The 55,681-nt window shown below is 73.7% G+C and carries 54 protein-coding genes (1 of these 54 only partly in view); 31 read left to right on the forward strand and 23 right to left on the reverse strand.

Annotated features, from left to right (window positions below; all coding sequences use genetic code 11):
* Positions 1-101: 101 nt before the first annotated feature.
* Complete coding sequence (locus ACFYUY_RS00420; RefSeq protein WP_387897478.1) at positions 102-242, reverse strand: hypothetical protein; 141 nt, start codon at positions 240-242, stop codon at positions 102-104.
* Between the two features lie 54 nt (positions 243-296).
* Positions 297-689 carry a DUF4440 domain-containing protein gene (locus tag ACFYUY_RS00425; protein ID WP_360204941.1) on the reverse strand — a complete coding sequence of 131 codons (393 nt, stop codon included), beginning with the start codon at positions 687-689 and terminating at the stop codon, positions 297-299.
* A gap of 24 nt (positions 690-713) precedes the next feature.
* On the opposite strand from ACFYUY_RS00425, the gene ACFYUY_RS00430 reads away from it, so the two are divergent.
* From ACFYUY_RS00430 to ACFYUY_RS00445, 4 genes are all read left to right on the forward strand, one after another.
* The gene (locus ACFYUY_RS00430) at positions 714-1,118 is read left to right on the forward strand and encodes a helix-turn-helix domain-containing protein (RefSeq protein WP_360204943.1); all 405 of its coding nucleotides are present in this window, start codon (positions 714-716) and stop codon (positions 1,116-1,118) included.
* 34 nt (positions 1,119-1,152) lie between these two features.
* Positions 1,153-1,551, forward strand: a complete 399-nt coding sequence (locus ACFYUY_RS00435) for an SgcJ/EcaC family oxidoreductase (protein WP_360204946.1) — start codon at positions 1,153-1,155, stop codon at positions 1,549-1,551.
* A gap of 176 nt (positions 1,552-1,727) precedes the next feature.
* On the forward strand, positions 1,728-1,865 hold the full coding sequence (locus tag ACFYUY_RS00440) for a hypothetical protein (RefSeq protein ID WP_360204949.1): 138 nt from the start codon (positions 1,728-1,730) through the stop codon (positions 1,863-1,865).
* 60 nt (positions 1,866-1,925) lie between these two features.
* A complete protein-coding gene (locus ACFYUY_RS00445; protein ID WP_360204951.1) occupies positions 1,926-2,312 on the forward strand; it encodes a hypothetical protein in 387 nt (128 codons plus the stop codon).
* Positions 2,313-2,363: 51 nt separating this feature from the next.
* Here the strand turns inward: ACFYUY_RS00445 and ACFYUY_RS00450 are convergent, their stop codons facing one another.
* Together ACFYUY_RS00450 and ACFYUY_RS00455 are read right to left on the reverse strand one after the other, a co-directional pair.
* A complete protein-coding gene (locus ACFYUY_RS00450; protein ID WP_360204954.1) occupies positions 2,364-2,525 on the reverse strand; it encodes a hypothetical protein in 162 nt (53 codons plus the stop codon).
* Positions 2,515-3,027, reverse strand: coding sequence for an ATP-binding protein (locus ACFYUY_RS00455; RefSeq protein ID WP_360204956.1), 513 nt, complete (start codon positions 3,025-3,027; stop codon positions 2,515-2,517). The genes ACFYUY_RS00450 and ACFYUY_RS00455 overlap by 11 nt, the downstream gene beginning before the upstream one ends.
* A 120-nt stretch (positions 3,028-3,147) precedes the next feature.
* On the opposite strand from ACFYUY_RS00455, the gene ACFYUY_RS00460 reads away from it, so the two are divergent.
* The 7 genes from ACFYUY_RS00460 (at position 3,148) to ACFYUY_RS00490 (ending at position 7,136) form a co-directional block, all read left to right on the forward strand.
* On the forward strand, positions 3,148-4,029 hold the full coding sequence (locus tag ACFYUY_RS00460; RefSeq protein WP_387896749.1) for a Scr1 family TA system antitoxin-like transcriptional regulator: 882 nt from the start codon (positions 3,148-3,150) through the stop codon (positions 4,027-4,029).
* Positions 4,026-4,214: a DUF397 domain-containing protein gene (locus tag ACFYUY_RS00465; protein ID WP_387896751.1), complete on the forward strand. Its 189-nt coding sequence runs from the start codon at positions 4,026-4,028 to the stop codon at positions 4,212-4,214. The genes ACFYUY_RS00460 and ACFYUY_RS00465 overlap by 4 nt, the downstream gene beginning before the upstream one ends.
* A 92-nt stretch (positions 4,215-4,306) precedes the next feature.
* A complete protein-coding gene (locus ACFYUY_RS00470) occupies positions 4,307-4,543 on the forward strand; it encodes a DUF397 domain-containing protein (protein WP_387896753.1) in 237 nt (78 codons plus the stop codon).
* A 92-nt stretch (positions 4,544-4,635) separates the two neighbouring features.
* The gene (locus ACFYUY_RS00475) at positions 4,636-5,607 is read left to right on the forward strand and encodes a DUF4331 family protein (protein ID WP_387896755.1); all 972 of its coding nucleotides are present in this window, start codon (positions 4,636-4,638) and stop codon (positions 5,605-5,607) included.
* A 132-nt stretch (positions 5,608-5,739) separates the two neighbouring features.
* Positions 5,740-6,174, forward strand: a complete 435-nt coding sequence (locus tag ACFYUY_RS00480; RefSeq protein ID WP_360204971.1) for a VOC family protein — start codon at positions 5,740-5,742, stop codon at positions 6,172-6,174.
* A gap of 116 nt (positions 6,175-6,290) precedes the next feature.
* Entirely contained in the window at positions 6,291-6,671 is a 381-nt protein-coding gene (locus tag ACFYUY_RS00485) for a VOC family protein (RefSeq protein WP_360204974.1), read from the forward strand.
* A 219-nt stretch (positions 6,672-6,890) separates the two neighbouring features.
* Positions 6,891-7,136, forward strand: coding sequence for a multiprotein-bridging factor 1 family protein (locus ACFYUY_RS00490; protein WP_387896756.1), 246 nt, complete (start codon positions 6,891-6,893; stop codon positions 7,134-7,136).
* A 78-nt stretch (positions 7,137-7,214) separates the two neighbouring features.
* Here ACFYUY_RS00490 and ACFYUY_RS00495 read toward each other — a convergent pair whose 3' ends face one another.
* From ACFYUY_RS00495 to ACFYUY_RS00505, 3 genes are all read right to left on the reverse strand, one after another.
* A complete protein-coding gene (locus ACFYUY_RS00495; protein ID WP_387896758.1) occupies positions 7,215-7,652 on the reverse strand; it encodes a hypothetical protein in 438 nt (145 codons plus the stop codon).
* 433 nt (positions 7,653-8,085) lie between these two features.
* Positions 8,086-8,460, reverse strand: coding sequence for a hypothetical protein (locus tag ACFYUY_RS00500; protein ID WP_360204982.1), 375 nt, complete (start codon positions 8,458-8,460; stop codon positions 8,086-8,088).
* Positions 8,461-8,551: 91 nt separating this feature from the next.
* Positions 8,552-9,403 (reverse strand): LysR substrate-binding domain-containing protein, encoded by an 852-nt coding sequence (locus tag ACFYUY_RS00505; protein WP_360204985.1) that lies wholly within the window; start codon positions 9,401-9,403, stop codon positions 8,552-8,554.
* A gap of 81 nt (positions 9,404-9,484) precedes the next feature.
* Between ACFYUY_RS00505 and ACFYUY_RS00510 the strand changes: the two genes are divergently transcribed.
* Entirely contained in the window at positions 9,485-9,991 is a 507-nt protein-coding gene (locus ACFYUY_RS00510; RefSeq protein ID WP_387896760.1) for a cupin domain-containing protein, read from the forward strand.
* 44 nt (positions 9,992-10,035) lie between these two features.
* The gene (locus tag ACFYUY_RS00515; protein WP_360204991.1) at positions 10,036-10,395 is read left to right on the forward strand and encodes a DoxX family protein; all 360 of its coding nucleotides are present in this window, start codon (positions 10,036-10,038) and stop codon (positions 10,393-10,395) included.
* A 116-nt stretch (positions 10,396-10,511) separates the two neighbouring features.
* Here ACFYUY_RS00515 and ACFYUY_RS00520 read toward each other — a convergent pair whose 3' ends face one another.
* The 5 genes from ACFYUY_RS00520 to ACFYUY_RS00540 all read right to left on the reverse strand — a co-directional run bounded on the left by ACFYUY_RS00520 (position 10,512) and on the right by ACFYUY_RS00540 (position 24,031).
* Positions 10,512-10,883, reverse strand: coding sequence for a hypothetical protein (locus ACFYUY_RS00520; RefSeq protein ID WP_387896762.1), 372 nt, complete (start codon positions 10,881-10,883; stop codon positions 10,512-10,514).
* Positions 10,884-10,962: 79 nt separating this feature from the next.
* A complete protein-coding gene (locus ACFYUY_RS00525) occupies positions 10,963-11,355 on the reverse strand; it encodes a hypothetical protein (RefSeq protein ID WP_360204997.1) in 393 nt (130 codons plus the stop codon).
* Between the two features lie 232 nt (positions 11,356-11,587).
* On the reverse strand, positions 11,588-11,917 hold the full coding sequence (locus tag ACFYUY_RS00530; RefSeq protein WP_360204999.1) for a hypothetical protein: 330 nt from the start codon (positions 11,915-11,917) through the stop codon (positions 11,588-11,590).
* Positions 11,918-11,949: 32 nt separating this feature from the next.
* Entirely contained in the window at positions 11,950-20,553 is an 8,604-nt protein-coding gene (locus ACFYUY_RS00535; protein ID WP_387896764.1) for a ricin-type beta-trefoil lectin domain protein, read from the reverse strand.
* 283 nt (positions 20,554-20,836) lie between these two features.
* On the reverse strand, positions 20,837-24,031 hold the full coding sequence (locus ACFYUY_RS00540; protein WP_360205005.1) for an EAL domain-containing protein: 3,195 nt from the start codon (positions 24,029-24,031) through the stop codon (positions 20,837-20,839).
* Between the two features lie 264 nt (positions 24,032-24,295).
* On the opposite strand from ACFYUY_RS00540, the gene ACFYUY_RS00545 reads away from it, so the two are divergent.
* From ACFYUY_RS00545 to ACFYUY_RS00555, 3 genes are all read left to right on the forward strand, one after another.
* On the forward strand, positions 24,296-27,766 hold the full coding sequence (locus ACFYUY_RS00545; protein ID WP_387896765.1) for a thioester reductase domain-containing protein: 3,471 nt from the start codon (positions 24,296-24,298) through the stop codon (positions 27,764-27,766).
* Complete coding sequence (locus ACFYUY_RS00550) at positions 27,763-28,542, forward strand: leucyl/phenylalanyl-tRNA--protein transferase (protein ID WP_360205010.1); 780 nt, start codon at positions 27,763-27,765, stop codon at positions 28,540-28,542. Before ACFYUY_RS00545 ends, ACFYUY_RS00550 begins: the two co-directional genes overlap by 4 nt.
* Positions 28,543-28,690: 148 nt before the next feature.
* Positions 28,691-30,229 (forward strand): hypothetical protein, encoded by a 1,539-nt coding sequence (locus ACFYUY_RS00555; protein WP_387896767.1) that lies wholly within the window; start codon positions 28,691-28,693, stop codon positions 30,227-30,229.
* A 141-nt stretch (positions 30,230-30,370) separates the two neighbouring features.
* Here ACFYUY_RS00555 and ACFYUY_RS00560 read toward each other — a convergent pair whose 3' ends face one another.
* Positions 30,371-31,321, reverse strand: a complete 951-nt coding sequence (locus ACFYUY_RS00560) for a LuxR C-terminal-related transcriptional regulator (RefSeq protein ID WP_387896769.1) — start codon at positions 31,319-31,321, stop codon at positions 30,371-30,373.
* A 523-nt stretch (positions 31,322-31,844) separates the two neighbouring features.
* Here ACFYUY_RS00560 and ACFYUY_RS00565 point away from each other — a divergent pair.
* Both ACFYUY_RS00565 and ACFYUY_RS00570 read left to right on the forward strand, forming a co-directional pair.
* Positions 31,845-33,218, forward strand: coding sequence for a Cys-Gln thioester bond-forming surface protein (locus ACFYUY_RS00565; protein ID WP_387896770.1), 1,374 nt, complete (start codon positions 31,845-31,847; stop codon positions 33,216-33,218).
* A gap of 92 nt (positions 33,219-33,310) precedes the next feature.
* Positions 33,311-34,099, forward strand: a complete 789-nt coding sequence (locus ACFYUY_RS00570; RefSeq protein ID WP_360205022.1) for a serine hydrolase — start codon at positions 33,311-33,313, stop codon at positions 34,097-34,099.
* Between the two features lie 52 nt (positions 34,100-34,151).
* Here the strand turns inward: ACFYUY_RS00570 and ACFYUY_RS00575 are convergent, their stop codons facing one another.
* The 5 genes from ACFYUY_RS00575 to ACFYUY_RS00595 all read right to left on the reverse strand — a co-directional run bounded on the left by ACFYUY_RS00575 (position 34,152) and on the right by ACFYUY_RS00595 (position 39,966).
* Positions 34,152-35,285, reverse strand: a complete 1,134-nt coding sequence (locus ACFYUY_RS00575) for an FAD-dependent monooxygenase (protein ID WP_360205024.1) — start codon at positions 35,283-35,285, stop codon at positions 34,152-34,154.
* Positions 35,286-35,309: 24 nt separating this feature from the next.
* Positions 35,310-35,897, reverse strand: a complete 588-nt coding sequence (locus tag ACFYUY_RS00580; protein WP_360205026.1) for an ATP/GTP-binding protein — start codon at positions 35,895-35,897, stop codon at positions 35,310-35,312.
* A gap of 3 nt (positions 35,898-35,900) precedes the next feature.
* Positions 35,901-36,266 carry a DUF742 domain-containing protein gene (locus tag ACFYUY_RS00585; protein WP_360205450.1) on the reverse strand — a complete coding sequence of 122 codons (366 nt, stop codon included), beginning with the start codon at positions 36,264-36,266 and terminating at the stop codon, positions 35,901-35,903.
* A gap of 98 nt (positions 36,267-36,364) precedes the next feature.
* Positions 36,365-36,838 carry a roadblock/LC7 domain-containing protein gene (locus ACFYUY_RS00590; protein ID WP_360205029.1) on the reverse strand — a complete coding sequence of 158 codons (474 nt, stop codon included), beginning with the start codon at positions 36,836-36,838 and terminating at the stop codon, positions 36,365-36,367.
* A complete protein-coding gene (locus tag ACFYUY_RS00595; protein WP_387896773.1) occupies positions 36,835-39,966 on the reverse strand; it encodes a nitrate- and nitrite sensing domain-containing protein in 3,132 nt (1,043 codons plus the stop codon). Before ACFYUY_RS00595 ends, ACFYUY_RS00590 begins: the two co-directional genes overlap by 4 nt.
* A 423-nt stretch (positions 39,967-40,389) precedes the next feature.
* Here ACFYUY_RS00595 and ACFYUY_RS00600 point away from each other — a divergent pair, with 423 nt between their 5' ends.
* The gene (locus tag ACFYUY_RS00600) at positions 40,390-40,689 is read left to right on the forward strand and encodes a hypothetical protein (protein WP_360205033.1); all 300 of its coding nucleotides are present in this window, start codon (positions 40,390-40,392) and stop codon (positions 40,687-40,689) included.
* A gap of 180 nt (positions 40,690-40,869) precedes the next feature.
* Positions 40,870-42,084, forward strand: coding sequence for a glycosyltransferase (locus ACFYUY_RS00605; RefSeq protein ID WP_387896775.1), 1,215 nt, complete (start codon positions 40,870-40,872; stop codon positions 42,082-42,084).
* Between the two features lie 55 nt (positions 42,085-42,139).
* Here ACFYUY_RS00605 and ACFYUY_RS00610 read toward each other — a convergent pair whose 3' ends face one another.
* Positions 42,140-43,081, reverse strand: a complete 942-nt coding sequence (locus ACFYUY_RS00610) for a hypothetical protein (protein ID WP_387896776.1) — start codon at positions 43,079-43,081, stop codon at positions 42,140-42,142.
* Entirely contained in the window at positions 43,078-43,611 is a 534-nt protein-coding gene (locus ACFYUY_RS00615; protein WP_360205041.1) for a SigE family RNA polymerase sigma factor, read from the reverse strand. Before ACFYUY_RS00615 ends, ACFYUY_RS00610 begins: the two co-directional genes overlap by 4 nt.
* 583 nt (positions 43,612-44,194) lie before the next feature.
* Between ACFYUY_RS00615 and ACFYUY_RS00620 the strand changes: the two genes are divergently transcribed.
* From ACFYUY_RS00620 to ACFYUY_RS00655, 8 genes are all read left to right on the forward strand, one after another.
* Positions 44,195-45,166, forward strand: a complete 972-nt coding sequence (locus ACFYUY_RS00620; protein WP_387896777.1) for an urea transporter — start codon at positions 44,195-44,197, stop codon at positions 45,164-45,166.
* Between the two features lie 201 nt (positions 45,167-45,367).
* Positions 45,368-45,673: an urease subunit gamma gene (locus tag ACFYUY_RS00625; protein ID WP_387896778.1), complete on the forward strand. Its 306-nt coding sequence runs from the start codon at positions 45,368-45,370 to the stop codon at positions 45,671-45,673.
* A 3-nt stretch (positions 45,674-45,676) separates the two neighbouring features.
* Positions 45,677-46,633: a cobalamin biosynthesis protein CbiX gene (locus ACFYUY_RS00630; protein ID WP_387896780.1), complete on the forward strand. Its 957-nt coding sequence runs from the start codon at positions 45,677-45,679 to the stop codon at positions 46,631-46,633.
* Positions 46,634-46,657: 24 nt separating this feature from the next.
* Positions 46,658-47,056: an urease subunit beta gene (locus tag ACFYUY_RS00635; RefSeq protein ID WP_360205052.1), complete on the forward strand. Its 399-nt coding sequence runs from the start codon at positions 46,658-46,660 to the stop codon at positions 47,054-47,056.
* Positions 47,056-48,780 carry an urease subunit alpha gene (gene ureC / locus ACFYUY_RS00640; RefSeq protein ID WP_360205054.1) on the forward strand — a complete coding sequence of 575 codons (1,725 nt, stop codon included), beginning with the start codon at positions 47,056-47,058 and terminating at the stop codon, positions 48,778-48,780. The genes ACFYUY_RS00635 and ureC overlap by 1 nt, the downstream gene beginning before the upstream one ends.
* Positions 48,777-49,490, forward strand: coding sequence for an urease accessory protein UreF (locus ACFYUY_RS00645; RefSeq protein WP_387896782.1), 714 nt, complete (start codon positions 48,777-48,779; stop codon positions 49,488-49,490). The genes ureC and ACFYUY_RS00645 overlap by 4 nt, the downstream gene beginning before the upstream one ends.
* Positions 49,491-49,582: 92 nt before the next feature.
* On the forward strand, positions 49,583-50,203 hold the full coding sequence (gene ureG / locus ACFYUY_RS00650; RefSeq protein ID WP_360205059.1) for an urease accessory protein UreG: 621 nt from the start codon (positions 49,583-49,585) through the stop codon (positions 50,201-50,203).
* On the forward strand, positions 50,200-51,306 hold the full coding sequence (locus tag ACFYUY_RS00655) for an urease accessory protein UreD (RefSeq protein ID WP_387896784.1): 1,107 nt from the start codon (positions 50,200-50,202) through the stop codon (positions 51,304-51,306). Before ureG ends, ACFYUY_RS00655 begins: the two co-directional genes overlap by 4 nt.
* 27 nt (positions 51,307-51,333) lie before the next feature.
* Here ACFYUY_RS00655 and ACFYUY_RS00660 read toward each other — a convergent pair whose 3' ends face one another.
* Complete coding sequence (locus ACFYUY_RS00660) at positions 51,334-51,807, reverse strand: MarR family winged helix-turn-helix transcriptional regulator (RefSeq protein WP_387896785.1); 474 nt, start codon at positions 51,805-51,807, stop codon at positions 51,334-51,336.
* Between the two features lie 68 nt (positions 51,808-51,875).
* Here ACFYUY_RS00660 and ACFYUY_RS00665 point away from each other — a divergent pair, with 68 nt between their 5' ends.
* Entirely contained in the window at positions 51,876-52,760 is an 885-nt protein-coding gene (locus ACFYUY_RS00665) for an NmrA family NAD(P)-binding protein (protein ID WP_360205067.1), read from the forward strand.
* 4 nt (positions 52,761-52,764) lie between these two features.
* Here the strand turns inward: ACFYUY_RS00665 and ACFYUY_RS00670 are convergent, their stop codons facing one another.
* Positions 52,765-53,349: a TetR/AcrR family transcriptional regulator gene (locus ACFYUY_RS00670; protein WP_360205069.1), complete on the reverse strand. Its 585-nt coding sequence runs from the start codon at positions 53,347-53,349 to the stop codon at positions 52,765-52,767.
* Positions 53,350-53,445: 96 nt separating this feature from the next.
* Here ACFYUY_RS00670 and ACFYUY_RS00675 point away from each other — a divergent pair, with 96 nt between their 5' ends.
* Positions 53,446-54,042: a DUF2867 domain-containing protein gene (locus ACFYUY_RS00675; RefSeq protein ID WP_387896786.1), complete on the forward strand. Its 597-nt coding sequence runs from the start codon at positions 53,446-53,448 to the stop codon at positions 54,040-54,042.
* Positions 54,043-54,069: 27 nt separating this feature from the next.
* The gene (locus ACFYUY_RS00680; protein WP_360205075.1) at positions 54,070-54,432 is read left to right on the forward strand and encodes a hypothetical protein; all 363 of its coding nucleotides are present in this window, start codon (positions 54,070-54,072) and stop codon (positions 54,430-54,432) included.
* Here the strand turns inward: ACFYUY_RS00680 and ACFYUY_RS00685 are convergent.
* Positions 54,416-55,681, reverse strand: the final stretch of a protein-coding gene (locus ACFYUY_RS00685; RefSeq protein WP_387896788.1) for a HEAT repeat domain-containing protein. It continues 2,208 nt past the right edge of the window; only the last 1,266 of its 3,474 coding nucleotides appear in the window; its start codon lies beyond the right edge, outside the window; the stop codon is at positions 54,416-54,418. The two genes, ACFYUY_RS00680 and ACFYUY_RS00685, sit on opposite strands and share 17 nt — an antisense overlap.

The following is a 55,681-nucleotide window of genomic DNA, read 5'->3' on the forward strand; positions in this document are numbered from 1 at the left end:
GGGCAGCGTGTTCTTCCCGGGGAGGGGGGGTCCGACCCCGCCGGCCGGGCGGCCCCCGCCGAGCCCGGGCTCGGCGGGGGCCGCCCGTCCGTCGGGGTCGGTCAGCCGAGCGGGAGCTCCAGCAACGCGGCCTCGTCCCCGTTCGGGGAGGAGACGGTGGTGGTGGTGTCCGGCGTGCCGGTGAAGGCGTACAGCTTGTCGCGGCTGTCGACGACCAGGGCGAGGCGGTGGCCGTCCGGCAGGTCGTAGGCGGCGGGCTGGAGCCGCCAGTGGACGGCCCGCTGGTGGGCCCGGGGTCACGCGGTGCCGAAGGGGTTGTCGATCAGGTAGCGCCAGAGGCCGTCGGGGCCGCGGCGGGCGACGTCGGTGGCGGTGCCGGCGAGGTGGACGGCGGTGCCGTCGGCGGCGGTGCCCTCGATGGTCCAGTCGACCACGAGCAGGGCGGTGTCACCGGCGACGTAGGTGTGCCGGGTCCGGACGCTGATCGGCAGCCCCAGGGCGAGGAACCCGGCACTGGCGCGGTGGAGTTCGGGGCCGGTGACGGCGGCACCGGGGGCGGGGGCGAAGACCGCCCCGGGCGCGTAGACCCGGGCGAGGACGGCCGGGTCCCCGGTGTTGAAGGCGGCGGCGAAGACGGCCGGGTGTTGTGCCGGGTCGGTGGTGAGGGTGAGGCTGGTGGGGTGAGTCATGCGAGCAGTGAAGTCGGCCCCGCCGTGGGTCACCAAACGGGAAGCGACGGGCGGCCGCGGCGCTGGGACGCCGAACTCGTGCCGGACGAGCGCGGCCGGACGGCGCGGCCCCAGGAGGACTGCCCGGTGGAGGTGGCGCTGGCGGCACTGTCGGGCCGCTGGACGACCCTGGTGCTGCGGGAGCTGATGCACGGGCCGGCGTCCTACGGGGAGTTGCGCGGCCGGCTGCCGGAGATCAGCCCGAAGGTGCTCGCCGAGCGCCTGCGGTCGCTGGGGGAGCGGGAGTTGGTGACCAGGGAGCGGATCGCCGGCTTCCCCGTGCGGACCTCGTACCGGTTGACGGCGGCCGGAGAGGCGCTGCGGCCGCTGCTGGTGGAGCTGTACCGGGCGGGGGCGGTGCTGGCGGGTGGTGCCGGCGGCCGGACTTGACTTCAAGTGCGCTTGAGAGGGGAGAGTGATCGACATGACGAACACATCAACCGACACCGACCTCAAGGCACTTGCCGAGGTCGTCGCCACCGTCGAGCGCACCCAGCGGGCCAAGGACGCCGAGGGTTTCCTCGCGCTCTTCCACCCGGACGCCCTGTGGACCACCGCCCACGGGAAGGTGCTGATCGGTTTCGAGGAGATCGCCGCCTTCACCCGCGAGGTCCTGCCCCGGGCGAGTTGGGACGGCGACGTCTCGTACGAGGTGGCGCACGTGCAGTTCCTGCGGCCGGACGTGGCGGCGGTGAAGGTCCGGCAGGTCTACCGCTCGCCCGAGGGGGACTCGGAGGGCGCCCCGCTGTACGTGATGACGCGGGCCGAGGACGGCCGGTGGCTGCTGCACGCCTGCCAGAACACCGGCGTGCACGCCGGTTAGGCGTCGATCCGCGGCCGGTCCCGCACAGGGGTCGGGACCGCTGCGGGTACGGCGGTCGGAGCGTGTGCCGGGGTCGACGTGGGGGTCGGGGCGGGAGCCGGGTTGCGGCCGGCGACGGTGTGCCCCGTGTCGTGGTCGCCGTGTGTGCTCATGTCTCCTCCGTTGGTGTGAGACGGGTGGGTGGTGACGAGCGGATCGGCGCCCTGTTCGCCGACTACACCCCGGACGAGATCGCCGTCATCGCCGACTGGTTCACCCGGGCCGAGTCCGTCCTGGGGGAGTCGCTGGACGAGATCCGCGCCGCGACGCCGTAGCGGCGGTGGGCGGTAGCGGGCGGTGGGGTGGCGGCGGAGTCCGGGTGGGAGACTGCCCGAATGCTGCTGCCCACCACCGCGGACCTGATCGAGCGCCTCGAGGTCGTACGGATCGACGACCCCTTCGGCTGGTACGCGTGGAAGGACACCGTCCCCGGCGAGACCATCGGCTGGTGGGAGGACGCCCGGGAGGTGCTCGCGGACGTCGCCGCCCTTCCGATGGGCACCCGGATGCGCTGCTTCACCCCCGGTTTCGCGCTGCGGGCGCACACGGGCCGGCACCCGGTCTTCCCCGAGCAGGTGCTGTTCGAGATCGCGTTCTGCTTCGAGTGCCAGGGCGTCCGGCTCTACGGGCCTGCGGTCACGGGGGACCTGGCCTACCAGACCTTCGACCCCGGCAGCGCCCGGGCGCGTGAACTCCTCCGCCGCTTCGGTGAGGCTGGGTGAACCACAAGGGAGTGGGAAGTCGGTGAGGCCGACTTCCCACTCCCTTCTGGTTCAGCGGGTGGTGGGGGTGGCTGTCGCCGTCGGGGTGGGGGCGGGCCGGTGCGGCGCGGTGAGGGGGTGGATCCAGGCGAGCAGCGCGAGGAGGAGCGCGAACGGCAGGATCGTGCAGAGCGTGGCGCCGCCGGGCGGCGTATCGCGGGGCTCAGGCGGCATCGGTGGCATCGGTGACGGTGAGGTCGGATTCGGTGAAGTCGGCCTCGGGAAGGTCGAGTTCGGCGAGGTCGAGTTCGGCCCAGACGGTCTTGGCGTTGGGGTGGCGGGGGATGGTGCCCCAGCGGTCGGCCAGGGCGTCGACGAGGACGAGACCGCGCCCGGACTGGGAGTTCGGGGCGTGGGAGGTCGGCAGGGCCGGGAGCCGGTCGCCCCGCGGGTCGCTGATCTCGATGCGGAGGGTGGTGCCCCGGCGCGCGGTGGTGGTGAGGCAGAGGTGCAGCTCGAAACCGCGCCCCGGAACGCGGCCATGGGTAGTCGCGTTAGCGGCGAGTTCCGCGACGATCAGCAGCGCGGAGTAGTAGGGCTCGGTGTGCGTCGAATTCAGCTCCCAGAAGGTGAGTTGGCGCCGCGCGACGCGTCGGCAGACGGCCGCGCCCTTGGGGGTGGCGGCGAGCGTGGTGGTGTGGCGACGGGGGCTGTCGAGGGGGATTTCGGTCGTCATGGGAGAAAAGCGTGACGGCACGGACGTACGCTGACCATGGTTCTGGCGAGCACAGAGAGTGCTTGTGCAGGTGCGGACAGCTTTTTGTCATGTGACAAAGACGCAGGTGGGGCGGTCGCCATGGGTGCAGCGCGAAACAACGAGTCGGCCGACGAGGTGCGGACGGAACTGCCGGAGGACCTGGGGGAGGTCTCGGACTTCTTCCGAGCGATCGGCAAGCAGATCAAGCTCCTGCGGGAGCGTGCCGGGATGACGCAGAAGGAACTCGCCGAGCAGGTTGGCTACGGGGAGCACCTGATCGGCGCGGTCGAGCGCGGAACGCGCACGCCGCAGCCTGAGCTCCTGGTCGCGACCGACAAACTGCTCGACGCCGGGGGCCTGTTGGCTGTCACCACGGACGACGTGATGAACGCACGGGCCAAGGCTCGGTTGAGGCACCCCGCTTGGTTCCGGGACTACGCGGCCCTGGAGGTCGTGTCCATCGAAACGCACAACTTCGCCACCCTGGACATTCCCGGGCTGCTCCAGACCGAGGAGCACGCGCGTGCGGTCTATGCGATGCGGCAGCCACCGCTATCGGAGGAGGTGATTGAGCTGCGGGTAGCAGCGCGAATGGCGCGGCAGGAGGTGCTGACTCGTTGGCCTCGAGGATTGTTCAGCTGGGTGATTGACGAGAGCGTTCTGCGAAGGCCTTTGGGAGGGTGGGAAGTCCACGCCACGCAGCTTCGCAGACTCCTAGAAGTCGGACGTAGCCGGGGAATGGTCGTTCAGGTGCTGCCCTTGAACCGGGCCGAGCATGCGGGAATGGGAGGGCCGTTCATTCTGATTACGCCCAAGGGTCGACCTCAGCACGGCTACATCGAGGTTCAGACGAGCAGTAGGCTGATCACGGACCTGAATGAGGTTCAGATCATGAATGCGCGGTACAGCATCCTCAGGGCGCAGGCCTACAGCCCGGAGGAGTCCCTGGCCTTGATCGAGAAGATCCTGGGAGAACGATGAGCACTGAGCTGGCATGGCGCAAGAGCAGCTACAGCGGGAACGAAGGCGGAGAGTGCGTCGAGGTCGCTACGACGCCTGTTGCCGTCCACGTGCGTGACTCCAAGGACAAGAGCGGCCCGCAGCTGGTGTTCGAGCCGGCCGCGTGGCAGGCGTTCGTGCAGTTCGCGGCGACCGTCGAGGTCTGAAACGACCCTTTCAACGACCCACCGCTTCCGGGCGGCGGGTCGTTGGCGTACCGTCAGGTTGACCGTGCCGTCCCACCATCCTTGGGGGAGCCATGCGTAGCGACGTCACCTGGTTCAAGAGCAGCTACAGCACCAACGAGGATGCGAACTGCGTCGAGATCGCGTGGCGCAAGAGCAGCTACAGCGGTAACGAGGGTGGTGCGTGCGTCGAGATCGCCGAGACGACCGAGGCCGTCCTCGTCCGCGACTCCAAGGACGCCTCCGGCCCCCACCTCGCCTTCAGCCCCGACGCCTGGGCGTCGTTCCTCGCCTTCGCCGTCGCGCGCTGACCCCGTCCCGCCCCTGATCCAATCGGCGGACAAGCTCCTTCTGTACGGGTGTCGTCGGTCCCGTGTCGGGCGCGTCCTGCTACGACATCCCCATGTCCCACCACCTCAGCGGCCCCCACCTGCGCTCCCCCCGGGGCGACGCGCGGCTCGACCTGACCGACGTGTTCGCGTTCCCGGGCAGCGACGCGTCGGGTCGGACCGTCCTCATCATGAACGTGAACCCGTACGCCCCGACCCGGGCGGCCGAGTTCCACCCCGACGCCGTCTACCGCATCAACATCGACAACGACGGCGACAACCTCGCCGACGTCGCCTACTCCTTCACCTTCTCCGACCCGGCCTCCGGCGCGGGCGGCCAGACCGTGACCGTCCACCGCTCCACGGGCTCCGCCGCGCAGCAGCACGAGCCCGCCGGGGACGTCCTGTTCAACTCCGTCCCGGTGGCCTTCGGGGACGCGCCCGACGTCATCGAGGCGAACGGTCACAAGCTCTCCGTCGGCCTGCGCAGCGACCCCTTCTTCGCCGACCTCGAAGGGATCGCCAACGAGTTCACCTGGACCGGCAAGGACGCGATGGCCGAGGCCAACGTCTTCGGCATCGCCATCGAGGTCCCCGACGAGGAGCTCGGCCCGGACCCGACCATCGGCGTGTGGGCACGGGTGAGCCTGCGTCAGGACGGTCAGCTCGTCTCGGTCGACCGGGGCGCCCACCCCTCCCTCACGGCCTACTTCAACAAGGAGGAGGTCAAGGACGCCTACAACGCCGGCGAGCCCGCCGACGACTGGGAGCTCTACCGGGAGCCGTGGACGGCGGTCCTCCAGCAGATGGGGGACTACACCACCGAGGCCGCCACCGAGACGCTCAAGCTCGTCCTCCCCGACGTCCTGCGCTACGACCGTTCCCGCCCGGCCGGCTACCCCAACGGGCGGACCCTCGTCGACGACGTGACCTCGGCCCGCCTCACCATGGTGTCGGGCGGCAAGGTCACCAGCGACCACATCCCCCCGCACACCGACCTCCTCCCCACCTTCCCCCACCTCGGCCACCCGCACCCGGTCGGGTAGCCGACCCGCCCACGGCGAGGCGGCGGCCGGGGGACGCCCCGCGGCCGCCGTTCCTCCGGACGGTCCGGCGGGCCCCGCGAGTACCGGAAAAACCGGTTCCCGTTGACCGGCGCACGCCACTACGGTGGAGCGATGTCGTCGATCAAGAAGTTCCAAGTCACCTTCGACTGCGCGAATCCCGAGCGCGTCGCCCGCTTCTGGTGCGAGGTGCTGGGGTACGTCGTACCGCCGCCGCCGGCCGGGTTCGACAGCTGGGACGACTTCGACCGCTCGCTGCCGCCCGAGCGCCAGGGGGCGGCGTTCGCCTGCACGGACCCCACGGGCGAGGGGCCGCGGCTGTACTTCCAGCGCGTGCCCGAGGGCAAGGTCGTCAAGAACCGGGTCCACCTCGACGTGCGGGCCGGCACCGGGCTCGTGGGGGAGGAGCGCCTCTCCGTCCTCGAGGCCGAGCGGGACAGGCTCGTCGCCCTCGGTGCGGTCTGCGTGCAGGTGCTGGTCGCCGACGGCGTGAACGAGTCCTGCATCGTGATGCAGGACGTCGAGGGCAACGAGTTCTGCCTCGACTGACCGGCCGCGCACGCCTCCCCGTCCGGGCCCGACGTTCGGCGGCCGTCGGGGCCGGACGGGGAGGAACGTGCGCGAAGCGGTGGCGCCCGGAGCGGAAATCGGGAAGGCTCGGGCGCATGGTCTCGGTACTGCAGAACCTGGTGATCGACTGTGCGGACGCCTACGGGCTGGCCCGGTTCTGGAGCGCGGTGACCGGCCGCCCGCTCCACCCGGACGACAGGCCCGGTGACCCGGAGGTCCAGGTGATGCTGGCCGACGAGCCGGTCCTGTACTTCAACCAGGTGCCCGAGCCGAAGACGGTCAAGAACCGCCTCCACCTGTGCCTGCGCCCGGAGACCTCGCGCGACCAGGAGGTCGAACGCCTGCTGGGCCTCGGAGCCACCTTCGTCGGCGACCACCGCAACCCCGACGGCACCGGCTGGGCCGTCCTCGCCGACCCGGAGGGCAACGAGTTCTGCGTCCTGCGCAGCACCTCCGACCGCGCCGCCACGCCCTGACGGTCGGCCGGGTGGCATGCCAGGGCGTTTGCCGACCCGGATCGTCGAAAGAAGTCTCCGCAGGGTCTGATCGTCCGCCGTTCCGGCCGCGGCGGCCGGCCTTCCCGTCAAGTGGCCGGACGACAAAGCGGTGGTCAAGAATCCTTGACCACCGCTTCGCCCTCCTCGACCTGACCATGTGTCAGGCTGTGCGCCCCCGTGGGTCATCGAGGAGAGATCGTGGACAGACCGAGCCGCCCCCTGATCGAGGACTTCCCCGCCCACCCCGGCGGTGACCCGGCCGCGGCCCTCGCGGACGCCGTCCGCGACCGCCGCACGGCGCTGGGCCTCACCACCGCCGACCTCGCCGCCCGCTCGGGCCTCTCCGAGCCGCAGATCCGCGCCATCGAGGCCGGCCACGCCATCCCCACCCTGCCGCTCCTCACCACCCTCTCCCGGGCCCTGGAGTCCACCCCCGGCGCCTGAGCACAGGAAGTCGGCCCGCCCGACGTTCCACTCCGGGCGGCGGTCGGCCCCGTGGTCGTCGACGAGGGGGAGCGGGCGTCAGGCCTGCCCGGCCAGTTCGAGGGCGAACACCTTCAGCGGGGTGCGTATGTCGCGGAACCCGTCGGCCAGGAAGTCGGCCACGACGTCCGATGCGCGGTCGACGAACAGCAGTCGGGCTCCGAACGGCAGGTCCGCGCGCGTGCCGGACACGAACGACATCCGCAGCTGCCGCGCCTGGTCGTCGTGCCACGCGTAGACGACACCGGGCCTGCCCGTGCCGTCCGACCCGGCGTCCCGCAGCCAGGCCTCCATCGTGCCGGTCAGCACCGCGGACAGCTCGGCCGCGCCCCCGGCACCCACCGCACCGGACCCGCCGCGCGGGGCGCAGAAGTACTCGATGTTCTCGATCGCCTCCTCGACGACGCCGCCGTCGCCGCGCCAGACCCCGACGTCCGCCGCCCGCCGCACGGCCTCCACCAGCTCCGAACCGCTCAACCCTGCTGCCCACCTTCCGGATTCCGCGACCACCGTGACCGTCCGGGCCGCAACGGCGCCGGTGCGCCACCACCTCGTGCAGGCGCCGCCGGTGGTCGGCGGCCCATGGCCTTCCCCTCACCCGTGTACGTACGGGAAGGATCCTCCTCCGATCGGGACCGTGCCCACCAGCGGTTTTCCGCCGGCCCGAGGCGGGCACCCGGCGGGCGGTCCTAGGGCGTGTCTTTCGGATCACGCCAGGCGGTCGCCGCCGGGGCACGCACTCCCCCAGCCTTCGGCCGGGGGTACCCCCACGCCAGCTTCTCGTCAGTCGCCGATGGCCCCCAGCCTGGCGGCCGGGAGGTGCCCCCACCGCATGGACTCCCTCCTCGGCGCCGCCGATGCACGCACCCCAACGACGCCCGCTGATCCGACGTGATCCGAAAGACACGCCCTAGACCCAGCCCTCGTCGAGGTGGATCGTCCAGGCGTCCCCCACCGCCCGCTTCAGGCGGACCAGGGACGCGACGTCCGCGATCACCGCGGGAGCGTCGGCCAGTCGCAACGGGGAGTCCGGGACACCGTGCCGGGTGTAGGTCGGCAACACGCCGTCGGCGTCGAAGGCGTGCAGCGGCGGCAGCGGGGCCCGGCCGAACCACGTGGGGCGGTGCTCCTCCGCCCAGGTGGCCGCGGCGTCGACGCGGTCCACGTGCGCCAGCAGCGCCTCGGGGGCCGGGCCGTCGCCGAACCGCACGAGGAAGCCGTCGGCGTCGACCGCCCACCAGTCCCACGTGATACCGGGCCGGGGGTGCCGCAGGGAATCCGTCATGCCGCCACGCTATCCGGCTGCCACGGCGTCCGGCCGCGGAGGCGTCCGGCTGCCCCGAGGGGTCGGCCGGTGCCGGTGCCGGCGCCGGCGCTCAGCGGCGGAAGGCGGCCGTCGCGATCTCGACGAAGGACCGGACCAGCGGGTCGGCGTCCCCCTCGTTCCACACCGCCACCATGCGGCTCGGCCCCATGTCGGCCAGCGGCACCACCGTCAACTCCGTGGGCAGGTCGTGCCCGAGCGGGGCCAGCCCGACCGTGCCGTTCCACAGCACGGCCTGCAGGCACTCCTGGACGCCGCGCACCACCGGGCCCTCGCGCGGTGCGCCGCCGTGCCAGTACGCCTGCCAGACCGGGTCGGTGCCCGGCGGGAACCGGAACCAGCGGCGGTCGTCCAGCTCGGCCAGCCGCAGCCGGTCGCGGCGGGCCAGCGGATCGTCGGCGCGCAGCACCACGCCCACCGGATCGCTGCGCAGCGCACGCACCGTCAGGGCGGTCTCGTCGAACGGCGCCCGGGTCAGGGCGACGTCGACCAGCCCGGCGCGCAGCCCGCACGTAGGGTCGGTCAGGTCGGTGTCGCGGACGCGGACGTCGACGCCCGGATGGACCCGGCGGAAAGCGGCGGCCAGCCTGGACACCCCCGGGTCGCTGCCGTCACCCAGGATGCCGACGGTGACGGTCGCGGTGCCGGCGGCCGCACCCACACGCACCCGGACGCGGTCGGCGTGGTCGAGCAGGGCCCGCGCCTCGTCGAGCAGCACCGCGCCCACGGCGGTGAGGGTGACGCCGTTCGGCGAGCGGTCGAACAGCAGCGCCCCGACCTCCGCCTCCAACCGCCTGACCGCCCGGCTCAGCGGCGGCTGACTCATGTGCAGTCGGGTGGCCGCCCGGCCGAAGTGGAGTTCCTCGGCGACGGCCACGAAATAGCGCAGGGTTCGCAGCTCCACGCTGCCACGATACCCACCCGGTATCGGCTCCGCGGGACGGGTCTTGGACACCGGCGGACTCCCGGCGGTGCACTGGTGGACATGACCGAAGAAGCAGCGACCGACACCCCGCAGCCCGCCCCCGCCCTCTCGGTGGTGCGCCCCGGCGAGGGCGAGACGATCGTCCTGGGCACCACGCAGATGCGCGTCCTGGAGGACGGCAGCCACACCGGGCACCGCCTCGCGATCGCCGAGTCCGTCCTCGCCCCGCACACCCAGGGGCCGCCGCAGCACCGCCACGCCCGGCACGACGAGGGCTTCTACGTCCTCTCCGGCACCGTGCGGTTCACCGTCGGGGACGAGGAGCACGAGGCCGGCGCGGGCACGCTCGTGGTGGTCCCGCCCGGCACCCCGCACACCTTCGCCAACCCGACCGACCGACCCGCCGTCATGCTCAGCACGTTCACCCCCGACCTGTACGTGCAGTACTTCCGCGACCTCCGGGAGTCGCTCGACGGCGGCCGGCCGCTGACGCCCCAGGCCAACCTCGACGCCATGAGCCGCTACGCGACCGAGCCCGCGACCGAGCCCGCGACCGAACGCGCCTGAACCAGCCGACGGGCCCGCTGACAGGCGGCCCGAGAACGGAAGCCATGACCACCGCCTACTGGGTCCTCGCCGGACCACTCGCCCTCTTCTACCTCTACGCGGGCGCGCTCAAGGCGTTCCGCAGCCCCGACCGGCTCCGCCCGATGATGGCCTGGGTCGACCGCGTCCCCCTGCCCGCCCTCAGGGCCCTGGGGACGGTCGAGGTGCTCGCCGCGGCCGGGCTCGTCCTGCCGCCGCTCACCGGTGTGGCACCCCCGCTGGCCGTGGCCGCGGCCGCGGGCCTGGTGCTCCTCCAGGCCTGTGCGATCGCCGTCCACCTGACCGGCGGGGACCGGCGGATCGCCCTCAACCTGGTGCTCGTCACCACCGCGGCCGTGGCCGTCTGGCCGGCCACCGGCCTCTGACGGCCCTCTGGCAGCCTCTGACGGCCCTCTGACGGCCTTCGACGGCCTCTGATGGCCGGACCGGGAGCCGGGCTGCCGGGCACCCGGGGCACCCGAGCGCCCGGCCGCCCAGACGCTCAGTCGCCGATGAACCGGACGACGTACGCGGGCTCCGCGAGGGCCCGCCGGATCAGGGCGCGGAGTTCGCGGACGAATGCCATCTCCGCCGCGGCGAGCGGGAGCCCGGCCACGCGGTCGAGTTCGGCGAGCGCCAGTTCGCAGAAGTAGTGGTCGAATTCCGTGTCGTCGTACGGATCGACCCGAGCCAATGTCGGCACCGTGTCCCGGCCCGCCGCCGCCAGCACCGCCGCGAGTTCCCCGTCCTCCGGAAGGTGGTCGACGATGTCGGAAACGACGTGCCGCCTCGCCCTCCGCCCGCCCTTCGCCTTCGCCCGGCGCGCCGTGCCGCCGGTCAGCCGGGTGTCCACCAACTGGATCGACAGCCCCATGGTCCTGCGCCTCCTTCGCGAAGCGGCCCGTCGCGGAGTCACGACGGGCCACTCGACCACCGCCCGGGCGGTGCCTTCTCTATTCTCCGACGAGCTGCTCCCACCGCGGTGTCCGGTCGGGCGGCGGGCGGAAGGCCTGCCAGGTCTCCCCGGCGAGGTCGAGCTCCAGCACCCGGTCCCGGAAGATCCACCTCCCGGTGGTCCGGACACGGGCTTCACCCCGGGCGATCGCCAGCACAGCGGCGATCGCCGCTTCGGCGGGCATCTCCTCGAAGACGAATCCTCCGCAGAAGAACCAGTAGTCGGACCAGTCCCCGGCCGGCCGCAGGTCGATGTCCAGCAGGCCGCCGAGGTGAACGGTCACCACCGGACCGTCCTGATCGATCTCGACCGCGATCGGCAGGAAGCCGGGAATCACGCCCCCGGACGATCCGGCGGCCGAAATCCGCTCGGCCAGCTCCTCGAGTTCCATTCCGCCCCCTCGTCGATGTTCCTGATTCCGTCGTCCGCGCGGGGCCGCCATTCGCCCTCCGCGTGACAGCGGGCGCATCGGGGACGCCCCGGCGGACGGCGTCGGGCCGGCGTGAGGGGGACGCCGACCGGCGGCGTCCCCGCACCTCCGCCGGTCAGGCCGCGTACCTGTCGGGCGTGCGAAAGGCGGCACCACCGAAACGGTGGTGCCGCCTTCACCTGTTCAGGAACCGCTACTCGGCGAGCTGGTCGACGAGTTGCCAGGTGAGCCGGGTGCCGGCCGCCTCGAAGCCCTGGCGGAGCTTGTCCAGCGCGGCATGGATCTCCGGCCACGACTGCTCGCCCACGGGGGAGCAGTCCAGGTAGTACGTCGACTTCTCGATGCCGGGCTGCCAGGTGGCATCACCCTCGAGGTCGGACGTCGTGCCGATCTCGATCTCCCAGCCGTCGGCGAACACGATGAACGGGTTGTGGTTGAAGGTGTCCAGGGCGTCAGCCGTGATCTGGGGCACCTGCTCCTCGTCGATCTCGCCGACGATGAGAGCCCGAATGAAGAGCTTCATTTACATCCCTTCGCTTGATCCGTGCGATCTCATCAGCGACCGGCTCGCCGCTTCTTGATTGCGTTCGAGACTCTCGACATGAACCTCGCTTGTTTTGCCGAGCATACCGTGCAGTGCGGGAGCAGGATCGTGGGGAGATTTCCCCCTGCGCGCCGGTTGACGGAAACCGCGGGAATGTGGTCGGGAATGTGGTGACCCTTCGAGGTGAGGTCGGTCTTGCTGCCACACGCATGGCAGCCGTACTTCCGGCCGATCATGTCGATCTTGGCCTTGATCGGGCCGAACGAGCGGGACATTCCCTTGGGCCAGACGACTCCGAAGCGTGCGTACGGCCCCGGCCCTGCCATGCCGGACCGGGACGTCGGGTGGACCCGGACGATCGGGCAGGTGTCGCTGCTGTTGTGGACCAGGACGTCGTCGGACCCGGTGGCCACGAAGTACGTGTGGGCGTTGCCGACGTTCAGGTTGTAGACGAGCTGCTCGTCGAGGTCGCCCTCGTCGTGCACCCAGGTGACCGTGCTGAGCGTGCCGTTCGGCCCCTGCAGCTGGTCGCCGATCCGGACGTCCGCCGCGTTGACCCATCCACGGCCCTCGACGAAGACCGGGTGGTAGGAGGTCGCCCGGATGCCCGGCGAGGCCGGGTCGGTGTCCGTACCGATCTCGACGATGTGCTTCGGGGCGAAGCTCGTGTAGACCGCGAGGACGGGCTGGGCCTTGGTTTCGCCGGTTTCCGGGTCAGCTGCCGCGACGTAGTCGCCGACCTGGATCTCGCTGATCGGCAGATACGTTCCGTCGGCCATCAGGACCGGCGTCTCCGGTTCGAACGAGTTGCAGCCCGTTCGGCGGAAGATCTTCCGTGCGGTGTTGGCGGCCCTCTCCACCCGGGACGCCGCCCGGGTGGACTTCACGGCTGTCGCCGCGGCCTTGACCACGGGGCCGGCGCCGACGGTCGCCGCCACGGCGGTCACCGCCATCTCGGCGGCCTTCGCCCAGTTCCCGGTGGCGGCGTACGACACCGAGGAGACGGCGGCCGCGACGGCACCGATGGGGCCGGGGATGTACGACGCCACCTCCGCCACCTTGGCGACGACCTCCACCGTCTTCTTCAGCCACTTGGGCATGCCCCAGTTGCCGTCGAGGTCGGTGCAGTTGATCGGGTCGCCGGTGCAGTAGTCGTAGGCGCTGGCATTGCCGCCCGGAACCGGGTCGACCTGCAGGAAGCGGCCGAGCGCCGGGCTGTAGAGACGGGCACCCATGAGGATGTCGCCGTCCTGGGCCTCGGCCGAGCGCTGCTTCCCGCCGAGCCAGCCGTAGCGGACGCCCGCCTGGCCGTCCTGCGGGATGCCGAACTCGTCGAAGTCCAGCACCACCGGCTTGGCCAGTGCCGTGTCCGTGGTGATGACCACCGAGCCGAACAGGTTGGTCAGCTGCAGCTGGACGTCACCGGTCCTGCTGGTGGTGGCGACCAGGTCGCCGTCCGGCCCCGAGACGTTGCGGGTCAGGTTGCCCTGAGTGGTGTCCTCGACCGTCCAGCGGACCTCGTCGGAGTCGTCGCCGTAGTGGTTCAGCTTCGACGTGGCGTTGGCCCAGGAGCCGTCCGCCTGCTTCTTGCTGGTGGTGAACGCGGTCAGACGGTGGGCGGCGTCGACGGCCCACTCCTGCTTGGTGTCCCCCTTCTCCTGGGCGGCGACGCGGTCGTTCGCCCAGGAGGTGTTGGTCGCGCCGGTGGCCGTCTTCACCGTCCGCCCGAAGGCGTCGTAGACGAACCCGGCGTCGGTGAGCCGGTCGGCGCTGTCGTAGGTGTGGTTCTCCGCCGTGGCCCCGGCCGTGCTGCACTCGCCGGCCGCCCCGCGCGGGGAGGTCTGCTTGGACAGACGGTTGGAGTGGGCGTCGAAGGCGTACTGGCGGGTGACGCAGCCCGTGGCGACCGTGGTCTGCTCGGCCTTCACCAGCCGGCCGAGCCGGTCGTACTGATAGGAGCGGGTGGCGGTGGAGCTGGTGTCCTTGGCCACCTGGCCCTGGGTGGAGACGTCGCTGGTCTGGGTCCAGACCACGGCGTTGTCGGAGGTGCGGACGTAGCTCCGGCCGGTGGCTTCGCCGACGGCGTTGAAGGTGTCCTTGCGGACGATCCCGCCCGGGTAGGTCTGCTCGACGAGCTGGCCGTCCGGTCCGTACTTGGCGGTGAACTCACCCGCGACGCTGTCGGTCACCGAGGTGACCAGCCCGCGGGGCTCCTTCGCCCGGTCGTAGGCGTAGGCGGTCGACCCGGTCGGGTCGCTCACCTTCACCGGCTTGCCGAACCTGTCGAACTCCGTGGTGGTGGTGCCACCGTCGGCGTCCGTGTAGGAGATCAGTCGGCCGAGCTGGTCCAGGACCCTGGTCAGGGACTTGCCGCCCGCGGTGGTCTTGACGATGTCGCCCGTCGCCGGGTCGTACTCCGTGGTGACCTTCGGGAGCGCGAGTCCCTCGTCGGAGGTGATCTCGGCCGAGGTGATCCGGTCGGCGTTGTCGTAGCCGGTGACGGTCTTCCGCGACTTGCCCGCGTTGTTCTCGGTGATCTCCTCGGGCTCGTTGAAGGCCGAGTAGCGGGTGACCCGCTTCACCGGCAGGGTGGTCGTCATCCGCGAGGCGTCGGCCCCGGTGACGGCGCCGCCCGGCATGGTGACGCAGGGCAGGCCGGCCCACTCGGGTCGGTTGGCGCACGCGGCGTCGTCCGGATTGGCCCCGGCGGTGTAGAACACCGACTTGACCGTCCCGGCGTCGCTGCCGGTCGAGCCGGGCTTGCGCGACTCCAGCGCGTGCCCGAGGGCGTCGTACCGCACCGTCGAGGTGAGCTTGGCCCCCAGGGCGTCGGTGGTCACCGAGGTGGCCGCCCGCAGCGTCCACCCGGAGGTGCCGCCGATGACCGGGTCGAAGCCGTGCTTGGTGACGCGCAGTTCGACATCGTCGGCGTAGCCGTCGATCCGGGCGCCGTCGGTGGAGGTGGTGGCCAGGTGGTAGGCCCGGCCGTCGGGCTTCCCCTCGTCGTAGGTGACGGTGTTGTGGTCGCGCGCCACGACCGAGGTGCCGGCCGCCAGGGTCGGGTTGACCGTCGCCTTGGTGAGGGTGACGGTGTCGAGCCCGGCGTGGAACCGCTCGCCGCCGCTGGCCGCGTTGGTGTCGACGACGGTGACCTTGACCTCGTGGTCGCCGCGCGTCAGCTTCACCGCCGCGCCGGTGGTGTACGGGGCCACCACGGCGTTGGCGCTGTACGTGTCGATCCGCTGGCCGACGTCCTTGCCGTCGATCGCGAACTGGACGACGCCGTGGTCGCTGTTCTTGGTCAGCTGGCCGGAGAGGACGTAGTCGCCCTCCTCGGGAACGGTGACGCGCATCGCGTCGAACGCACCCATGGCCGTACCGCGGACGCCCAGCTGGGCTCCGCCGGACCAGGTGACGCCGCAGCAGTCGTTGTCGGTCTGCACCTTGGTGTTGGTGCCGAGCTGGGGGAGCTTCTCCGCCTCGCCCGTCACCACGGCCGGGTTGGTCTGGCCGTTGACCTGCTCGGCCAGTGAGGCGCGGTAGACCGGGCCGAGCGTGTCGACCACGTCCTGGCCGTCCGCCGAGTAGGCGGTGCGGGAGTCGAGCAGGCGCGCCCGGGACTTGGTGATCTCGGCCTTGCGGGCCTTCTGTTCGTCGTTCAGGTCGGCGGCCGTGAGGTCGGCCGGGATCTGGGGCAGGTTCAGCTCGGCGGCGAGCTTGTCCGTGTCCGGGTGGGTGCCGAGCGCGAGCGAGCGGTTGGTGGCCTCCAGGGCACGGAGGACGTTGCCGTACCGGTCGTACTCCTTGGTGTCGATGTCACCGCCGGGGGTGACGGACGGGGTCGCGGTGTTGACCTCGTTGCCGGAGGCGTTGAGGTAGTGCACGGTGGCCGGCTTGTAGCCGTCCGCACCCGGCTTGGCGGCCGAGGCGGTGTTCGTGCCCGGGTCGTCCTCGGGGCCGAAGACGGCGGTGGCATCGGTGGGCGCGTCGGTCTGTGCCCACGTGGCCACGTCCCCACCGGACAGGTCGTACGGGCCGCCGGCGCCGCGGGTCAGCGGCACGTCGTAGACGACGCTGGTCGCGTTCTCGCCGTTGACCTGGTCCTTGCTGCCCGGCGCGAGGGTGCCGCGGCGGACCTTGAGCAGACGGCCCGGGTCCTGGTCGGCGGCGGCCTTGCCGTAGTCGAAGCTCCACGGCAGCTCGCCGGCGGCGCCGATCCGGGTGACCCGGCCGGCGTCGTCGTAGGCGTACGTGGTCTTCAGCGGGGTGGCCAGTCGCGGGTCCCAGACCTGTGCCAGGCGGCCCTTGTCGTCGTACGCGTAGTGCGCGACCTCGACCGGCTCCTGCCTGGAGGTGGCCGGGTTCCACGACCAGACCTTCACGCCGCGGACCCGGTCCAGGTAGTCACCCGGGTTCGTGGACGTGGCGGTGGTCGCCTTGGCGTAGTCGTACTCCATCACCTCGCAGCCGCGAGGCAGCGGGTCGACCGTGCAGCCGTTGACGTCGTCGACGCCCGGTTCGACGGACGGGATCACGCGCTTGACGAGTGAGCGACCCGCGGAGGTGTCGTACTGGTAGCGGGTGGTCGACGAGGGGTCCGACCCGATCTCGCTGACCAGCTGGTAGATGGTGGAGCCTGCCTGGCGGGCGAAGACGGACTTCGCACCGTCCAGAGCGGTCAGCTCGTACGTGGTGCCAGCGGTCTGGATGTCCCAGACCTGGTTGGGGCCGGCCCAGCAGACCCAGATCGAGGCGCCCTTGTCGGCGTCCAGGCACTGGCCCGAGTGACGGTTCATGACCGTGCCGTCGGTGCGGACCTCCCACTGCTGGTTGTCGCCGCCGTTGCAGCCCCACAGGGTGAGCGGGGTGGCGTTGGCGGTCTGGCCCCAGGGGTTGTCCAGGCAGTAGCCGAGCAGGCGCAGGGTCAGGTCGTCCCCGCGGGTCCACTGCTGGTTCGACGCACCGGTGCAGGCGGCCGGCTGGAGCCGGGCACCGTTCCCGGCGGCGCCGTTCGGGACCTCGAGGCACTGCCCCGTGGTCGACAGGACCACGGCACCGGACTTCGCCGGCACGGCCTTGAGGGACATCGCCTCGGCGCCGGGTTCGGGGAAGAAGCTGCCGTCACTTCCCTTGGCGAAGGTCAGCGAGGACTCGTCGTTCCCCTTGATCTCGACCAGGTCGGACTGCGGGAAGGACAGTGCGCGGAAGTCCGCGTCGGTGCCCGCGTCGGGGCCGCCGGCCCACTGCGGGCCGAACGGGGCGACGATCTCCTTCAGCGACAGGTCGTCGAAGAAGACCTCCTTGCCGCTGCCCGCGGCGTTGCCGTTGTAGAGGCGGAACCAGGCCTCGGTGGCGTCCTTCGGGACCGTCATGTCCAGCGTCAGCTGCTGCCAGCCGTCGGTGAACGAGGCCTTCGGGGACGCGGTCTCGCCGTAGCCGGCCGGGGTGCGGTAGACGCCGACCATGCGCAGGCCGCGGTTGGCCAGCGGGTTGTCCAGGCCGGTCGCGCCGGGGACGTAGATCCAGCCGGTGAGGCGGTAGGTCTTGCCGGGCTGCATGCCCTGGCCGAGCGTGTACTCGGGGCCGAGCGCGGCGAAGGAGTCCCAGCCGGAGCTGGCCGGGACGACCAGCAGGGAGTCGGTCGAGTTGTCGTGACCGCGGGCCGTGGAACGGGCGAGGGTCGCCTGACCGGCGGTGAACCCGGTCAGGTCGGTGCCGACCTGGCGCTGGTTGAGCGTCAGGCGCTCACCCTGGGGCTGCCAGCCGCGGCCGGCGTCACGCGACGAGGCCGCGCGCTTGACCGACATGCCGAACTCGTTGACGTCCGTCACGTCGGTCGAGAAGTCACCGGTCAGCAGGTTGACCGAGCCGGGGCCGATGCCCGCGCCCGCCGCGCCGTCGGCGTTGCGGTCGACGGTGATGGTGTTCCACACGGTGGCGTAGCCGCTGCCGGAGCCGTCCTCGGGGAAGAGGAGGGCGCGGACCTGGACGACGCCGCCGACCTGGCCGAGCGTGTCGAGGACGCTCCAGTTGGCGTGCGGGCCGAGGTCCGCGAGCCGCGGCTTGTCCTCGGAGACCGCGGTGTTGTCAGCCTTGGTCAGGTTGGTGCGGGGGACGGCGTACTCGGTGGCGCCGGGGCCGCGGCGGTACTGGTAGACGACGCGCTTGAACTGGGCCTGCGCGTCCACCGCGAGCTTGACGCGCTTCGCGGACTGGGTGCCGTTGACCGGCGAGCTCATGCCCGCCTGGCCGACCTGGAAGGTGTACGTCGCGGGCGGGGAGAGGTTGCCCGCACGGTCCTTGGACTGCACGCTGAGCACGCGCCGGCCCTCGGTGGTCGGCGTGATCGACGTGGTCAGCGCGCCGGTGGCGGTGACCGTTACCGGCGTGCCGCCGTCCAGGGTGTAGACGTAGGCCGCGGTGTCGTCGGTGCCCGGGGCGGGCGAGAAGGTGAACGAACCGGCCTGGTTGGCGGTGCCGTGCCACAGCCCGTCGGCCGGGTAGTCCGCCGAGCTGACGAACGGGGTGCCGGGCTTGACGGTGTCCGCCACGACGTTGGTGCCGACCCAGCCGGAGCGGGACTTGCCGTCGTCGAGCATGGCCCAGATCGAGTACTGCACGCCCTCGTCCAGCTTGGCGATGCCGTAGTCGGAGGGGCGGACGGTCGCGATGGCGCCGTTCGGGGTGTCCTTGGCGATGCTGCCGATGAACGTGCCGCCGCGCCACAGGTCGAGGTAGATCTTCAGCGGGTCGCCGTCGGGGTCGGCCGCCTGCACCTGGAAGCGCGGGTTGGCGTCCGAGGTGTAGCGCGGGTTGCCCTGCTGGGACGGCTGCACCTCGACGGTCGCGGGCGTGGCCGGGACGGTGTTGTAGGTGACCGAGACGAACGGCGGGGCGCCGCCCTCCGCGGAGCTGAACCGCTTCCAGGACAGGCTGCTGGACTCGTCGGCGGCCTTCAGCATGAAGCCGTAGCTGGAGTCGTGCTGCGCGAAGTACCGCACCATCTCGGTGACGTCGGCCTTCGCCCACGCGGAGCCGTCGGGGGCGGTGCACTGGTGGGTGTCACCGCCGTCGACGTCCCAGGTGTCGTTGGACGTCGCCCACTTGCGGTCGATGCCGGGCTGGTTGCCCCAGCGGGTGCCGGAGTTGGCGCCGTACGCGTTCCACACCTCCCACTGCTTCGCGGTGCAGGAGGACGAGTGGTAGTTGTAGACGTTGAGCGTGGCGCCCAGGATCTGCTTGCCGTTGAACGAGGCGCCCGGGATGGTCAGGAACGACCGGGCCACGACCTTGCCGTCGTAGCTGCCCAGCTTGAGGTCGGTCGACGACGAGGCGTCGATGTTCTCGTTGGTCTGGACGTAGGTGTCGAAGATCGTGCCGACGTCGACCACCGGGTCGACGGTGACCGGGAACTGCGTCCTCGGGCTCGCCAGGAACGCGGCGTCGGGGGTGAACACCAGCTCGGTGTCGGCGCCCTGACCGCGGACCTGCATGGTGACGGGGCCGCGGTTCAGGTGCTCCTGCGAGGCCGGGTCGACCGCGGCGTCCCACATCACGGGGGCCGGGATCCTGACCGCGGCCTTGCCGGTCGCCTTGTCGAGCAGCTGGATCGAACCGTCCTGCTGCGGGGCGACGTCCAGGCCGGTGGTGTCCAGGGGGAGCGTCAGCGTGCCCGCCTGGGACACGGCGGAGCGGTCCTTGACGATCAGGAACTGCTCGAAGCCGGTCCGGGTGGCCTCCAGCACCAGGTCGACGCCGGGGCGGGCGTCGACGTAGGTCGCCTTGTTGCCGTCCAGCTTCGGCTTGGGCAGCTTGCCCAGCCAGCCGAAGCGGACCTGCTGGTCACCCGTGCCGAACTTCACCAGCTCGCGCTCGGCGGGAGCGGGCGCGGGCGCCGGCTGCGGGTCGGCCGCCGGTGCGGCCGCGCGGGCGGCGCCGCGCGAGGCGCGGGTCGCCTCAGCCGATGCCGATGCCGACGCGGAGGCGGACGGTGACGGCGACGCGGACGGCGTGGCCGAGGGCGTCCCGCTCGGGGCGGCGGTCGCGCCGGGCGTGCCGGTGGTGGCGGTGGCCGTGGGCGCAGCGGTGGTCGGCGCGGCCGAGGTCGGGGCTGCGCCGGGCGTCGCGCTCGGGGCCGCCGAGGGCGCTCCCGTCGGTGCGTTCGGTGCGTTCGGTGCGCCCGGGGTCGCCGCGGCGCCCGGCAGGCTGTCGCCCACCGTCACGCCGGCGTCGCCGCCCTCGAAGACGACTCCGCCGGGGTGCGCCTTCGGTGCGACCTTGCCGTCGGGCGTCTGCACCAGGGTGGTGTCGACAGGCACCCAGGCGTCGCCGACCTTCATCCGGATCGGCCCGGTGGAGCGGTCGGAGGTCAGCGTGCCGTCCGGGTTCGCCCACACCGTGGAGAACTCGGTCCGGGCGCCGGTGACCTCGATGCGGCGCTTCTGCAGCCGGGCCGCGAGCAGGGCCGACGCCTCGTCGGGTGCCTCGGTGCCCGGGACGGCGGGCGGGGCGGGGGGAGTGGGGGCGGCGGAGGCGGGGGCGGCTGTCACCGCGTCCACCACCACACCGGCCTGCACCAGCAGGCCGAGCGTCAGGAGCGCCGATATCGGGCGCATTCGACGCGTGGAGAAGGCCCCGGCCGCGAATGCGGACGAGGCCTGAGAACGTCGTGCCATCAAGTCTCTCTCAAGAGAATTTCGGTCTTTGGAATGGCCTGGTTAAAGCCGAGGTCAATCTTTCACGCTCAGCGGACACTCAGTTACCAATCAGGATGACGATTCCGTAACGGATCACTCACGCTCTGGAATCGATTCCGGGCGGCAGGAATCGACTGTCCGTCAGAAATGCCCGGCCGCATGAAGAAAGGCGAAAGAAGAACGGCGAATGGGAAAGTCCCGCTCAGCCCCGGCCGTGCCGCCGGCTCAGCCCGCGGGTCGGGACGGTGTCCAGGACGAGGGTGCGGGCCTGGTCGGCCGTCATGGGGCGGGCGAAGAGGTAGCCCTGGCCGAAGGGGCAGCCCATGGCGGCGAGGAGGTCGCGCTGGTCGGGGTGCTCGATGCCCTCGGCGATGACCTTGACGCCGAGGGTGTCGGCGATGCGGGCGATGCCCTCGACGAGGGCGTACTGCTGCTGGGAGAGTCCGAGTCCGTCGATGAAGGACTTGTCGATCTTGAGAATGGAGATCGGGAACTCGCGCAGGTAGGAGAGTGACGAGTATCCGGTGCCGAAGTCGTCGATGGCGATGCCGACGCCGAGTTGTCCGAGGGTGGCCATGTCGGCGTGGACGCGGTCGTCGCGGCGCATCAGGACGGATTCGGTGAGTTCGAGGACGAGGGTGTGCGGGTCGATTCCGGAGGTCCGCAGGACGTCGCGGACGACGTCGACGAAACCGGCGTCGCGGAACTGGCGGGCCGACACGTTGACGTTGACCCGCAGCGGGGGCCGGCCGCTGCTGGCCCGGGCGGCGGAGCTGGCGGCGTGCCAGGCGGCGGCCTCCAGGGCGGCGCGTTCCAGGACCCAGGCGCCGAGCGGGACGATCTGGCCGCTCTCCTCGGCGAGGGAGATGAACTCGTCGGGCAGCACCATGCCGCGCCGGTCGTGCGGCCAGCGGACCAGGGCCTCGAAGGCGACCAGGTCGCCGGTGGCGAGGTCGACGATCGGCTGGTAGTACAGCTGGAAGGCCGCCTCGGCGATCGCCGTGTCCAGGTTCTCGTTCAGCTCGTGCCGCTCGACCAGCCCGGCCTGCAGGGCCGCCTGGTAGTGGCACCACTGGCGGCGACCGGCCGCCTTCGCCGAGTAGAGCGCCAGGTCGGCGTGGGTGAGCAGCTCGGCGGCGTCCACGCTGTCCTCGGTGGTCGCCACCCCGATGCTCGCCGTCACCCGGACGGCGCCCGCGCTGAGCTTGAACGGTTCGCCGAACACCGCCAGCACGCCGTCCGCGATCGCGTCGACGTCGCCCGGGCGCAGCGCGTCCTCCACCAGTACGGCGAACTCGTCGCCGCCGAGCCGCGCCGCGGTGTCCGAGGTGCGCAGCGCGGTGGAGATCCGCAGCGAGACGGCGACCAGCAGCTCGTCGCCGACCGCGTGCCCCTGGGTGTCGTTGACCACCTTGAAGTCGTCCAGGTCGATGAAGAGGACGCCGGTGACGGCGCCGCTGCGCTCACCGCGGGAGAGCGCGTGGCCGACCCGGTCCTGGAACAGCACCCGGTTGGCGAGGCCGGTCAGCGAGTCGTGGAAGGCCCGGTGGGTGAGCTCGCGCTCCATCTGGCGCTGCTGGGTCACGTCGCGCAGGGTGAGCACCAGTCCGAGGACGGTCGGGTCGGCGCGCAGGTCGTTGAAGCGGACCTCGACCTCGATCGGGGTGCCGTCCTGCCGCAGCAGCCGCCAGTGTTCACGCGGCTGCTCGCGCGACTCGCGGCCCGCGACGCCGCCGGACGGCGGGTCGGCTGGCCCCCGCATCCGGGCCAGCGCCTTGCCGACGGACCGGCTGTCCTCGGGCGGGACGAGGTCGGTGAACAGCCTGCCGTGCAGTCCGGGGTAGCCGAGCACCCGCTCGGCGGAGGAGGAGGCGTAGCGCACGCCGTCGTCCGCGTCGAGGATCAGGATGACGTCGCTGGCGCTCTGCACCAGGGTGCGGAAGTAGAGCTCGCTGTTGCGGCGGTTGACCTCCTGGCTGAGCATGACGCGCTCCACGGCCAGGGCGGCCTGGGCGGCCAGGATCTCCAGCGAGCTCCAGAGGCTGGTCAGCTCCTGGTCGGTGCCGGTGACGATCAGGGCGCCGATCAGAGGGTCGCCGGAGGGGCGCTCGGCGAGGGTGAGCGGGCAGAGCAGGGCCGAGGGCATCCCGTCGAGACGGGTGGCCAGGTCGGTGCCGATGTCCTCGACGGGCAGTAAGCGGGTCTCCCGGTAGGCGGCGAGCGCCAGCACCTCGTCGGAGTCGGAGGTGGGGCCGAGGTGGTGCTGCGCCGGGCCGCGTTCGGCGTGCCGGACGTGCAGCACCCCGGCCTCGGTCACGGCGAGCAGCGCGACGTGCCCGGCCTCGGCGGGCATCAGGGTGGACGCGGAGGCCTGGACGGCGTCCGCGACCTCCTCCACGGTGACGGCCGCGGTGAGCCGGGCACCCGCCTCGCGCAGCGCCCGTTCGCGTGAGATGGCCTCCCTGCGGGCGACCACGACGACCGCCAGCCTGGCCAGCACGAGCAGGTAGATCAGCGCGGAGAAGGCGCCGATCACGCCCGCGTTGCTGGTGTTGCCGGCCAGCGACTCGATGATCAGGATCGCGGGGGCGACCAGCGAGGCCAGGGTGAGCAGCAGCAGCCGCCCCGGGCTGAGGTCGGGTTGCTGGGTGGGCACCGGTTTGGTGAGCTCGACCATCGAGGGGTGCAGGGCCGCCGCGCCCCAGGCGGTGTAGAAGGCGGCCCAGCCGAGCTCGACGGGGGTGCCGATGTGCCAGGTGCCGTGCAGCTGGATCAGCCCGTAGAGCACGTCGGAGGCCAGGATGCCGAGGGTGCCCACGGTGAGCAGCTGCAGCGAGCGGCTCTTGCCGCCGCGGGGGGTGAGCAGGCGCAGCAGCAGGGCCAGGACGACCACGTCGCCGAGCGGGTAGGCGATCGAGACGGCCTTCTGGATCCAGGTGAGGTCCTGGTTCCGGGCGTACGGGAGGATCAGGTAGATCCAGGAGAGCAGCGCCAGGCCCATGGTGAGGATCAGTGCGTCGAGCAGCCCGGCGCGGTCCTGATGGGCCGTCCGCCACCGGATGAAGCCGAGCACGCCGAACGCGTACAGCACGAACTCGGCCAGGTAGAAGACGTCCGCCACGGACGGGAAGGGGTTGTCCAGGTGCAGGATGTTCAGCTGGATCGCCTGCACCACCTCGCCCGCCGTGAAGCTCAGGTTGGCGAGTGCGAGCAGGTACCAGGGCATCGCGTGCGCGGGGCGGTTGAGGCGGACGCCGACGACCATGGCGGCGACGCCGCCGAGGCCGATGCCCGTCCACCAGATGATCCGCTGCGAGGGGTTGGCGTAGTAGATGCCGGTGAACAGCACCATCCACACCAGGTAGACGGCCATCAGGCGTTGGCGCCGACGAGTCAACGGGGCTACCTCCTCCGCGACATCACCCGGCCGTTCCGGCGGGCTAGTTCGGGCGAGGGCGGGGTGTTCGGCGGTCGGGTCGGCTCGCCCCGGTCCGGTTCGGCGCAGGGGCCGATCCGCCCGGCCGGACCCCGACCGGACGTTCCTCCTGTGCCGTGAGTGCGTATAGTCGGAAATGTCGCACCTCCCAGCATTCTGCCGCCACACCACGAGGTCAAGCCGGTGGACGAAGCAGTCGACAGCGCACAGGGCGCAGTAACCGATGTGAACGCCGGACGTCACGCCGTGGTTCGCAACGACAACGGTCAGTACGCGATCTGGCCCGGCGACTTAACCGTCCCGGGCGGCTGGTACCTGATCCACGGGCCGTCCACCCGCGAGGACTGCCGGGCCTACGTGGAGCGCGAGTGGCGCCCGCCCTCCCTGGGCTTCCCGGGCGACCCCCGGCACGGCCGGTCACCCGCGGGCTTCGCCGACACCGTGCACGGCCTGTTCCGCACCCGCGCCGCCCACGACCCCGAAGCCGCCGCCGTGATCGACGACGGCGTCACGCTGAGCTACCGGGAGCTCGACCGGCGCAGCGACCGCCTGGCCGACGCCCTGCGGGCCGCCGGCGCCGGCCCGGACCACGTCGTGCCGGTCTGCCTCGAACGCGGCGCGGCCCTCGTCGTCGCCTGGCTCGGGGTGCTCAAGGCCGGCGGGGCCTTCCTGCCGCTCGACCCGGCCTACCCGGTGCGGCGCATCGACCAGCTCGTCGAGGACTGCGGAGCCCAGGTCGCCGTCACGGACGGCAGGGCGCTCCCGGGCGTACGGAACCTGCGCCCCGACGCCGGCCCGCCGGATCCCGTGGCACCTGCCGGGACACCGGACTCCAGGCCCGACGACCTCGCCTACCTGATCTACACCTCCGGCACCACCGGCGTCCCCAAGGGCGTCGCGGTCACCCACCGCTCCCTGGTCTTCACCCTCGACCGGGTCGTGCGCGCCTACGGCCTGGCCCCCGGCGACCGCGTCCTGCAGCTCGCCGCGCTCGGCTTCGACACCTCCCTCGAGCAGGTCTTCGCCACGCTGCTGGCCGGGGCCACCCTGGTCCTCGGCGGCGGCCGGACCTGGGCGCCCACCGAGCTCGTCCACCGGATGGACGGCGTCGGCCTGACCGTCGCCGACCTCACCCCCGCGTACTGGCACCACGTGCTCGCACTGCTCCCGCCCGCCGTGCCACCCGCACCGGCCCCGGACCCGCCGGACGGGGCCGGCGGAACGCCGCCCGGCGCGACGCGCCCCGCCCCCACGGGCGCCACCCCCGACACCGCCGGTTCCGACACCGCCGGTTCCGACACCGCCGGTTCCGACACCGCCCGCCCGGCCGGCGGCACCATCGGCGGCACCACGCCGCCGGGGCCCGGTCGTGACGGACTGCGGCTGGTCGTCGTCGGCGGCGACGTCGTGCACGCCGACGACTGCCGGGCCTGCCTGGAGCGGCTGCCCGGCGTGCGCCTGGTGAACGCCTACGGGGTCACCGAGGCCGCCATCACCTCCGCCCTGTGCGAGATCACCCCGGACCTCCTGGCGACCGCCGGTGCGGCCGGGGCGGCCGCGCCCATGCCGATCGGCCGCCCGCTGCCCGGCGTGCGGGTGCACGTCCTGGACGCCCGGCTGCGGCCCGTCCGGCCCGGCGAGAAGGGCGAGATCCACCTCGGCGGCCCCGGTCTGGCCCGCGGCTACTGGCGCGCGCCCGTGCTCACCGCCGAGTCCTTCCTGCCCGACCCGTACGCGCCCGTCCCCGGCGAGCGGATGTACCGCACCGGCGACGCCGGCCGCTGGCGGTCCGACGGGCAGCTGGAGATCCTCGGCCGCCTCGACGACCAGGTCAAGGTGCGCGGCAACCGGGTCGACCCGGCCGAGATCGAGGCCGCCCTCGCCGCCCACCCCGACGTCCGGCAGGCCCGGGTCGCCGCCGACAGCGGCGCCCCCGACGGCAGCCGCGCGCTCACCGCGTACTACACGCTCGCCGACCGCGCCTCCACCGGCGCCCGCGCCCGGCGCGACCGGATCCGGGCCTACCTGGCCGAGCGGCTGCCCGAGTACATGGTCCCGGCCGAGTTCGTCCTGCTGGACAGCATGCCGCTCACCGCCGCCGGCAAGATCGACCGCCGCCTGCTGCCGCGCTCCGAACCCAAGGTGCACCGGCGTGACGGCGAACGGCGCACCCCCGCGCGCACCCAGGACCGCGTCGGGTCGGCCCCCGGCGCCGGAGCGGTCGAGGCCGCCATCGGGCACCTGTGGACCGAGCTGCTGGGCGTCGAGGACGTCGGCCCCGCCGACGACTTCTTCGCCCTCGGCGGCAACTCGCTGCTCGCCATGGAGATGCTCGCCCGCGCCCGGATCATGCTCGGCATCGACGTCACCCGGATCCGCGCACTCACCCGCGCCCTGCTGCGCGACGCCACCCTGCGCGCCTTCGCCACCGCCGTGCAGGCCGCCCGCGCCGACGGCTCCGGCACCCGGGAGGCCGCCCTGGACTGGGCCGCCGAGGCCCAACTCCCTTACCCGGTAAAGCAGTCCTGGAGCCCCGCGCCCTGCCGGGCCGATCCGGCCGAGATCCTGCTCACCGGTGCCACCGGGTTCTGCGGCGCCCACCTGCTGCACGCCCTGCTCGCCACCACCCGGGCCCGGATCCACTGCCTGGTCCGCGCCCCCGACGAGGAGCACGGGCTGGAACGCCTGCGCGCCTCCCAGCAGCGCTTCCTGCGGCACGACCTCGCCGACACCCGCGTGCTGCCGCTGGTCGGCGACCTCGCCGAACCCCGGCTCGGCCTCACGGAGCGCCAGTTCGCCTGGCTGGCCGGCAACGTGGACGCCATCCACCACCTCGGCGGACAGGTCAACTTCATCTACCCGTACCACCAGCTGCACGCACCCAACGTGGGCGGCACCCGCGAGATCGTCCGCCTCGCCGGGCACAGCCGGGGCATCCCCGTGCACTACCTGTCCACCCTCGCCGTCCTGGCCGGCTTCGGCGCGGCCGGCGTCGACGAGGTCACCGAGCGGACCCCGCTCGCCCACGCCGACAAACTCGGCGTCGGCTACGTCGAGAGCAAGTGGGTCTCCGAGCAGCTGCTGCACAACGCGGCCGCCGCCGGGCTGCCCGTCACCGTGCTGCGCACCAACGACGTCACCGGGGACCTCGCCAGCGGCGTCATGAACACCGGCACCGAGATCTGCGCGCTCATCAAGTACCTCGCCGACAGCGGCACCTGCCCCGACGTGCGGCTGCTGCTCGACTTCGTCCCGGCCGACCGGTTCGGCCAGGCCGTCGCCCACATCGCCGCCCACGCCCCCGCCAACGGCGAGGTCTACCACCTCACCTCGCCGCGCCCGGCCGTCCTCGCCGACCTCGCCGACCGGCTCCGGGCCCGCGGCCACCCGATCGCCGAACTCCCGTACGGCGAGTGGGTACAGGGTCTGGTGCGGTTCGCCGCCGGCCACCCGACCCACCCCATCACCCCGTTCGTCCCGCTCTTCGTCGACCGCAGCCCGGGGACGGACCTGTCGATCAGCGAGATGTACTTCCGCCCGACCTTCCCGCTGTTCGACCGGGCCAACACCGACGAGGCGCTCACCGGCAGCGGCATCGAGCTGCCCGCGGTGGACGCCGACCTGCTCGACCTCTACCTGCGGCAACTGGCGGCGGAGGGCTTCCTCGCCGCACCGGCCGGAGCGCTGCGCGGATGAACGCCTTCGCCGGACTGGACGTGCGCACCGCGCCCGCGGACGGGCCGGTGGCCTTCGGTGCGGGCCTCGGCGCGGCGGAGCTGCTGGCGGCCTACCGGTGCGGGCTGTTCCCGATGCCCGCGGCCGACGAGTTCGCCGCCGCGTACAACGAGGCGCGCTTCCAGGATGCCGTGGAGAAGGGCGAGTTGGCGCTGCTGACCGCCCCCGGCGGTCCCTCCGGAGGCCCGGACGCGGACCCGTACGCGCTCGCCTGGTGGTCACCCGACCCCCGCCCCGTGCTGCCCCCCGACGGCGTGCGGATCGGCCGCCGGCTCGCCCGGCGGCTCCGGAACGGGCTGCCGTGGTGGACCAGCGCCGACCGGTCCTTCGGCGAGGTGCTGGAGCGCTGCGCCGAGCGGCGTCAACCCGTCTGGCTCACCGACGAGTTGAAGAAGGGGCTGGAGGAGCTGCACGCGCTCGGGGCGGCGCACAGCGGAGAGGTGTGGGAGGGCGACGAGCTGATCGGCGGGGTCTTCGGCGTCGCCACCGGGCCCGTCCTCAGCCTCGACTCGATGTTCCACCTCCGCCCCGACGCCGCCCGGGTGGCCGTCGCCGACCTGGGCGTGCGGTTCGGCGCGGCCGGCGGGCGGCTGCTCGACGCCCAGTGGGACGGCCCGCACATCCGCAGCCTCGGGGCCGTCCTGATGCCGCGCGAGCGGTACCTGGCCGAGCTGGCCGCCGGTGTCGAGCCGGGGCCGCTGGCCTGCGGGCCGAAGCCGGCGGCCCGGCTGGCCTGACCCGCCCGCCCGGCTGCCTGCCCGGCCTGCCTGCGCGGGCCCTGCTCCGGGCGCCTCGGCGCGTTCACCCCGGTGCGTTCACCTCGGCGACGCCCGCCGTTTGGCCTGTCTTCGACAAACTTATTCCTCGTCAGTAACATAGCGCCGCGTGTTCAAGCGCTCCATAGGCAGGGCCACCGGCCCCGCCGTCCTCACCCTCATCCTCGCCGGGGTCGCCGCCTGCGGACCCACCACCCCGGGCACCCAACCAGCCGCCGCCGGCGCCGCCGCACCGGCCGCCACCGGCACCGCAGCCGCCGCACCGGCCGCCGCCGCGGGCACCCCGGCCGCCGCCCAGGCCGCCGGCGCCCCCCGGGCCAAGGCCGGCACCCCGACCGCCACACCCACCAGCGCCAAGCCCACCGCGGCCGCCGCCGCACCCGTCGCCGCCGCGCCGGCCGGCGACAAGCAGGCCGCCATCGCGGCCCCGGCCAAGGACGGCGGCGCGGCCACCCCGGCCGACCGCAACCTCCAGCTCACCGCGTACGACCCGGCGAGCGGCACCGCCGTCCTCTCCGCGCCGGCCGCGACGACCGCGCCGACGACCGCGCCCTCCACCCCGGCCACCCCGTCGGGCACCCCCACCGCGGCCCCCGCCGTCCAGCCCGGGCAGCTGATCGCCAGCCCGCCCACCGCCGCCGCCCCCCAGGGCGCGCTGGTCGCCGTCACCGCCGTCCACCCCGGCGCCGGCACCACCCTCAACCTCGCCACCCGCCCCGCCACCCTCGCCGAACTCCTCGGCGGCACCGAGGCCGACGGCAAGGTGCCGGTCGACCCGCACGGCATCACCGTCACCCCGCTGGTCAAGGACCTCAAGGCCACCGTCGGCGCAGACCCGTCCGGCGTCAAGGCCGACGCCTCCGGCACCCTGGAGGTCGACGTCAAGGCGCCCATGCCGCTGCCCGGCGGCGCCAGCGTCGACGCCAGCGGCTCCCTCCAGCTCCACCCCGCCGTCCACTTCGCCTACCACGGCGCGGCCGCCGGCAGCCCCCGCACCGCCTCCATCGGCTTCGACCTCGGCGCCCAGGCCCACTGGAAGGTCACCGGCGACCTCGCCCGCGACACCGGCGCGGCGCCCGTCCGGCTGCCCTTCGCCAAGCTCCAGGCCAGCCCCGTGCTGACCGTCGCCGGGCTGCCCGTCGTGGTCAACCTCGGCCTCACCTGCTACCTGGAGATCAGCGCCGACGGCCAGGTCCACCTGGAGGCCGAGCAGGAGGCCACCGGCACCTGGGCCGTGCGCGCCGACTACACCGGCGGCAAGGGCTGGGCCCCGACCACCAGCGCCGACACCAAGGTGTCCCCGGTCCGGGTGCGCCTCACCGGCAAGGCCGGCGTCCGCGCCGCCCTCGGCGCCGAGGTCAGCATCGGCCTCTACGACACCGTCGGCGTCGAGACGACCGTCGCCCCCTACCTGAGGGCCCAGGCCGAAGGCTCCCTGAGCGCCGACTCCTCCGGCAACCCGCCGCAGGCCCAGGGCAGTTGGTCCCTGGTCGGCGGCGTCGACCTGAACGGCTCGCTGACCGCCCACCTCAAGGTCTTCGGCACCCCGGTCATCGAGGGCAAGCTCCCGCTGCCCCCGTTCCACCGCGAATGGCCCCTGCTCGCCGGCTCCGCGGTCCTGCCGTCCACGAAGCCCACCAGCAGCTGAGCCTCCCCCGAGAGCGATCCCAGGAGTGGGAAGTCGGCGGGTCCGACTTCCCACTCCTGCGTTTCTCGCCCGAGCGAGCGGGTTCCTCCGGACCGAGGGCGCCGGCACCCCGTCCGGCCGACGGCTCCCCGCCGGCGCCGGTCAGATCCAGTTCCGGTTCCGGGCCGCCAGCGCGGCCTGGAACCGGTTGGGGGCGCCGAGGCGTCGCATCAGTGCCGCGACGTGGCTGCGGTACGTCCGCACCGACATGTCCAGGGTGCGGGCGCCGGCCTCGTCCTTGTCGGCGCGGGCCATGGTCCGCAGCACCTCCCGCTCGATCGCGCTCGGGAGCTCCTCCCCGACGCCGCAGGCCTGTGACCAGCGGCGCTCGAAAAGAGCCAGCAGGTGGGCGACCACTCCCGGTTGGCGGATGACCAGGGCGCCCCGGGTGATGTCCTGCGGGTCGGTGGCGACGAGGGCGGTTCGGCGGTCGAAGACCACCATCCGTTCGAGCGGGTCGGGCGTACCGCGTACCTGGGCGCCCTGTTCGGCCAGTTCGGTGGCGAAGCGGCTGACCCTGCGGCACTCGAGGGCGTTGCTGTGCAGGATGGTCCGCATCCGCAGGCCGCGCCGTAGGTACTTGAGGTCGGAGGCCCGGACGGCGTCGAGAGCGGCGGAGATGATCGGCCCCGGGTGGGTGGTCAGACGCTCCTCGCGGACGAAGAACGACAACTCGTCGACGCACTCGACCACCTGGTCGATGCCCTCGACGTACTGGAGGTCGCCCGCCGGATCCTGCCGCCCCGCCCGCAGGTCCTCCAGCAGGCCGTCCACCAGGTGGCGGGCAGAGAGGACCCGTCGGATCTCGTCCTGGAGTCCGTCGAGCCGGCACCGGGCCAGCCGTTCGACGGCGGTTCTCGGGTCGACGGCGTCGAACGCGGGATCGTGCGGGGGCCGACCGTGCGCGGTGGTCGCCAGACCGATTTCACGGAGCCCGGTGACGGCCGCCCGGGCGTCGTCGAGACCGAGTCCGCAGCCGAGGGCGATCGCGGTGATGCCGATGCGGGGGGAGCGCAGGAGCAGCCGGTAGACCGACTCCTCCCGGGTGCTCACGCCCAGTACTGCCAGTGTGTTGCCTTCCACGCGGGTGCCCTCGGGGTGTCGAAGCGGAGGTGGCGGTCCGGATCGGGCCGCCGCAGGACAGTGATCGTCCAACAGCGGCCGGGGGCTCCCCAGGGACCTGCGCCCCGACCGGTCGGGACCAACGTCCCGGGGCTCGCAGGAAGTTGCAGCCCGGTGGTGCAGGCAGTGCCACCGGAAGCGGGCGCTCGGCGGATCCGGACGCCGGTAGGTTTGTTCGTGTCCGGATGGACAAGCCCGCGGCTGCTCGGCGCAGTTGCGGGTCGAGGGGGGCGGGTCGCCGGGGCGTCGAGGGGGGCCCCGGCGACCCGGCGTTTCGATCCCGCCCTCCGGGGTGGAAGCCGGGGCGGTGGGTCATAGGTCTGATCTATGGGGCGACAGGGCGGACCCCCCTACCCGGGCAGCGCCGTGCCGCGAAGGGTGAGGCGGAGAGAACCGCCGATCCGGTCGAAAACACGATGGCCGAGGCCTGAGGCTCAAGCAGGAAGGACCAGCAGTGACGTGGAAATGCGCACTCCGCGCGGCGGCTGCCGCGCTCGCGACCGGAGTGCTGACGGTCGGCGGAACCGCGCCGACGGAGGCTGCCGCGGCGGACGGTGGTGCCGGGGGGACGGTCATCACGGCGGCCGAGGTCGTGGGACTCGGCGACTACATCCGGTTGGGCGAAGCGAAGGACGACGGGCGGATCGGGGGCCTGGTCAAGGTGACGACCGCCGACGGCGGCACGTTGTTCGTCTACTGCCTCGACGCCCGGACCGAACTGAACCCGGGTTCGGTCTACCGTGAGGGCGGTCGGTCCGACGTACCGACACTCCGGGCCAACCCCGATGCGGGGAAGGTCAACTGGATCCTGCAGCACGGGTACCCGGCGGTGTCCGAGGGCGAGCTGGGCGAGCTGGTGGGCGGCGAGATCTCCCCGCAGCGCGCGGCCGGGGCGACCCAGGCCGCGATCTGGCGCATCACCAACCACGTCACGGGCGTCCCGTGGGATCCGGTCGGAGCCAGGCTCGCCGACTACCTGGCGACGCATGCCGTCGACGCCCCTGAGTCGGCCGCTCCGCTCTCCCTCACCCCCGGCGCGGTGTCCGGGAGTGCCGGGTCGGTGCTCGGTCCGATCGGGATCACCTCCGCGGGGGATCCGGTGGACGTCTCGCTGGACCCGGCGGCGGTCGCGGCGGGCGTGGTGCTGACCGATCGGGCGGGGAAGGCCGTGTCCGACGGGGGAGGCCGGCTGAGTCCACCCGCCATGAGCGGGGACTCGGTCTTCGTGAAGGCTCCGGCGGGCGCCGAAGCCGGTAGCGCGACCATCAGGGCGACTGCGTCGGTCCCGGCGCCGGTGGGTCGGGCGCTGGTGAGCCCGGACAGTCAGGACCTGCTTCTGGCGAGTGGTGCCGACAAGGTCGTCACCGGCACCACCTTGGCGGTGAGTTGGACCTCGGCCACCTCCCCGCCGTCGCCCACCGCCACCCCGAGCGATTCGGCGAGCCCGAGTGCCGGCCCGACCGCGGGTCCGACGCCGAGTACGGGCCCGGGCGTGACGCCGACCGCGGGTCCGACGCCGAGTACGGGCCCGACCGCGGGTCCGACGCCGAGTACGGGCCCGGGCGTGACGCCGAGTACGGGCCCGGGCGTGACGCCGGGTGTGAGCCCGAGCCCGACGCCGACTACGGGCCCGAGCGTGACGCCGGGTGTGAGCCCGGGCACGGCTCCGGGCGCGGGGCCCTCCGGGACCCCGGGGGGCGTGCTCCCCTCCACCGGCGCCAGCGGCGGCATCGTGGTGGCCGCCGGTGCCGGCATCGGGCTGCTGCTGGCGGGCGGTCTCGTGGTCGTGGTCCACGAGCGTCGCCGACGCCGCCGCAACGGTGTCTGAGTGCGTTCGCCACGGAGCGGGACGTCGCCCGGTTCGACTTCCCACTCCGTGGCGAACGCCCGACCGGACCCGGACTCCCCTACTCTGGCGGCATGCTGTCCGTGGTGGTGGCCCCCTGGGCGGGGGCGGAGCCGGTGTTCGTGCGTGCGCCGGACGAACTGCACGACGCCGCCAGCACGATGAAGGTGGCGGTGCTGGCGGCGCTCGCCCGGAGTGGGGTGGACCTCGACGCCGAGGTGTCGGTGGTGAACCGCTTCCGGTCCGTCGTCGGCGGGGAGTTCGGCAACGATCCGGACTGGGACAGCGATCCGCTGCCCTGGGAGCTGCTGGGCACCCACGTGCCGCTGCGGCTGCTCGCCGAACGGATGATCACGCACTCCTCCAACCTGGCCACCAACCTGTGCCTGGCGCGGGTCGACCGGGCGGCGGTCGCACAGGTGTGGCGCCGGGCCGGCGCGAGCCGCAGTGCGAGCCCGCGCGGCATCGAGGACTACGCGGCGCGCGACGCCGGGGTGCACAACCTGGTCAGCGCCCGTGACCTCGTGCGGCTCCTCCACTCGCTCGCCGGCGAGCCGGCGCTGCTGGAGCTGCTGGAGCGCAACTCCTTCCGGGTGGACTTGGCGGCGGGGCTGCCGCCCGGGACCCGGATCGCGTTCAAGAACGGGTGGATCCCGGGTGCCCGGCACTGCGTGGGCCTGGTGCACCCGCCGGACTGCCCGCCGTACCTGATCGCGGTCTGCTACTCCGGCCCGCTCGCCGACGGCAGCGACCGCGCCGATCCGGCGGCCCGGCTGCTGGCCCGGGTCTCGGCGGCGGTGTGGGCGCGCCGGCACGGGATCGGCGGCGCGCCGCCCGCGGGGCCGGTGGCACGAGGCCGGTGACGCGCCGCCGGCCCGGGCGGGCCGGCGGCGTGCGGGTGTGCGGCGGCCGCCGTCAGTACGGCTTGACGAGCACGTGGGCGGCGCCCGGGATGCCGATCTTCAGGAGCTCGTCCTCCTCCGCGGTGGTCGGCGTGCCGGTCTCCTGCTTGAGGACGGCGCGGGACAGCGACTGGACCCAGAGGGCGCGCGGGCGGCGGCGCTCCTCCCAGGCGGCGAGGGCGGCCGGGACGTCGTCGGCCGCGTCGAGGCTCTCGGCGAGGACGAGGGCGTCCTCGACGGCCATCGCGGCGCCCTGGGCGAGGTGCGGGGTGGAGGCGTGGGCGGCGTCGCCGGCCAGGGCGATGCGGCCGACGTGCCAGGGCTCCTCGACGGTGACCTGGGAGATCCGGGTGTAGACCACGGCGGCCGGGTCGGTGACCTGGGCGAGGGCCTCGGCGACGGGGCCGCCGAAGCCGTCCAGCCGCTCGTGGAGCTGCTCGTGGGCGCGCTCCCGGTCGGGGCGGAAGTCCTCGGCCTCGGCGAACACCGAGCCCAGGTACATCAGTTCCGTGCTGATCGGGGTGAGCAGCGCCTTGGCGCTGAGGTTCCCGGCGGACATCACCACGCCCTGCACCTCGGGCGAACGCGGCAGGGTGACGCGCCAGTTGGCGAAGCCGGTGTACTCGGGGGCGTAGGCGTCGCCGTACAGGTGCCTGCGCAGCGGGGAGCCGATGCCGTCGAAGCCGACGACGAGGTCGTAGCGGTCGTGGTGGCCGTCGGTGAGGGTGGCGTCGACCCCGTTGCCGTCGTCGGTGAGCTCCGCGATCGTCGTCCCGAAGCGGACGGTGGCGCCCGCCGCGGCGGCGGCGGTGGCGAGCACCCGGGCGAGCGCGGGGCGGGGGATGCCGTTGTTGGCGGGGGCGCCGTCCATCCGCGGCTGCGGGATCCTGGCGAGGGTGGCGCCGGCCGGGTCGCAGATGGTCAGCACCTCCCACTCGAAACCGGCGGCGAGGCAGTCGTCGAGGACGCCGATCGCGCGCATCACGTGCAGCGCGTTGGAGGGCTGGATGATGCCGACGCCGAGCGCCTCCGGGCGGTCGCGCAGTTCGGCGACGTCGACCCGGTGGCCGCGCCGGGCGAGGGCGGTGGCGAGCGTGAGTCCGCCGATGCCGCCGCCGTGGACGAGGACGCGCAGGGGTGGGGTCATGAGGTGGCTCCAGGGGGTGGCGGGTCAGCCGACGGGGGCGGCGGCGAGGTCCATCAGGTGGTCGACCAGGGCGAGCAGCAGGTCACGGCCGAAGGCGCGTTCCCGGACGTCGCCGAGCAGCATCGGGACCTGCGGGTCGAGGTCGAGGGCGGCCCGGATCTCGTCCGGGGTCCGGGTGTTGTGGCTGTGGAAGCAGTTGATGGCGACGACGAAGGGGATGCCGCGGCTCTCGAAGAAGTCGATGGAGGCGAAGCTGGTGTCGAGCCGCCTGGTGTCGGCGATGACGATGCCGCCGAGGGCGCCGTTGACCAGGTCGTTCCACATGAACCAGAACCGCTCCTGCCCGGGGGTGCCGAACAGGTAGACGACGAGGTCGGGGTTGACGGTGATCCGGCCGAAGTCCAGGGCGACGGTGGTGGTGTCCTTCTGGTCGACGCCGGACAGGTCGTCGACGCCGACGCTGGCCCGGGTCAGGTACTCCTCGGTGCGCAGCGGGGTGACCTCGCTGACCGAGCCGACCAGGGTGGTCTTGCCGACGCCGAATCCGCCGGCGATGAGGATCTTGACGGCGGCCGGCGCGTCGACGGCACTGCTGGAGTGGGGTGTCGCCATGGTTCAGAGTCTCCGGAGTCCTTCGCGAACGGCCGTGAGCAGGCCGAGGTCCACGCCCCCGGCGGCGCGGGCCACCGAGAGCGGCGCCCGGGCCCGCAGCAGGCCCTGGGCGACCAGGTCGCCCAGCAGGATCTTGGTGACCGAGACCGGGAGGTCCAGGCCGGCCGCCACCTCGGCGACCGCCGCCGGGCGCCGGCAGCGGTCGAGGATCGTCCGGTGCTCGGGCTGGAGGCCGCGGGCACCGGCGCGGCTGCCCCGCGCCAGGGCCCGGGCGGCCTCCTCCTCGACGGTGGTGAGCACGGTGATCAGGGTGAGGTCGTCGCGTTCGGGGGCGGTGCGGCCGCGGGTGATGGTGTAGGGGCGCACCATGACGCCCGACTCGTCCTCCGCGTCCTCGCCGGGCAGCTCGCTCCAGTGCGGTGCCCGGCCGTGCGCCGGCTCGCCGGCCCCGTGCGGTCCCACCGGCGTCAGCCCCGGTTCCGGGCCGCGAAGGCGTCGAAGGCGGCCGGGGCGCCGGGGCCGGCCGGGGCACCGGGGGCGGCGTCCTGACGCACCGGGGTGCTGAGCTTCTTGCCGACCTGCTGCACCAGGGTGTGCATGGCCACGGACATCACCTCGGCGTCCACCTCCTGCGAGGCGACCACGGCCAGGTGGGTGCCCTGGGCGGCGGCGATGATGAACAGCCAGCACTCGGCGAGCTCCACGATCACCTGGTGGACGGGCCCGCCGTCGAAGAGCTGGCCGACGCCGCGGGCGAGGCTCTGCTGCCCGGTGGCGACGGCGGCCAGGCGCTCGGCGTCGGCCCGTTCGATGCTGCGGGAGTGGCTGACGACGAGGCCGTCGTCGGAGAGCAGGACGGCGTTCCTGGTCCCGGGCACCGAGTCGACGAGTCCGTCCAGCAGCCAGTCCAGGTCCTGGTGGGTGGCGATCGTGCGGTTCATGACTGGTCATCCGTTCGTGTCGTTCGGGGGTCCGCGGCCGGCAGGGCCCAGGGGGAGGGGCCGGGCGCGGGCGTCGGGGGGCCGGCGGGGTCGGTGGGGGGAGCCGGCGGGGTCGCGGCCCGGGGCAGCGGGTGCTCGCCGCCGTCCTGGGCGCGGGCGGCGCGGGACTGGCGCTGGAAGGCGCCGATCGTCGCACCGGAGCGCCGGACGGGGCGCTGGAACGGGCCCCCGGCGGGGCCGCCGGCCGCTCCGGTGTCCGGTCCGGAGGCCTCGGGGCGGGGCCCGCCGGCCGGGTCGACCCACTCCTGCCGGGGCGGCGGCGGGACGCGCAGCTCGGCGGCCAGACTGGCCTGCCGCACCCGCTGCGGCAGCGGGGCCTGCCCGCCCTCGGCTGGCGAGAGCGGCACCGCGGAGGGGTACTCGCGGCGCCGGCGCTCGGCCAGCCGGTAGTGGTCGGCCGGGCGGTACTGCTCGTCGGCGTAGGGAGCCTCGGCGGCGGTGACCCGGGCGTAGGCGATGTCCGGGTAGGCGGGGGCGTCGTGCGAGGGGGCCCGCCCGGTGGGGGCCTCGGCGGCGGGGGAGCCGTGCTGGACGGGCCGTTCCGCCGACTGCCCGGACGGCCCGAACAGCGGTGCGTCCGCGGCCTCGTCCGGCTGCCCGGCGGACGCGACGGGGAACGGCAGCGGCTCGGCGGCGGGGAGGTCCTCGGGCCGCAGGTACTCGACGTGCCCGAGCGGGTCGGCCGGGGCGTGGTGCGAGACCCCGGAGACCCGGGCGGCCGACGGGTCCTCCTCGAGGTCCGCGGCGTCGTGGGCGGGCCCGGCGGGGGCGTCCGGGACGGCCGGGGCGTCCGCGGCCTCCGGCGGGTGTCCGGGCCGTTCGCCGAACCGCGCCCGGGTCCGCTCGCCGTACTGGGCCCGGCCGAACGCCTGGGCGTGCTCGCCGTCCGCGGCCCGGCCGAGCGGCTGGGCTTGCGGCTGGGCCTGCGCCTCGCCGAACGGCTGTGCCTGGCCGAACGGCCGCGGCTGCGGGCCGTCCTGGGCCAGACCGAAGGGGTCCACCTGCCCGAAGGCGTCCACCGGCCCGGGGGCGTCGGTGCCCCCGAAGGCGTCGACGGGGGCGACCGGCGGCCCGGTCGGGGCCGGCTCCGGCGCCTCGTCGGAGGCCGTCAGCAGGGCCTTGCGCGAGCGCCGCACCAGCGGGATCGGCTCCACCGGGGAGCCCTCGTCCGGCAGGCCCGCGTCGCCGTCGATGACGAGCTCGTCCGGGACGAGCACGACCACCCGGGTGCCGCCGAAGGCCGATGGCCGGAACTCGATCCGCAGCCCGGTGTTGGCGGCGAGCCGGGCGACGACGTGGAAACCGAGCCGGATGTCGTCCGCCCGGGCCAGCACGTCGGTGCGCGGCGGGCGGCTCATCAGCTCGTTGGCCGCGTCGTACTGCTCCGGGTCCATGCCGAGCCCGCGGTCCTCGATCTCGACGGCGAGCCCGCGCCCGACCATCGCGGCCCTGACCTCCACGGGGGTGGGGGGCTTGGAGAACGTGGTGGCGTTCTCCATCAGCTCGGCGAGGACGTGCGCGACCGGGCCGACGGCCCGCTCGGACAGCCACGGGTGCCCCTCGACGTCGAGCAGGATCCGGCGGTAGTCCTGCACCTCGCCCTGGGCGGCGCGCAGCACGTCCAGCAGCGGGACGGGCTTGCGCCAGCGCCGCTGCGGCTGGCCGCCGGCCATGATGACGAGGTTCTCCTCGTAGCGGCGCAGCCGGGCGGTGAGGTGGTCGAGGTCGAACAGGCCCTCCAGGACCTCCGGGTCCTCGTGCCGGCGCTCCAGCTCGTCGAGCTTGCGCAGCTGGCGGCCGATCAGCAGCTGGGTGCGGCGGGCGATGCGCTGCAGCAGCCGTTCGAAGCCGCGGTGCTGCTCGGCCTGCCGGACGGCGGCCTCGACGGCGGCGGACCGGGCCAGGTTGAGCGCCTGGCCGAGCCGGGCCAGCTCGTCGGTGCCGTTGCCGTGCGGGCCGGCGGTGATGCTGCGGCTCTCGGCCTCGGCGTCGACCGGCTCGCCGCGGCCGAGGCGCTCCACCACCTCGGGCAGGGTGCGCTCCATCTCCTCGGCCTGCGTGTGCAGTTCCTTGATGCGGCGGCGCAGCGAGCGGCTGAGGCGCCAGGAGGCGGTGATCACCGCGACGACGGTGATCAGGCCGACCACCGTGGTCAGCACGACCCGGGTGAGCAGGGAGAGGATGGTGCCCTTGCCGACGTCGACGATTCCGCTGGTGCGGGTCTCGATGGCCTTGATCAGTTGCGGGTTGAGCTGGTCCACGGCCTGGCGCCACTGGTCCTGCGCGGCGGGGAGCCTGACGGTGCCGTTGGTCTCGGCGCCGGCGGGCCGGGTGAGCGACTGTTCGACGGCCGTCTTGGCCTGCCAGGCGGGGCTGTTCATCAGGTCGCGCCAGGCGGGCGCCTCGGCGTCCGGGACGTACGGGACGACCTGGACGGTGAAGAGGTGTTCCTGCGCGCCGATGGCCTGCTCGACCTGCTGGTAGTCGGCGGTCGCGAGCCGGCCGGTGGGCCAGCCGCGGGCCAGCAGGGCGTCCTCGCGGGCGAGCATCTCCTTGGCCCAGAAGGCGTTGACCAGGGTCTTGGAGATCCAGGTGACCTCGCCGGTGTCGACGTGGCTGAGCGCGGTGAACAGCCGCAGGTCGACGGCGATCAGGTCGGTGTAGTACGCGAACAGGGACTGCTGGTCGATCGAGCCCCGGTCGACGGCGGCGCGCTGCTCGGCGAGTCGGCCGAGGGCCTGGCGGGCCTCGGCGACGGCGGTGCGGACCTCTTCAGGGGCGTTGTCGGCGGTCTCGCCGGAGAGGGTCTGGAACTGGCGGACCGCGTCGTCGGTCTGCTGGCGCTGGCGGCGCAGCTGGTCGGCGTTGGCGCCGGGCCGGGCGAGCGCCTCGGCGCTGAGCCGGCGCTCCTCCTGGAGGTTGTAGTAGACGATGTTGGACGGCTGGCCGGCCTTCTGCGCGAGCAGTCCCTGGCCGGCCTGGCGCTGGAAGTCGAAGACCGTCTGGCCGCTGGTGACCGCCCACAGGACGGCGAGGGCGACGCTGGGGACGACGGCGAGGACGAGCAACGCCGTCCGCAGTGACAGGCGTGGACGCCTGCGGGGGGCCTTCGGCGTCGGGGGCCGCCGATTCGCACGCGCGCGCAGAGCAGACTCCTTGGGGCTGGCGGCCGGCCGGGTCGGGGCCGGGCCGTCGGGCACGGGCTTTTGACGAGGCGATACTAGTCATACCGTGTGATTGGAGTGAAAGTGTGTTCGCCGTCCGGACGGTCCACGCACACGCTCCCGACACAATGTCACCTGGTCGTTGACCGTGCGCACTCGAAGCATCCCAGTTCGCGGCCTGTTGACAGAGTGTCAGTGCTGGTCACCGCCCTGCGGGTGGACTCCGTGTGAAAACTCTGTGTCGTCACTTTCCGTGCCCGCCCCGCCATCACCCGCGGGGCCGCCCCGGAGAGGGGCCGCCCGCGCGGCTGCGGCACGATGGCGGCCATGACCGGCGAACCCCTGCACATCCCGACCGACGGCCTCCGCCGAGTCCTCGACCTGGCCCTGCGGCACGTGGAGGCCTCGACCGGCGACCGGGTGGCGCTCGACGAGGACTACTTCTGGTCCGTCCCCGGCGGCGAGCTCCACGAGGTGTACGCCGGGCCCCCGGCCCTGACGATCGGACAGCTCTCGGAGTCGTGGCAGCACCTGGAGGCCCTGCTCGCCGACCCGGACCGCGCCGTGGGCCACCACCTGGTCTGGCTCGCCGACGTCCTGCGCGCGATCGGCCGCGCCACCCCCTGACGGCCCGTGGGCTCCCCAGCGCCCCCGCGGGATCCGCACGTCCGGGCGCTCGCGGCGGAGGGGTGATCACCCCTCTCCACTCTCAACGTATAGCGCACGGGGGGTCTTGCGGCAAGGCCCCGGTGGTGCCGCAGAATCGCCGGGTCAAGATCGCTGCCTGGGGGAACGGGAGATTCACGGATGCGCGTGGTGCTGGCGACGTACGGGTCGCGGGGGGACGTCCAGCCGTTGGCCGGACTGGCGGTGCGGCTGCGGGAGCTCGGTGCGCAGGTGCGGGTGTGCGCGCCGCCGGACGAGGAGTTCGCGGCGCAACTGGACGCCGTCGGCGTGGAGATGGTGCCGACCGGCCTCTCGGTGCGCTCGCTGGTGACGGGGCCGCCGCCCGCGTCCTCGGAACTGCCCCGGCGCGCGGCCGACCTGGTCGCGCAGTTCTACGACGCGGTCTCCGCCGGGGCGGGGCCTGGGGACGCGGTGGTGGCGACCGGCCTGTTCCCCGCAGCGGCCGGGGCACGGTCGGCGGCCGAGAAGCTGGGCCTGCGCTACGCCTACCTGGCGCTCCAGCCGACCGTCCTGCCCTCCCCGCACCACCCGCCGTTCCAGTACCCCGGCCGGCCGTACCCGCCGGAGGTGACCGACAACGCGGAGCTGTGGGCGCTGAACGTCGGGACGATGAACGCGCTGTTCGGCGAGGCCGTCAACGGCCACCGGGTGTCGGTGGGCCTGCCGCCGGTGGACAACGTCCGTGACCACGTCCTCACCGCGCGGCCCTGGCTGGCGACGGACCCGGTGCTGGACCCGTGGCGGCAGGCGCCGGGCCTCGACGTCGTGCAGACCGGCGCGTGGATCCTGCCGGACGAACGTCCGCTCCCGGCCGACCTGGTGGCCTTCCTCGACGCCGGCGAGCCCCCGGTGTACGTGGGCTTCGGCAGCATGCCGATGCGCGGCGCGCAGGACGTCGCCGAGGTGGCCGTGGCGGCGGTGCGCGCGCAGGGCCGCCGCGTGGTGATCGCCCGTGGCTGGGCCGAACTGGGCCACGGCGACGGGCGGGACGACTGCTTCGTGGTCGGCGAGGTCAACCAGCAGGCCCTGTTCGGGCGGGTGGCGGCCGCGGTGCACCACGGCGGCGCGGGCACGACGACGACGGCCACCCGGGCGGGTGCGCCCCAGGTGGTGGTGCCGCAGATCGTGGACCAGCCCTACTGGGCGGGCCGGGTGGCCGCGTTGGGCGTCGGCGTGGCCCACGACGGGGCGACGCCGACGATGGAGTCCCTGTCCGCCGCGCTCGGGGAGGCGCTGACCCCGGAGGTGCGGGCCCGGGCCGCCGCCGTGGCCGGCACCGTCCGCACCGACGGAACGGCGGTCGCCGCGGACCTCCTGCTCCGCCCCGGGGCCTGAGCGCCGCGGCGGAGTGGGAAGTCGGCGCGGGGAGGGCACCGCGGCGCGGGCGGGGCTACTCGGTGAGCAGCTTCAGGCCGGAGTCCGGGATCCTGGTGCCGTCCTTGGCGAAGAACTGCCAGGACTGCACCTTCCGGCCCGGCTGCTCGGGCACCACCACGTGGCGGTACGGGGTGTCGCCGACCGGGACCAGCTGCGGTTCGAGGACGGTGCCGTCCGTCCAGGTCACCACGATCCGGCCGACGTTCGGGCCGGCGGTGACGCTGGCCAGCCGGATCGGGAGCGGGCCGGGGGTGCCGTCCTTGCTCCGGGGGCCGATGACGCCGCCCCCGATGTAGTCGCCGTCCCGCGGGTCGAAGTGGGCCGCGTCGGGGAAGCTGCCCTGGGAGTCGTACTTCTGGCGCACCCCGTCCAGCGTGGCGTACGTGTTGACCACGTCCTCCGTGGTCGACCAGTAGTGCTGGACGAAGTCGGTGGTCGGCTTCTCGACGGTCGGGTCGACGGCGTTGCGCTCCTGCCAGACGGCCAAGGCCTGCTCGTACGCCCGCTCCTTCGGGGCGGCCGGCCAGACCGCCTGCCACAGCTTCCACTCCTTGCCGTCGACGGTGCCCTGGCCGATGACCACCCGGACGGGGGTGAACGGGTCCTTCGCGGCGGGCGCGGTCGTCGGGGCCCGATCGGTGGCCGGGGTGGCCCCGGTGCCGGTGGCGGGGCCGGAGTTCGCCGCGACGAGCGGCTGCGGCGCCCCGCCGGGGCCCGGGTGCAGCGTGGCCGTCACGCCGCCGGCCAGCGCCACGGTGGCGGCCAGGGCGAGCGCGCCGACCATGGTGCGCCGGCGGCGCCGGATCCGCCGGCCGCCGGCCATGATGTCCGGCAGCGGGACGGAGCCGATCCTGGCGCCCGTCGCCGCGTCGGCCAGTCCGCGGCCGACCCACGCGTCGGTGCCGTCCGCCGCCGTGCCCGCGCCGAACGCCGCGTTGTCCCCGCCCGTGCTCATACCGCACCTCCGATGCGTGCCATGCCCTTGAGTTCCTTCAGTGCCGCGACCTCGCGCAGCTTGGCTATCCCCTTCGCCGCGTGGCTGCGCACGGCTCCCACCGAGCAGCCCATCGCGACGGCGGCCTGGCTGTCGCTCAGGTCCTCCCAGTGCCGCAGCACCACGGCCTCGCGCTGGCGGGCCGGCAGGGTGGCGAGCGCGGCCAGCAGTTCCCCGCGCTGTTCGGACCGCGCGAAGCCGTCCTCGACGCCGGGCGCGTCCGGCAGGACGTCGACGAGCAGTTCGGGCGGTCGGCGCCGCCAGCGGCGGGCGTGCTGGTTCACCAGGATCCGCCGCACGTAGGCGTACGGGTCCCCGGCCCGGCGGACCTTCGCCCAGGACGCGCAGGCCTTCTCCGCCGCGGACTGCACCAGGTCCTCCGCCGCGTACTGCTCGCCGGCCAGCAGGTAGGCCGTGCGGATCAGGCGTGGCCAGGCCCCGACGATGAAGGCCTGGAACTCCTCGTCCCGGTCGGTCTTCGTTTCTCCCATGAGCACCTCCTCACCCCCCTAGAGCCCGGGGGCGGGGGAAACCGCTTACTCCGGCGCCGGGGCGGGCCGGCGCGGCGTCGGCGGCGGTCCGGGGCCGAACCGGCGTCGGGGCCGGGGCAAGGCGGGGCGGGGTCCTTTCCCGTCCGCCCACCGGACGCGGGAGGAGCGTATCCGGGAACGCGAACGGCCTTCGACGCACGGTGGACACATTCCCGTCACACGGGCGGTCGGCGTCACCTCCGGAGGTGCGGGACGGGCGCCCGAATTGCCCGGGGGGTGGGGCTTCGTGGCGAATTCCCGGGCATGGCCACCTTCTCGTTCTCGACGGTCGCGAGTAAAACTTCGCAAAGAATGCACTCGGCCCGGACCGGCTCCGACCTGCATCTTCAACAAAATGTTGCAGCTCAGGGGCGGGGTGATCACGCTTCGCCATACGGCTGTAACCGGTCGTGTGCAAGCATGTCGGCAATCCGCAGGAGTACGGTTCCGGAGGAATCGCCGGGCGGGGCTCGTGGGTAAGTCGAGCGGCTCGGAGGGATATTCGCCATGCCGTGGACTTTCGTAGCGGGAATAGATGCGACGTATGGGTCAGGAAAAGGGTGGGTCGGGGGATCCGGAGGTCGCCCGCCCCCGGTCGGTCGGATTGGTCGTCGAGGTACTGCGCGGCGTCGCCCAGGTCGATTTCATGCCGTCCGCCGTGTGCGGACTGTTCTTCGTGGCGGCGCTGTTCGCGGCCGGCTGGCGGTACGGCCTCTACGGCCTGCTGGGCAGTGCGGTCGCCACCGGCGCCGCGTACGGCCTCGGGCTGGCGCGGAGCACCGTGGCGGCCGGTCTGCAGGGGTACAACGGGTGCCTGGTGGCCCTGGCGTGCGCGGTGTTCCTCGGACCCGACCACCCGGCGACCGTGCTGGTGGCGGTGGTCGGGGCCGCCGTCGCGGTCGTCGTCACCGCGGGCCTCGGCGCGCTGCTCTCCGGCCGCGGCCTGCCCGCGCTGACCGCGCCGTTCTGCCTGGTCGCCGGTGCGATCACGGTCGCGGCGCCCGGCTTCCGGCGACTCTGGCACGGCGCCGCCGGCCCGGCGGCGCTGCCCGGCCCGGCGACCGGCACGACCGAACTGGGCTGGGAGGAGTTGTGGCAGGGGTTCTTCGCGAACATCGGTCAGGTCTTCTTCATGCCGCAGTGGTACGTCGGCCTGCTGTTCCTGGCCGGCATCGTCGCGGCCGACCGGCTCGCGGGCCTGCTGGCCTGCGCGGGCAGCGCGACGGGCCTGCTCACCGCCTGGGCGCTCGGCGCGCCCGCGGAGGCCGTCGGCCAGGGGCTGTACGGCTACAGCGGGGTGCTGACCGCGATGGCGCTGTGCGGGGTGTTCGTGGCCCGGAGCCGTTGGAGCGCGGCCTACGCCGTGCTCGGCGCGGCCGGCGCCACCGTCCTGACCCCGGCGCTCGCCGCGGCTTCCGCGCCCCTCGGTGGCCACGCCTTCACCTGGCCGTTCGTCCTGACGACCATGCTGTTCCTGGCGGCCGTCCCGGCCGTCCCCCGCCTGCGCAGGGCCTGACCGGCGACCGGCGGGGTCCGACCGCTCGTTCGCCGGGGATCGTCAACGCACCGCCAGCAACGCACCGTCAGCCACACATCTCAGCCACGCCGTCGTTCAGCCGAAGACCTTCGCCCAAGCGCCCGTTCGCCGAAGGCCCGTTCGCCATGGGCCCGTCCGTCCGGGCCGCATCCGGGAAGCGGAAAGGAAGAGTGGTTCCCCGTGAATCTCGCCCCGCGGGAGATGGACAAGCTCTACATCTACGTCGTGGCCGACCTGGCCCGGAAGCGCCGTGAGCGCGGCGTGAAACTGAACTACAGCGAGGCCTGCGCGCTGATCAGCGAGGCGATCATGGAGGGCGCCCGGGACGGCCGCACCGTCGCCGAGTGCATGGAGATCGGCAAGCAGGTCGTCGGCGCCGCGGACGTCATGCCCGGCGTCCGCGAGATGCTGCCGCTGCTCCAGGTGGAGGCGGCGTTCCTGGACGGCACGAAGCTGGTGTCCTGCCACGACCCGGTGGGTGCCTGAGCCATGACCCGACGCCACGCCGCGCCGGCCGCCACCGTGGTGCTGGCCGGCGGGCACGAGAGCGACGGCGGTCGGGACCTGGCCGCCCTGGTGGAGCGCGAGCCCACCGTGCACGCCGCGGCCGCCGTGGGCCGCCCGCTCGCCGAGGCCGTCCGCTCGGCGCTGGCCGCCGCCGACGGCCCGGTCTGCGTCGTCCCGATGACCCTCGGGCGTGACCCGGGGCTGGTCGCCGACGCCGCCCGGGCCCTGCGCTGGCTCGCCGACGGCGAGGTCCGGGGCCGGCTGGCCCTCACCGAACCGTTCGGCGGCCGGGACCACCTGGTCGGCTGGCTGCGGGCCGCGGCCGGTGCGCACGACGCCGACGGCGCCGACGGACCGGGCCCCGGGGGCGCCCTGCTGGTCACCGCTCCGGCGGCCGGGCCGTTCGAGGACGCCGACCTGTTCCGGACCGCCCGGCTGGTCCGCCAGTACGGGCGCCACCGCTGGGTGGAGGTGGCCTTCGCGGGCGGCGACCCGGACCCGGCCGAGGGCGCGGAACGCTGCCGCCTGCTCGGCGCCCGCACCGTCACGGCCGTCCCGGCCTCCTTCGGGCCGGCCCTGCGCGCCGGACTGCCCGGGGTGCGGGACGGCGGGCCGCTGCTGGGGCCGGCCGCGATCGCGGGCGTGGTCGCGGCCCGCACGGCGGCGGCGCTGCACCTGCTGGGCCACGGCGAGGACGGCATCCTGGCCGGCCTCGACGCCGAGCACGGGCACGGCTACGCGCACAGCCACGGGCCGGGCGGCACGCACACCCACGGTCACGGCCCCGGAGGGACCCACGGCCACACCCACACCCACGGCCACCGGCTCCAAGCGCCCGTCCCCGTTCCCGCCGCCGTTCCCGTCCCCTCCGGCGGCCGCCTCCCGGCCCCGCTCCCGCACGGGCACCGCCACGCCCACACCCAGCCCCCACAGCACTGAACCGACAGAGAGGAAGGGCCCGCCATGTCCGGTGGAGCCGCGTACCTGTACGGCGAGGACCCGGTGGAGATCAACGCCGGGCGCGCCAAGGTCACCATCACGGTCAGCAACACGGGCGACCGCGCGATCCAGGTCGGTTCGCACTACCACTTCTTCGAGGCCAACCGGGCCCTCGACTTCGACCGCAACGCCGCCTTCGGCAAGCACCTGGACATCCCGGCCGGCACCGCCGTGCGCTTCGAGCCCGGCGACAGCAAGGACGTCACGCTCGCCGAGTTCGGCGGCCACGGCCGGCTGGTCGGCTTCAGCAATCTCGTCAACGGCGGCATCACCTCCCCCGACACCCGCGCCCGGGCGATCGACCAGGCCCTGGCACGCGGCTTCAAGGGCACCAACCTCGACCTCAAGGAGACCAGCCGCTGATGGCCGTCCTGTCCCGCAAGCAGTACACCGACCTCTTCGGGCCGACCGTCGGCGACCGCTTCCACCTCGCCGACACCAACCTGGTCGTCGAGATCGAGAAGGACTTCAACGAGGGCCACTACGGCGACGAGGCCGTCTACGGCGGCGGCAAGGGCATCCGCGACGGCATGGCCCAGGACCCGGCCGCGACCTCCGTCCAGGGCGCCCTGGACCTGGTGATCACCAACGTCGTGGTGCTGGACGCGGTGCTCGGCGTCGTCAAGGGCGACATCGGCGTCAAGGACGGCTTCATCGCCGCCGTCGGCAAGGCCGGCAACCCGCACACCCAGAGCGGGGTGCACCCCAAACTGGTGATCGGCCCCGGCACCGAGGTGATCTCCGGCGAGCACCTGATCGCCACCGCCGGAGGCATCGACACCCACATCCACTTCATCGCCCCGCAGCAGGTGCAGGAGGCGCTGAGCAACGGCATCACCACGCTGATCGGCGGCGGCACCGGCCCGTCCGACGGCACCAACGGCACCACCTGCACGCCCGGCCCGTGGAACATCGGGCGGATGTACCAGGCGGTCGAGGACCTGCCGGTCAACGTGGGCCTGCTCGGCAAGGGCAACGGCTCGCTGCCGGGCGCGCTGCGCGAGCAGGTCGAGGCGGGCGTCTGCGGCCTCAAGGTGCACGAGGACTGGGGGAGCACCCCGGCCGCGATCGACAGCGCGCTCGGCGTCGCCGACGAGTACGACGTCCAGGTGGCGATCCACACCGACACCCTGAACGAGTCCGGCTTCTTCGAGGACACCCTCTCGGCGATCGACGGACGCACCATCCACACCTTCCACACCGAGGGCGCGGGCGGCGGCCACGCCCCCGACATCATGCGGATCGCCGGCGAGCCCAACGTCCTGCCGTCCTCCACCAACCCGACGCTCCCCTACACCGTCAACTCGGTGGACGAGCTGCTGGACATGGTGATGGTCTGCCACCACCTCAGCCACGACATCCCCGAGGACGTCTCCTTCGCCGACTCCCGGGTGCGCGCCGAGACGATCGCCGCCGAGACCGTCCTGCACGACGAGGGCGTCATCTCGATCTTCTCCTCCGACTCGCAGGCGATGGGCCGGATCGGGGAGTCCTTCACCCGGGCCTTCCAGACCGCCCACCACTGCAAGGACCAGCGCGGAAAGCTCGCCGGCGACACCGCGCGCAACGACAACTTCCGGGTGCTGCGCTACCTCGCCAAGCTCACCATCAACCCGGCCGTCGCCTCCGGCACCGCCGACCACATCGGCTCGCTGGAGCCCGGCAAGCTCGCCGACATCGTGCTGTGGCCGATCAACTCCTTCGGCGCCAAGCCCAAGACGGTGATCAAGGGCGGCGTCATCAACTGGGCCCTGATGGGGGACCCGAACGCCTCGCTGCCCACCCCGCAGCCGGTCTACTACCGGCCGATGTACGGCGCGCTCGGCCGGGCGCGGCAGGCCACCCGGGTCTCCTTCATGTCCCAGGCGGCCGTCGACCTGGGCGTCCCGGACCGGCTCGGCCTGGAGAGCCGGGTCCTGCCGGTGCGGCGCTGCCGCTCGGTCGGCAAGCAGCACATGGTCCGCAACGACGCGCTGCCGAAGATCGCGGTCGACCCGGAGACCTACAAGGTCACCCTGGACGGCGAGCCCGCCACCATCGAGCCGGCCCGCGAACTCCCGCTCAACCACCTGTTCTACCTCACGTGAGCGGCGACCGGCCCCCGGCCGCCGGGGGCCTCGGGTCGCTGCTGGTCAGCCTCCAGCTGACCGACTCCGCCTTCCCCAGCGGCTTCTACACCCTCTCGCACGGCCTGGAGGGCTACGCCCAGGCCAGGGCCGTCACCCCGGACACCCTGCCCGAGCTGCTCGCCGACCTGCTGCGGCACGGCGTCGGCCCGTCCGACGCCACCGCGCTCGCCCTGGCGCACCGCGCGGCCCGGGCCGGGGACTGGGAGCACCTGGCCGAGGTGGACCAGCGGCTGCACGCCACCCGGCTCAACCGCGAGCTGCGGCTGGCCGCCACCCGGACGGGCCGCCAACTCCTCGACATCGCGCGGGAGTCGGTGGGCGGCGAGGCGCTGGAGCGGTACGCCGTGCTGGTCGCCGACAAGCGGGCCCCCGGCTCGCAGGCGGTGGCCGCCGGGGTCGTCTACGCGGCGGCCGACGTGCCGGTCGACCAGGCCGTCGCCAGTGACCTGTTCGCCTTCTGCGCCAGCTTCGTCGGCGCGGCCCTGCGGCTGCGGCTGACCGACCACCGCCGGGCGCAGGTGGTGCTGCGGGCGACGGCGCCGGTGATCGAGGAGACCGTCGCGGCCGCGCTCACCCGGGAACTCGCGGACGTCGGGGGGTGCGTGCCGGTCGCGGACGCGATGTCCGGCCGGCACGAACGGGCCGAGGCCAGGCTGTTCGCCAGCTAGGGCCCCACCCGGGCCCGTCCGGGGGCCGCGGTGCGCGGCGCCGCGCCCCCGGACCGGTCCGACCACATGACCCTGCAGCAGAGGAGGAAGGCATGACCGACAACGTGCTCCGGGTGGGCGTCGGCGGGCCCGTCGGGTCCGGCAAGACGGCGCTGATCGAGGCGCTGGTGCCGGTGCTGATCGAGCGCGGCCACCGCCCGGCCGTCATCACCAACGACATCTACACCCAGGAGGACGCGGAGCACGTGCGCCGGACCCTTGCCGGCGTGCTCGACCCCGAGCGGGTCGTCGGCGTCGAGACCGGGGCCTGTCCGCACACCGCCGTGCGGGACGACCCGACGATGAACCTCGCGGCCGGCGCCGAGATCCTGGAGCGCTTCCCGGACGTCGACACCCTGCTGTACGAGTCCGGCGGCGACAACCTGACCCTGACCTTCAGTCCGGTCCTGGTCGACCTCTTCCTGTTCGTGCTGGACACCGCCGAGGGCGAGAAGATGCCCCGCAAGCGCGGCCCGGGCATCACCGAGTCCGACCTGCTGGTCATCAACAAGATCGACATCGCCCGGTACGTCCGGGCGGACCTCGGCGTCATGGAGGCCGACGCCCACCGGGTCCGCGAGGGCGGACCGGTCGTGCTCACCAACTGCCTGACCGGGCACGGGCTGGAGGAGATCGCGACCTTCCTGGAGACCTTCCGCAAGGTCCCGGCATGACCGTGACCACCGGCGGGGGAGTCCCGGCCCCCGCCGGCGGCCGGTCCGCCCCGCCCGCGCCGCGGCCGCCGGCCCGCCCGGCGGGGCAGGAGCCGCCGGCCGGGCCGGAGCCGCCGGCCGGGCCGGAGCCGCCGGCCGGACGAGGCCGCCCGGTCCGCCCGGTCCGCCCGGCGCGGCGGGACCGGCTGGATCCCGCGCACTACGAGCCGGCCCGCGTCCCGGAGGCCGTCCGCCGGCACGCCGGCACCCCCGACACGCTGGCGGTCGGACGCCCCGGCAAGGTCGGCCTGCTGGAGCTGGCCTTCGAACGGATCGGCGCCCGCACCGAACTCACCGGCCACTACCAGAAGTCGCCGCTGCAGATCATGCGCCCGCTCTACTACGACCCGGCCCGCCCGGACCTCGCCATCACGCTCCTGATGTCCACCGGCGGCGGGATCCTCCAGGCCGACCGGCTCCGCACCGACCTGCGGTGCGGCGCCGACACCGCCACCCACCTCACCACCCAGGCGGCGACCAAGGTCTACCGGATGGAGTTCGACTACGCGACGCAGCTGGTGAACCTGGAGGCCGGCCCGCGCGCCTACGTCGAGTACCTGCCCGAGCCGGTCATCCCCTTCGTCGACTCCCGGCTCTACCAGCGGACCGTGCTCACCGTCGACCCGACCGCCACCGTGCTGGCCGGCGAGACCGTCCTCGCCGGGCGCCTGGCCCGGGGCGAGCGCAACGCCTACCGGGTGTTCGCCTCCGACCTCGAGGTGCGGCGCCCGGACGGCCGGCCGGTCGCCGTCGACACCGTCCGGCTGGAGCCCGCGGCGGCCGGGGTGACCGGCCCGGCGGTGCTGGGCGGGCACGACGTGATGTCGACGCTGTACGCGGTCAGCCCGCTCGCGCCGGCGGCGCTGGTCGCCGACACCCTGCACGGGGCGCTGGCGGACTGCGGTCTGCTGTACGGGGTGAGCGTGCTGCCGCACGACGCCGGGGCCTGGGTGCGCCTGCTCGGCTCGGACACCCGGGCGTGCGCGGCGGCGCTGCGCACGGCCTGGGACGCCGTGCGGCGGCTGCTGATCGGGGCTCCGGCGCCGGCGCTGCGCAAGACCTGACCGGACGGGCCCGGGGGCCCGCCGCCGTCAGGCGGGCTCCAGGCCGTTCGCCAGCCGGGCGATCTGGCGGTGGCTGAGGTCCACGACGCGGCGCATGTGGTGCAGCAGGAAGGCCAGTTCGGCCTCGCTGTCGTCGGCGTAGACGGCCGCCCAGTCGGTGCCCAGGGTGCGCCACACCCGGCCGAAGTGCTCCAGGGCGTTGGGGAGGACGGCGACCAGGACGCGGCGGCGGTCGGCCTCGTCGCGGCGGCGGGCGACCAGGCCGGCCTTCTCCAGGCGGTCGACGAGCCGGGTGGCGGAGCCGCTGGTGAGGCCGGTGAGCTCGGCGATCCGGCCGGTGGTGACCGGGCCGTCCTCCAGGGTGAGCAGGCTGAGGCACTGGACGTCGGTCGGGTGCATGCCGAGGTGGTCGGCGACGGCCTGGTTGAACAGCACGTACGAGGCCAGGTAGCGGCGGGAGGCCGGCCAGAGCTCGGCCATCAGGTCGTCGCGGGTCGTCATGCGGCCAGGGTATCCGGCGGTGACGAAATAAGTTGTGCGGCGCAGAGACTTCCTTCTACATTGTCTGCATGACACAGGTAAACACTGCGCAGCCGCCCCGGCTCCCCGTCGCCGTCACCGGCGCCACCGGCGCCCAGGGCGGTGCCACCGCCCGGGCCCTCCTGCGGGCCGGCCGGCCGGTCCGCGCCCTCACCCGCGACGTCACCTCGCCCGCCGCGCTCCGGCTCGCCGCCCTCGGGGCCGAACCCGTGCGAGCCGACTTCGACGACCCGGACTCGCTCGCCGCCGCCCTCGACGGCGCGGGGGCGCTGTTCGCGATGTCCACCCCCTTCGGCACCGACGTCGACACCGAGGTCCGCCAGGGCGTCGGGCTGCTCGACGCGGCCGCTGCCGCCGGCGTCCGGCACCTCGTCCTGACCTCGGCGAGCAACGCCGACCGCGCCACCGGCATCCCGCACTTCGAGAGCAAGCACCTGATCGAGCGCCACCTCGCCGGTCTCGGCCTGCCGTGGACCGTCCTCGGCCCGGCCGTGTTCCTGGACAACTACGCCAACGGCTGGACGCTCCCGTCCCTGCGCGACGGCTGGTTCCCGCTGCCCATGCCGCCCGGCGCCGCGCTCCCGGTGATCGCCTCCGACACCATCGGTGCCTTCGCCGCCCACGTCCTCGCCCACCCGGACGCGTACGCCGGCCGGCGGGTGGACATCGCCTCGCAGTGGTGCACCGGCGAGCGGATCGCCGCCGCGATCAGCGCGGCGAGCGGGCGGACGGTGCGGTACCGGGAGGTCCCGCTGTCCGTCGTCGAGGGCTACTCCGGCGACCTGGCGGCGATGTTCCGCTACTTCCGGGAGACCGGCCTCGACATCGACACCGAGGCGCTGCACCGCGAGCACCCCGGCATCCACTGGCAGGGCGTCGAGGAGTGGGCCGCCGCCCGCACCTGGGAGCTGTGAGCCGTCACCCGGTCCCCCGGGGGCCCTGGGGTGCACCCTGGCCCGGGAAGAGCAGCTCCGCCGCGCGGTCGAGGACCTCGGCCCGGGTGCGCCCCCCGTGGTCGGCGGCGAGGGAGTGCCGGGCGACGGCCACGCACATGGCGATCAGGCTGCGGGCCTCGACCTCGTCCGGGTCGGTGCAGAGGGAGCCGATCACCTCGCGCAGCAGGTCCATCCGCCGGTTGTCGACCCGGCGCAGGCGCTCGGCGACGGCCTCGTCCCGCCGGGCCCAGTCCCGGACGGCGAGGTCGAGCGGCAGCAGGCGCTCGCCGGAGAAGGTGAGCGCGCCGGCGCGCCGGGCCCTGGTCCGCGGGTCGCCGCCCTCGCGCTCGACCCGGTCGACGACCTCGTCGGTGCTCTCCCGCTCCCAGGTGTCCAGCATCTCGGCGAGCAGGGCCTCGCGGTCGGCGAAGTGCCCGTAGAACCCGCCCTTGGTGACGCCGAGCCGCTTGGCCAGGGGTTCGACCCGGACGGCGTCCGGGCCGCCCGCGGCGAGGGCCCGCAGCCCTTCCTCCACCCATGCCCCGCGCGGTGTGCGAGCAGTGCCCACGATGTGACCCGCCTCACTCGTCCGGTGAATATACGGCACCGTATATTCGGCCTAGCCTCGATGTGTACGCCAGCGTATACAAAGGGGGGCGAAGCCATGAGGCTTCCGACGACGGCACACACCGGACGGCCGTGGCGCATCCACGGCTTCGCGGCAGACTTCCGGGTCGAGGACGTCTGGTCCTACCGCACACCCGGCGCCGGGCCGGACGACTTCCCGGTCATGCTCGCCGCCCTGCGGGCCGGCACCGGCGGCCGCCGGCCGCTGCCCGTCCGGGCCCTCTTCGCGGCCCGCCGCGGCCTCGGTGCGCTGCTCGGCTGGGACCGGCCCGACGCCGGCCCCGGCCGAGCGCTCCCCACCCTGCGCGACCGGCTGCCGGACGGCCTGCGCGCCACCGCCGACCCCGCCCGCGACGACGGCCTGCCGCTCACCCCGGTCTACGAACTCCCCGACGAGGCCGTCCGCGAGGTGGCCAACCGGACGGTCCACGCCCTCATGCACCTCGGCTGGGTGCCGACCGGCGACGGCGGCCACGAGCTGCGGATGGCCGTCCTGGTCAAGCCCCGCGGCCGCCTCGGCCGCCGCTACATGGCCCTCATCGCACCGTTCCGCCACCTCGTCGTCTACCCCGCCCTGACCCGCCAGTGGGAGCGCGCCTGGCGCGACCGCCCCCGGCCACCCGCCCGCGGCTGAGGCACGCCCGGGGCGTATCGTCGCCGGATGGCCCTCAGGACACCGCGCGCCCTCCACGTCGACGGCCGCGACTACCGCTGGGTGGTGCGGCACCTGGACGCCGACCACGTGGCCGTCCGGGTCTGGCCCGACGGGCCCGGGCGCGCGCCCCGCCCGCTCGAGGTCGTCCGCCGCTTCGACGACCCCTGGCTCAACTTCGGGGTGCTGCTCACCGCCCCCGCGGAGCGGATCGCCGAGGTCTTCCAGCTGGACCCGGTCACCCCCGCCCTCGCCGCCGACCTGGTCCGCGCGGCCCTGGCCGCCGGCTGGCGCCCCGAGGAGCCCGGCCCGGTGCTGCGCCTCGTCATGCACGGCGACCGGGCGGACTTCACGCTCACCCCTCCCGCGTGAGCAGGGCCGCCACCTGGAGCCCCGCCTCGGCGGCGCCCCGCACGTAGGGGCTGGGGTCCTCGCCCGCCGCCCGCCGCAGGGCCGCGACGGTCTCCCGGCGGCCCGGCCACTGCCAGGCGAGCATGGTCAGTGCCTGGCCGCGCACCTCGGGGCTCGGGTCCTCGGCGGCGCAGCCGCGGACCACCGCCTCGCCCTCCTCTCCGGCCAGCACCGCGAGACTGCTGAGCGCCTCGCAGCGGACCTCCTGGTCCGGGTCCGCGCGGGTGCGGGCGCGGAGGAAGGGGACCGCCTCCGGGCGCCGCCCGCCGAGTTCGGCCAGCAAGCCCAGGGCGGTGGTGCGCAGCCGGGTGGAGTACGGGTCCACCGCGGCCCGGTGGAGCAGGTCGACGGTCTCCGGCGCCCCGGGCCGTCGGGCGGCGAGCGCCTGCAGCGCGTGGCGCCGCGCGGCCTCCCCCGGATCGTGCTCCGCCCGGTCGATCAACACCTCCACCACGGAAGGGTGTTCGGGCCACCCGGCGGCCAGTTCACGGATCGCGGTGGCGCGCACCGAGTCGTCCGGGTCGCCGGCGGCCCGCGCCAGCAGCAGCGCCGGGGCCTCGGCGCGCAGCGCCCGGGAGCGGGCCACGCCCTCGATCGCGCTGGAGCGCACGTTCGGGCTGGGGTCGTCGGTCATCCGCTCGCGCAGCACCCGCAGCACGTCCGGGTCCTCGCAGCCGTCCAGGGTCAGCTGGCGCAGGGCCAGTTGGCGGGGGTAGTCGGCCGGGTCGCGGGCGATCCGGTCGAGCAGCAGCGGGAGCACGCCCGGGTGGTGCAGCCAGCGGCCGGCCAGGTTGCGCAGTGCGGTGGCCCGGACCGAGGCCGGCGCGTGCACGGCCTGGTCGAGGGCCAGCGGCAGGACGTCGGGGTGCTCGGGCCGGTGCTGGACGAGCAGGTTCAGCGCGACCTCGCGCGGGAAGCGGTCCGGATCCCCGGCGGCCCGCTCGAACAGCAGCGGCAGCACGTCCGGGTGCTCGGACCAGCGGCGGGCGAGTTCGGTGAGGGCGGCGGAGCGCACCGTCGACGAGGCGTCGAGGACGGCGGCCGACAGCAGCAGCGGCAGCACCTCCGGGTGCCCGGGCCAGTGCGTGGCCAGCCGGACCAGTGCGGCCTCCCGGGTGAGGCTGTCGCGGTCGCGGACGGCCCGCTCGCGCAGGACGGCGAGGACCTCGTCGCGGGTGTTCCAGTGCTGGGCCAGTGCGGTCAGGGCCAC

It is taken from the genome of Kitasatospora sp. NPDC004745, assembly GCF_042873275.1.
Classification (GTDB): domain Bacteria; phylum Actinomycetota; class Actinomycetes; order Streptomycetales; family Streptomycetaceae; genus Kitasatospora.

Bases quoted from the DNA above. Each gene is read 5' to 3' on its own strand.
- ACFYUY_RS00425 (WP_360204941.1), bottom strand. From the start codon at position 689: ATGACTCACCCCACCAGCCTCACCCTCACCACCGACCCGGCACAACAC.
- ACFYUY_RS00435 (WP_360204946.1), top strand. From the start codon at position 1,153: ATGACGAACACATCAACCGACACCGACCTCAAGGCACTTGCCGAGGTC.
- ACFYUY_RS00445 (WP_360204951.1), top strand. From the start codon at position 1,926: ATGCTGCTGCCCACCACCGCGGACCTGATCGAGCGCCTCGAGGTCGTA.
- ACFYUY_RS00450 (WP_360204954.1), bottom strand. From the start codon at position 2,525: ATGCCGCCTGAGCCCCGCGATACGCCGCCCGGCGGCGCCACGCTCTGC.
- ACFYUY_RS00455 (WP_360204956.1), bottom strand. From the start codon at position 3,027: ATGACGACCGAAATCCCCCTCGACAGCCCCCGTCGCCACACCACCACG.
- ACFYUY_RS00460 (WP_387896749.1), top strand. From the start codon at position 3,148: ATGGGTGCAGCGCGAAACAACGAGTCGGCCGACGAGGTGCGGACGGAA.
- ACFYUY_RS00465 (WP_387896751.1), top strand. From the start codon at position 4,026: ATGAGCACTGAGCTGGCATGGCGCAAGAGCAGCTACAGCGGGAACGAA.
- ACFYUY_RS00470 (WP_387896753.1), top strand. From the start codon at position 4,307: ATGCGTAGCGACGTCACCTGGTTCAAGAGCAGCTACAGCACCAACGAG.
- ACFYUY_RS00475 (WP_387896755.1), top strand. From the start codon at position 4,636: ATGTCCCACCACCTCAGCGGCCCCCACCTGCGCTCCCCCCGGGGCGAC.
- ACFYUY_RS00480 (WP_360204971.1), top strand. From the start codon at position 5,740: ATGTCGTCGATCAAGAAGTTCCAAGTCACCTTCGACTGCGCGAATCCC.
- ACFYUY_RS00485 (WP_360204974.1), top strand. From the start codon at position 6,291: ATGGTCTCGGTACTGCAGAACCTGGTGATCGACTGTGCGGACGCCTAC.
- ACFYUY_RS00500 (WP_360204982.1), bottom strand. From the start codon at position 8,460: ATGACGGATTCCCTGCGGCACCCCCGGCCCGGTATCACGTGGGACTGG.
- ACFYUY_RS00510 (WP_387896760.1), top strand. From the start codon at position 9,485: ATGACCGAAGAAGCAGCGACCGACACCCCGCAGCCCGCCCCCGCCCTC.
- ACFYUY_RS00515 (WP_360204991.1), top strand. From the start codon at position 10,036: ATGACCACCGCCTACTGGGTCCTCGCCGGACCACTCGCCCTCTTCTAC.
- ACFYUY_RS00520 (WP_387896762.1), bottom strand. From the start codon at position 10,883: ATGGGGCTGTCGATCCAGTTGGTGGACACCCGGCTGACCGGCGGCACG.
- ACFYUY_RS00525 (WP_360204997.1), bottom strand. From the start codon at position 11,355: ATGGAACTCGAGGAGCTGGCCGAGCGGATTTCGGCCGCCGGATCGTCC.
- ACFYUY_RS00530 (WP_360204999.1), bottom strand. From the start codon at position 11,917: ATGAAGCTCTTCATTCGGGCTCTCATCGTCGGCGAGATCGACGAGGAG.
- ACFYUY_RS00535 (WP_387896764.1), bottom strand. From the start codon at position 20,553: ATGCGCCCGATATCGGCGCTCCTGACGCTCGGCCTGCTGGTGCAGGCC.
- ACFYUY_RS00550 (WP_360205010.1), top strand. From the start codon at position 27,763: ATGAACGCCTTCGCCGGACTGGACGTGCGCACCGCGCCCGCGGACGGG.
- ACFYUY_RS00570 (WP_360205022.1), top strand. From the start codon at position 33,311: ATGCTGTCCGTGGTGGTGGCCCCCTGGGCGGGGGCGGAGCCGGTGTTC.
- ACFYUY_RS00575 (WP_360205024.1), bottom strand. From the start codon at position 35,285: ATGACCCCACCCCTGCGCGTCCTCGTCCACGGCGGCGGCATCGGCGGA.
- ACFYUY_RS00580 (WP_360205026.1), bottom strand. From the start codon at position 35,897: ATGGCGACACCCCACTCCAGCAGTGCCGTCGACGCGCCGGCCGCCGTC.
- ACFYUY_RS00585 (WP_360205450.1), bottom strand. From the start codon at position 36,266: ATGGTGCGCCCCTACACCATCACCCGCGGCCGCACCGCCCCCGAACGC.
- ACFYUY_RS00590 (WP_360205029.1), bottom strand. From the start codon at position 36,838: ATGAACCGCACGATCGCCACCCACCAGGACCTGGACTGGCTGCTGGAC.
- ACFYUY_RS00600 (WP_360205033.1), top strand. From the start codon at position 40,390: ATGACCGGCGAACCCCTGCACATCCCGACCGACGGCCTCCGCCGAGTC.
- ACFYUY_RS00605 (WP_387896775.1), top strand. From the start codon at position 40,870: ATGCGCGTGGTGCTGGCGACGTACGGGTCGCGGGGGGACGTCCAGCCG.
- ACFYUY_RS00610 (WP_387896776.1), bottom strand. From the start codon at position 43,081: ATGAGCACGGGCGGGGACAACGCGGCGTTCGGCGCGGGCACGGCGGCG.
- ACFYUY_RS00615 (WP_360205041.1), bottom strand. From the start codon at position 43,611: ATGGGAGAAACGAAGACCGACCGGGACGAGGAGTTCCAGGCCTTCATC.
- ACFYUY_RS00620 (WP_387896777.1), top strand. From the start codon at position 44,195: ATGGGTCAGGAAAAGGGTGGGTCGGGGGATCCGGAGGTCGCCCGCCCC.
- ACFYUY_RS00630 (WP_387896780.1), top strand. From the start codon at position 45,677: ATGACCCGACGCCACGCCGCGCCGGCCGCCACCGTGGTGCTGGCCGGC.
- ACFYUY_RS00635 (WP_360205052.1), top strand. From the start codon at position 46,658: ATGTCCGGTGGAGCCGCGTACCTGTACGGCGAGGACCCGGTGGAGATC.
- ureC (WP_360205054.1), top strand. From the start codon at position 47,056: ATGGCCGTCCTGTCCCGCAAGCAGTACACCGACCTCTTCGGGCCGACC.
- ureG (WP_360205059.1), top strand. From the start codon at position 49,583: ATGACCGACAACGTGCTCCGGGTGGGCGTCGGCGGGCCCGTCGGGTCC.
- ACFYUY_RS00655 (WP_387896784.1), top strand. From the start codon at position 50,200: ATGACCGTGACCACCGGCGGGGGAGTCCCGGCCCCCGCCGGCGGCCGG.
- ACFYUY_RS00660 (WP_387896785.1), bottom strand. From the start codon at position 51,807: ATGACGACCCGCGACGACCTGATGGCCGAGCTCTGGCCGGCCTCCCGC.
- ACFYUY_RS00665 (WP_360205067.1), top strand. From the start codon at position 51,876: ATGACACAGGTAAACACTGCGCAGCCGCCCCGGCTCCCCGTCGCCGTC.
- ACFYUY_RS00675 (WP_387896786.1), top strand. From the start codon at position 53,446: ATGAGGCTTCCGACGACGGCACACACCGGACGGCCGTGGCGCATCCAC.
- ACFYUY_RS00680 (WP_360205075.1), top strand. From the start codon at position 54,070: ATGGCCCTCAGGACACCGCGCGCCCTCCACGTCGACGGCCGCGACTAC.